Here is a 55610-nt window from a genome sequence, read left to right as displayed (position 1 = left end):
GCGATGCAGGCCGAGCGCGAGGCGATCCCCGATGCGGAGGCCGCCGATATCGAGATTCGGGCGGCGCACGCCTACGCCAAGCGGCGGCGCCTCGGAGTGCATCGTCGGCCCGACACCAGGGCGCTCTACCGCGACCGCGACCTCGGCGCCCTGGCCCGGGCGGGTTTTTCCTACGATCTTGCCCGCCGGGTGGTGGATGCCGACCCGGACGAGCCTGATTGAGGGGCCGCACCTCGGTCATCCGTCGGGTGCGGCATCGCGGACGGGGGCCGGCGACGGGTCGGCCTTGCCTCTTGGGGCATGTGGTTCATTGTCTGTTCGATGGACGAAACGCTGGCCAAGAAACTGCGCATCCTGGCAGATGCTGCGAAGTACGATGCGTCGTGCGCCTCTTCGGCGGCGCCCAAGCGCGCGGCCGGCAAGGACGGGCTCGGCTCCACCACCGGGGCCGGCATCTGCCACGCCTACACGCCGGACGGGCGTTGCGTTTCGCTGCTGAAGATCCTGCTGACCAACTGGTGCCTGTTCGACTGCGCGTATTGCATCAACCGGCGCTCCTCGAACGTCCGGCGGGCGAAGTTCACCGTGGAGGAGGTCGTGAACCTCACCCTGAACTTCTATCGGCGCAACTACATCGAGGGCCTGTTCCTGTCCTCGGGCATCATCAAGTCGCCCGACCACACGATGGAGCTGCTGACCCGGGTGGCGAAGTCGCTCCGGCGCGACCATGGCTTTGCCGGCTACATCCACCTCAAGTCGATCCCTGAGGCGAGCCCCTGGCTGATCGAGGAGGCGGGCCTCTACGCCGACCGGCTCTCCATCAACGTGGAATTGCCGACCGAAGCGAGCCTGCAGCGGTTGGCTCCCGAGAAGGACGGCGCCGCGATCCAGAACGCGATGGCGCAGATCGGCGAGCGCATCGTCGAGGCCAAGGCCGAGAAGCGGCGCTTCTCCCCGGCCGGGCACTCGACCCAAGTGATCGTCGGGGCGGACGCCACCACCGACGAGGCCCTGATCCGCAAGAGCGCGCATCTCTACGGCAGCGTCGGGCTGAAGCGGGTCTACTACTCGGCGTTCAGCCCGATCCCGGACGGGTCGGCGATCCTGCCGCCGAAGCCGCCGCCCCTCCAGCGCGAGCACCGGCTGTACCAGGCCGACTGGCTGCTGCGGTACTACGAGTTCACCCCCGACGAGGTCGCCGACGCCTCAGAGGGCGGCATGCTCGCCCTCGACATCGACCCCAAGCTGGCCTGGGCACTCAAGCACCGCGAGAAATTCCCCGTGGACGTGAACAAGGCCGACCGGGAGTGGCTGCTGCGCGTTCCCGGTCTCGGCGCGAAGGCCGTGGACAAGATCGTGACGGCGCGCCGCCACGCGACCCTGCGCCTCGACGACGTCGCCCGCCTGACATCGGGGCTGAAGCGCGCCCGGCCGTTCCTGATCGCGGCCGACCACCGCCCGGTCGGGCTCACCGACCGAGCCGACCTGCGCGAACGGCTGGTCGAACCGGCCCGGCAGCTGAGCTTGTTCTGATGAAGGCCGGAGGTGCGTCCGACTCTTCTCCTCCTGCGGGAGGAGGGGATGCGCATTCACCGCAGAGCATCCTCCTGCGCCCGGGCGCCGATCTCACAGGTTTCCGCGATGCCGCCCGCAGGCTCGTCGCGCAAGGCTTCCCGCCTGAGGCGGTGACGTGGTCGGTGACGGATTCCCCAGGCCTGTTCGGCGCCGAGACGACCCAGGCTCCGGCCGGTCCGCTCGCCCTGCCGAAACCCGTCGCCGGCCTGATCCCCCAGGTGATCCCGCACCGCGATCCGGAGCGCTACGGGCTGCTCTACGCCCTGATCTGGCGGGTCTGCCAGGGCGAGCGACACCTGATGGAGGTCGGTAGCGACCCCCTGGTCCACCGCCTCCACCGGATGGCGAAGGCGATCGGGCGCGACCTGCACAAGATGCACGCGTTCCTGCGCTTCCGCCGCGCCGAGGATTCGGGCGGGGAGCATTTCGTGGCGTGGTTCGAGCCCGATCACCACATCCTGGAGGCGGCCGCGCCGTTCTTCGTCGCGCGTTTCCGCGGCATGCGCTGGTCGATCCTAACGCCGGACGGGTCGGCGCATTGGGATACCGACACCCTGACCTACGGGCCGCCCGGGGACCGGGCCGCGCTCCCCGAGGGCGACGGCTTCGAGGCCGGCTGGCAGACTTATTACGAGAGCACGTTCAACCCGGCGCGCACCAACCTGAAGGCCATGCGGGCGGAAATGCCCAAGAAGTATTGGCGCAACATGCCCGAGACCGCAGCGATCCCCGCCCTCGTCCGGGCGGCGGCGGGCCGGACCGAAGCCATGATCGAGAGGGAGCCGACCTTGCCCACACGCCGCGAACCCGCCCGCGCCGTCGCCGCCATGGCCGACCAGGACCCGAAGACGCTCGACGAACTGAACGCGATCATCAAGCGCACCGAGCCGCTGGTCCCGGGCGCCACGCAGGCGGTTCTCGGCGAGGGGCCGGTCGGCGCGGCGATCGCCTTCGTGGGCGAGCAGCCGGGCGACCAGGAAGACCGGCAGGGCCGCCCCTTCGTCGGTCCCGCCGGGCAACTGCTCTCGCGGGCCATGGCGGAGGCCGGGATCGACCGGGGGGCGAGCTACCTCACGAACGCGGTCAAGCACTTCAAGTTCGAGGAGCGCGGCAAGCGCCGGATCCACCAGAAGCCCACGGCCGGCGAGGTCAGCCACTACCGCTGGTGGCTCGACCGGGAACTCGACTTCGTGGCCCCGAAGCTTGTGGTCGCGCTCGGCGCCACCGCGGTGCTGGCGCTCACTGGGAAGGCGGTGCCGATCACCCGGGCGCGCGGCCCGTTCCGGTTCGACCGCTTCGACAACCGCTTTCAGGGCTTTATCACGGTCCACCCGTCTTACCTGCTGCGCCTGCCCGACGAGGCCAAAGCGGACGCCTACGCGGCGTTCGTGGACGACCTGCGCCGGGTGGAGGAGATCGGCCGCGAACTCGCGGCGTGATTGGCCATCGCGGCTGATCCCCGGCACTCGCGTTTGGACGGGGTGACTGGAGGGAGCCGACGCCTGAGCGCTGCCGCGAGGGCCCGGTATCCCGAGGTGCCGTGGCGACTGATCGCGGGAGCTGGCAGCGTCGATCACCACGGCTACGACAGCCTGACTCTGGACATCGTCTGGCTCACCGTCCACGACGAATGACCCTTTCCGATGGCGGCCTGCCGTGCCGAGCTGGATCGCACGCGCCCTGATCGCCCCGAGACGCCTTCGCCCCAGACGCCTTCGCCCATGACAGTCGAGCGCCCATGACCGTCGAGACCGCCGCCGCAAGTCCCAAGAAAGTCGGCCCGGGCGATCAGGTGATCCTGGTCGACGGCTCGTCGTTCATCTTCCGGGCCTATTTCCAGTCGATCAACCAGGACCAGAAGTACAATTCGCGTCCCTCGGACGGGCTGCCCACCGGCGCCGTGCGGCTGTTCTGCACGAAGATCGCCCAGTTCCTGCAGGAAGGCGCCGCCGGCATCATGCCGACCCATCTCGGCATCATCTTCGACAAGTCCGAGGGCTCGTTCCGCAAGGAGATGTTCCCGGATTACAAGGGCCATCGCCCGGACGCGCCGGACGACCTCAAGCGCCAGATGCCGCTGATGCGTGACGCGGTGCGGGCCTTCGGCCTGCACGCGGTGGAGCTGGTGCGCTACGAGGCGGACGACCTGATCGCCACCTATACGCGGCAGGCGGAGGCCCGGGGCGCGGGCGTCATCATCGTCTCGTCCGACAAGGACTTGATGCAGCTCGTCGGGCCGCTGGTCCGGTTCTACGACTTCGAATCGGGCTCGAAGGGCAAGGCCGGCTATCGGCCCGAGCGCAACCTCGACGTCGAGGCGATCATCGCCAAGTGGGAGGGGCTGCAGCCCAACCAGATCGGCGACGCGCTGGCGCTGATCGGCGACACCTCCGACAACGTCCCCGGCGTGCCCGGCATCGGCCTGAAGACCGCGGCGGCGCTGATCAAGGAGTTCGGCAGCCTCGAGGCGCTGCTGGAGCGGGCCGGCGAGATCAAGCAGCCCAAGCGCCGCGAGACCCTGCTGGCCAACGTCGAGCAGGCCAAGCTGTCGCGCAAGCTGGTGGCGCTGATGGAGGACGTCGCCGTCCCGGTGCCGCTGGACGACCTCACGGTGCCCAAGCCCGATCCCGAGAAGCTGGTCGGCTTCCTCAAGGCGATGGAGTTCAACACCCTGACCCGCCGCATCGCCCAGATGCTGCATGTCGACCCCGAGGCGGTAAAGCCCGATCCGGCGCTGCTGCCCGGGGCGAGGCCCCACGGCTACGGCAACGCCAGCGGCGGCGGCGACGCGGTGCCGTTCTTCGGCGATTCCGTGCCGCCCGATCCCGAAACCGCGGCGGCCGGTGCCGAGCAACCGCCGGGCGCGCCGCCCCCACCGGGGGGGCGGCGAGGTGGACCCGTTCGCGGATCTCGACCTGCCGGACGCGCCGGCCAAGCCCCGGGCGCCGATCGAGGCGACGCCGGGCAACGTCGTTGCCGCCCGCGCCGCGGAGGCCGTAGCGCCGTTCGACACCGCCGCCTACGAGACCGTCGCGTCCCTGGAGCAGCTCGATGCCTGGATCGCCGAGGCCGAGGAGGCCGGGGTGGTCGCGGTCGATACTGAGACCGACGCGCTCGACGCGCACAAGGCCGGGCTCGTCGGCGTCTCCCTGGCCACCGCCACCGGGCGGGCCTGCTACATCCCACTGGCCCATATCCAGGCCGCGAAGGTGCAGGCCGATTCCACCGACCTGTTCGGCGAGGGCGCGGCGGCCTCAGACGTGGCCGAGCCGGTGCCCGGCCAGATCCCCCTCGACGCGGCCATCGCCCGGCTGAAGCCGCTCCTCGAGAATCCCGGGGTGCTGAAGGTCGGTCAGAACCTCAAATACGATTGGGTCGTGCTGGCCCGCTACGGCATCGAGATCGCGCCGTTCGACGATACGATGCTGATCTCCTACGTGCTCGACGCCGGCAAGGGCGGGCACGGCATGGACGAGTTGGCCCGCCGCCATCTCGGCCACCAGCCGATCACGTTCTCCGACGTGGCCGGCACGGGGCGGAACAAGGTCAGCTTCGACCGGGTGGCGATCGACAAGGCCACCGCCTACGCGGCCGAGGATGCCGACGTCACGCTCCGCCTGTGGCGGATGATGAAGCCGCGCCTCGTCGCCGAGCGGCGGGTGGCGGTCTACGAGACCCTGGAACGGCCGCTCCTGCCGGTGATCGCCCGCATGGAGCAGCGCGGCATCCGGGTCGACCGCGAGATGCTGAGCCGGCTGTCCGGCGACTTCTCGCAGATCCTGGTCCGCCTGGAGGAGGAGATCCAGGAGGATGCCGGCGAAAAGTTTTCCGTCGGCTCGCCCAAGCAGATCGGCGACATCCTGTTTGGCAAGATGGGCCTGCCGGGGGCGAAGAAGACGCCCTCCGGCCAGTGGGCGACACCCGCGACCCTGCTCGAAGAACTGGCCCAGGCCGGGCACGAGCTTCCGAAAAAGATCCTGGAGTGGCGCCAGCTGTCGAAGCTGAAATCCACCTACACGGATTCGCTCCAGACCCATGCCGACCGGGAGACGGCGCGGGTCCATACCTCGTTCTCGCTGGCCGCCACCACCACGGGCCGCCTGTCCTCGTCCGAGCCGAACCTGCAGAACATCCCGATCCGCACCGAGGAGGGCCGGCGCATCCGCCGGGCCTTCGTGGCGGCGCCTGGCAACCGGCTGATCTCGGCGGATTACTCGCAGATCGAGCTGCGGCTCCTGGGCCACATGGCCGACATCCCGGAGCTACGCAAAGCGTTCGCGGACGGCATCGACATCCACGCGGCGACCGCCTCGGCGATGTTCGGCGTGTCGCTCAAGGACATGACCCCCGACCTGCGGCGCCGGGCCAAGACCATCAACTTCGGCATCATCTACGGCATCTCGGCCTTCGGGCTGGCGGATCGCCTCGGCATCGGCCGGGAGGAGGCGTCGGCGTTCATCAAACAGTATTTCGAGCAGTTCCCGGGTATCCGAGACTACATCGACAGCACGAAGAAGATCTGCCGGGACAAGGGCTACGTCACGACGCTGTTCGGCCGGGTCTGCCACTACCCGCAGATCCGCTCCAACAACCCGTCCGAGCGCGCCAGCGTCGAGCGCCAGGCGATCAACGCCCCGATCCAGGGCTCGGCCGCCGACATCATCCGGCGCGCCATGACCCGGATGGAGACGGCCCTCGCCGCGCAGAAGCTCAAGGTCAGCATGCTGCTGCAGGTGCACGACGAGCTGGTCTTCGAGGCCGCCGAGGACGAGGTCGAGCGGGCGATCCCGATCATCCGCGGCGTGATGGAGGAGGCGCCGGCGCCGGCCCTGACGCTCCGGGTGCCGCTGGTGGTGGAGGCCAACGCGGCGGGGAACTGGCAGGAGGCGCATTGAGGTCGTCTGGCCTGCGCCGTCCCCGGGACCGGCTCTCGGTCCTCGATTCGGCGCCCTCGCTTTCGGCGAACCGGTATCCAATTCGGCGGGGAGCGCTCTAACCGTCGTCGCGCGACGAAGACGGCGGGCAGGATTGCAGGACGTCGCCGATGAACGCGTCTTTGGCGGCGCGATAGACCGTCATCGGGTGATCGTGGTGGGCGCGCTTCAGAGTATTGTAGCGGGCTACCAGTTCGGGATCGGCGCGCAGGGCCGCAGCGAAACGGTGGAATACATCGAAGGGGCCGCCTTTGAGTGTGAGTTGGATCCCAAGGTGCGGCGTCCAGCCGTCATCCTGGAACGCCGCGAAGTCATCGGTGCGGACCGACCCGCCGTTGCGTGTGAAGCGTGCCGCGAGGCAATGTTCAGCGATGGCGAAGGCCTGCCGCTCGACACGCACCACGATATCGAGATCTCCTTTGGTCAAGCAGCCCGGTATGGCAGTGGCGCCGACGTGCAGGATCTCCGTCTCGAGAGGCAGGACGATCTCGAGTGCGCGCCGGACCACCGCGAACAACTGGTCCGCGGCTGCGTGGGCCGCAGCATTATCTTCGGTCAGACGGAAGCGCTGAACGTGGGTCATGACGGGCGATCTTCAATGCAAGTCCAGACGCCTTGGAAGCACGGTCGAAGACGGTCATACGCGGCAACACCCATGATGCAGATGACCATCATCCCGTGACCGACCCCCTGGCCTTCCTCTCCGGCGGCGGCGAGGCCGCGCGGATGATTCGTGCGCGGGACTGGTCCGGCCACCCCCTCGGCCCGCCCACGACGTGGCCGGCGGAGCTCCGGGCGGCCCTGTCGCGGGTGCTCAACTCGCCGGAATCGATGATCCTGGCCTGGGGGCCAGATCTGCATTTCTTCTTCAACGACACGTATGTCCCCTTGCTCGGGCCGCGGCTGCCCTGGGCGATGGGCGCGCGGTTCGAGGAGGTCTGGGCCGATGGCTGGGCGCAGGCCAAGCCGATCATCGATGCGGCCATGGAGGGCCGGCCCGAGCGGTTCATCGACCTGCCGTGGCGGCTCGACACCGACCGAGGCGCGCAGGACACCTGGTGGACCTTCTCGTATTCGCGGGTGCTCGACGCGGACGGCGCGGTCGCGGGCCTGTTCATCCTCACCAACGAGACCACCGGCCGGGTGTTGGCCGACCTCGCCCTCACGGAGAGCCGGGGCCGGCTGGAGACGGCGCTCGCAGAGCTGCGCGACCTCAATGCCTCCCTGGCCCTGCAGGTCGAGGAGCGCACCGCCGACCGCAACGCCCTGTGGACCCTCTCCTCCGACATGATGCTGCGGTGCCTGTTCGACGGGACGATCACCGCGGTGAACCCGGCCTGGACGGAGGTGCTGGGCTGGCGGGCCGACGAACTCGTCGGCACCAACCTGATCGGCTTCGTCCACCCGGACGACCTGGGCCGCACCGCCGCGGGCGGGGAGCAACTGGCCGCGGGGCGCAGCCAGGCCCGCTTCGACAACCGCTACCGCCACCGGGACGGCAGCTACCGCTGGATCACCTGGGCGGCCCGGCCTGGCGACGGGGTGATCAACGCGGTCGGGCGCGACTTCACCGCTGAGCGCGAGCGGGCCGACGCGCTGGCTGCCGCCGAGGAGGCCCTGCGGCAATCGCAGAAGATGGAGGCGGTCGGCCAGCTCACCGGCTTTCTGGCCCACGACTTCAACAACCTGCTCGCCGGCATCTCCGGCTCGCTGGAGCTGATCCAGACCCGGCTGGCCCAAGGGCGCCTCATGGATGTGGACCGCTACATCAGCGCCGCCCAGGGCGCGTCCAAGCGCGCCGCCGCCCTGACGCACCGCCTCCTCGCCTTCTCGCGCCGGCAGACCCTCGACCCGAAGCCCACCGACGTGAACCGTCTGGTGGCCGGCCTGGAGGAAATGATCCGCCGCACGGTCGGCCCCGCCGTGACCGTGGCGGTGACGGCCGACCCGGACCTGTGGCCGGCCCTGGTGGACCCGCCGCAGCTCGAGAACGCCCTGCTCAACCTGTGCATCAACGCCCGGGACGCGATGCCCGAGGGCGGCCGCATCACCATCGAGACCGCCAACACCCGGCTCGACGCCCGCGCCGCCCGGTGCCACGACCTGCCGCCGGGCCAGTACCTGCTGCTGCGCGTCGCCGATACCGGCATCGGCATGGCGCCCGAGATCGTCGGCAAGGTGTTCGAGCCGTTCTTCACCACCAAGCCGATCGGGCAGGGCACCGGCCTCGGCCTGTCGATGATCTACGGCTTCGCCCAGCAATCGGGCGGCCAGGTGCGGATCGCCTCCGAACTCGGCCGCGGCACCGATGTCTGCCTCTACCTGCCCCGCCACCGGGGCGCCGTGGAAGAGGAGGACCCGCACGCCGCATTCGGCGCGCCGGCCCGGGCGGCGCCGGGGGAGACCGTGCTGGTGGTCGACGACGAGCCGACCGTACGCATGCTGGTGACCGAGGTGCTGGAGGATCTCGGCTACACGGCGATCGAAGCGGCCGACAGCGTCGCCGGCCTCAAGGTGCTGCAATCCGACGTGCGCATCGACCTTCTGGTCAGCGATGTCGGGCTGCCGGGCGGCCTGAACGGGCGGCAGATGGCCGAGGCCGGCCGAGTCACGCGTCCGGGCCTCAAGGTGCTGTTCATCACCGGCTACGCGGAGCACGCCGTGCTGGGCAACGGCCCGCTCGCCCCCGGCATGCAGGTGATCACCAAGCCGTTCGGAGTCGAGGTTCTGGGCGCCCGCATCCGCGAGATGATCGGGACGGCTTGACCCCGCCGCCGGTCCGGGCCTTCACAGAGCGAAGGACACCAACCGGGAGGACAGGATGCGGGCGCTGCTGTGCACGAGGCTCGACGGGCCGGAGCAGCTGGAGATCGTGGATCGCCCCGATCCGGTGCCGGGCCCCGGGCAGGCCCTGGTGCGGATCCGGCTCGCCGCCCTCAACTTCTTCGACACGTTGATCGTGGCCGGCCGCTACCAGGTGAAGCCGCCCTTGCCGTTCTCGCCGGGGGGCGAGGGCGTCGGGGTGGTCGAGGCGCTGGGAGAGGGCGCCATAGGCGTTTCCGTCGGCGACCGGGTCATCGTCCATGCCGGATACGGCTGCTGCGCGGAGCTGATCGCCGTCGATGCCGGTAAGCTCACGCCGGTGCCGGAGGCCGTGCCGGACGCGCAGGCGGCCGGGCTCACCATCACGTACGGCACCTCGCTGCACGCGCTGGCCAACCGGGCGCGCATCCAGCCGGGCGAGTGGCTCGCCGTGCTCGGCGCCTCCGGGGGCGTCGGCCTCGCCGCGGTGGAACTCGGCCGGCTGATGGGCGCCCGGGTGATCGCCTGCGCCTCCTCGGAGGAAAAACTCGCGGTCGCCCGCGCCCACGGCGCCGAGGCGACGCTGGTCTACGATCCCGCGACCCTGAAGGACGCGTTGCGCCGGATCAGCGGCGGCGGGGTCGACGTGGTCTACGACGCGGTCGGCGGCGACTACGCCGAGCCGGCCCTGCGCGCCCTGGCCTGGCGTGGGCGCTACCTCGTCATCGGCTTCGCCGCCGGCGGCATCCCGCGGCTGCCGCTCAACCTGATGCTCCTGAAGGAACTCGACGTGCAGGGCGTGCACTGGGGCGCCTTCCTCGACCGCGAGCCGGAGGCGCACCGGGCCGACCAGCGCCGGCTGCTGGCCTGGGTCGCCGAGGGCCAGCTTACCGCGCAGGTTCACGGTACCTACCCGCTGGCCGAGTTTCCGGAGGCGTTCGGGCTGCTGACCCGCCGGGCTGCGATGGGAAAGGTGCTGCTGCAACCCTGATCCGCCGGATCCTCGCCTTAAAATTGGGATCGGCAAGACGATCCAGGCTATAAGGCGAGCGCCGCGAAGATTTTTGTCCCGTATCCCCGCTTCTGGCGGCTCGTTGGTTGGACGACGCAGCGAACGCTAAAACCTCGTTGTCACGCGCCTGCGCTAAGGTTCGAGCCATTGGCGTGGAGGGGCAGCGAGATGAACTTGGGGCGCAGCATCACCGTTCGGTTGTTCTTGGCGTCGTTCGTCGGATTCATCCTTCTGATCGCCAATTCCCTATCGAACATCGTGAGCATCAAGGCGGTTCACGACTCGGCCAGGGAGATGCGGGACGTCTGGAACGTGAAGAATCGCGAGCTGGACGAGCTTCAGTTCCTGGCACTCCGGTATCACACCACCACGATCCGCAGGGTGATCGCCGAGGAAAGCGCCGAAAACCGCGACCTCGACACCGAATTCACCGAGATGGACGCGGCCATCCCGGAGAAGTTCAGGCAGTACCGCTTTCATATCGGATCCGCCGACGAGACCGCCCTGTGGAATGCGTTCGAGGCGCGTTGGCAGGCCTATCTCGCCGCCCGGGAACCGATTGTGGCGGCTCTCCGGCGCGGTGACCGCAATGCAGGCCGCGACGCCATCGCGCCGGCCCGCACGCCCCTGGTGAACGCCTTCGGGGCGCTGGCGGACCTCGCCAAGGTCAACGCCACCGGCACGCAGGCCGCGACGCGGCGGGCCGAGGACGCCTACGCGACCGCCTGGACCGTCACGGCCGCCCTGCTGATCGCGGGCCTGGTCGCCACGGCCGGAGCTCTCTGGTTGATCCTGCACGGCGTCGCCCATCCGATCCGGGCCATGACCGGGATCATGGCGCGGCTGGCGGCGCAGGATCTGACCGTCGCCGTCCCCCACGCCGCGCGGCGCGACGAGATCGGCGCCATGGCCGCGTCCGTGCAGGTGTTCAAGGACGGCCTGATCCACGCTCAGGCGCTGGAGGCGGAAACCGCGCGCGCCCGGGCGGACGCCGAGGAGCAGCGCAAGACGGGCATGCGCCACATCGCCGACGCCTTCGAGGGGTCCGTCGGCGGCATCATCGGGACGGTTTCGGGGGCGTCCGCGGCGCTGCAGGCCACCGCCGCCACCATGACCAGCACGGCCTCCGGCGCCGCCAGCCAATCCCTGCGGGTGGCGAGCGCGGCCGAACTGGCTGCCGCCAACGTCAACACCGCGGCCTCCGCGGCGGAGGAACTCGAAAACTCCGTCCAGGAGATCGGCCGTCAGGTGTCGAGCGCCGCGGCTTTGACCCAGGCCGCCGTCGAGGACGCCGCGTCAACGGCTCATCTGGTGCAAGAGCTGAGCGGTGCCGCCGCCCGGATCGGCGACGTGGTCACGATGATTACCAGCATCGCCGGACAGACCAACCTGCTGGCGCTCAACGCGACCATCGAGGCGGCTCGCGCCGGCGAGGCCGGGCGCGGCTTCGCCGTGGTCGCTGCCGAGGTGAAGGAGCTGGCGAGCCAGACCGCCCGGGCCACGGACGAGATCGGCGGCCATATCGGGCGGATCCAGGCCTCGACCGACCACGCGGTCTCGGCCATCGGCCGCATCGGCGGGCGGATCCAGGAGATCAGCGCCGTCGCGACCCTGATCGCGGCCGCCGTCGAGGAGCAGGGGGCCGCGACCCGGGAGATCGCCCGCAACGTCACCGAGGCGGCGTCGAGCGCCGGCGAGGTGACGAGCAGCATCTCCGGCGTCGCGGACGCCGCCAATCAGACGGGGACAGCGGCCGACCAAGTGCTCAGCTCGGCGTCCGAGCTGTCGCTCCGGTTCGAGCATCTGCGGAGCGAGGTGACGCGCTTCCTCGCGACGGTGCGGGCCGCCTGAAGCGCCGGATCAGAGCAGGCCGCGCGCCTTGGCGAGGCCGACCAGATCGGCCTGGGGGCGCGCGCCGATGTGCTGGATCACCTCGGCGGCCGCCAAAGTGCCGAGGCGGGCGCTGGCGACGTTGTCGAGGCCGCGGGCGTGCCCGGCCAGGAACCCGGCCGCGAACAGGTCACCGGCCCCGGTCGTGTCCAGCACCTCGCGGACCGGGCTCGCCTCGACGGACCGGACCTCCCCGCCCTGCACCACCAGGGCGCCGTCCGACGAGCGGGTGACCAGGCCGAGCAGGTGCCTGCCGCGGGCGTTGCGCTCGTCGCGCAGGGCGGCCACGGCGGCCTCGGGATCGTCGGTCTGGTAGAGGCTCTGAAGCTCGCCGATATTGGCGAACAGGATGTCGATGCTGCCGTCGCGCACGAGGCCCAGGAATTCGTCCCGGTAGCGGCCGACGCAGAACGCGTCCGACAGCGTCAGCGCCACCGCGTTGCCGGCCTGGTGGGCGATCTCGACCGCCTTGCGGAACGCATCCTTGGCGGCGGGCGGGTCCCACAGATAGCCTTCGAGATAGACCACTCGGGCCGAGGCGACGAGCGCCCGGTCCACGTCGTCGGGCTTCAGCCCCTGGCAGGCGCCGAGATAGGTGCTCATCGTGCGCTCGCCGTCGGGCGTCACCAGCACGAAGCAGCGGGCCGTGGCCGGCCCCTCGGTCGCGGGCGGCACCGTGAAGCCGACGCCCGTGGCCTTGAGGTCGTGGCCGAACAGGCCGCCGAGCTCATCGTTCCGGACCTTGCCGACGAAGCCGGTCTTGGCGCCGAGCAGGGCCGCGCCCACCGCGGTGTTCGCCCCCGAGCCGCCCGAGACGATCGTGGCCGGGCCCATCGCAGCGAACAACGTCTCCGCCCGCTCCTCGTCGATCAGCTGCATCGCGCCTTTGGTCACCCCCTGGGCGTCCAGGAAGGCGTCGTCCGTGCGGGCGATCACGTCGACGATGGCGTTGCCGAGCACGAGGAGATCGAGGGGTGTGGTCATCCGGGTGTCCTGATTCGCGTTTGCGCCGCTGTGACATCCGCCTCGGATCGGATCAAGCCGCGGGCGCTGCGGGGGCGGGAGATCGGCGAACAGCTCGGCCACCGACAGGCTCAGGCCGGGCGGGGTCGGAGCGAGGGGCCCTCGGCTTCCGATGCGGACTTCGATCGGGCGTTCCAAGGCGCGTCTGTGGTGAGCGATCAGACGCTTGACCGGATCGATGATCAGGTCGTGCGCGACGCTGCCGATTTAAAAATAGCCGACGCGCTTTGCCTCGGTATCCACCGACTTGATCCCCGGTGAGAGCCCCTCGACCACGATGACGGGGTGGGACACCTCGACGGCATCAAGGTCGATCGCCGGCCCTCAAACCAGGGTATCCGGCTCGGACGTGGTCGCAGCGTCGATGCGGACCGTCATCCGAGGCTTCGCCTGTTCGATCATACCGTCAGGCGAGCACGCATGGCCCTCGCAGGCATGCGCCCTCACCCCGCGATCTTCTCCAACGCCACGTCGCGGGTGCGGGGTCCCAGCAGCCCGACCAGCGACCCCGCCGCCAGCATCGCCGCGGAGATGAACAGGAACACCCCCGGGGTGCCGGCCTCGCGCAGCACGAAGGCGATGACGAACCCCGTGAAAATCGCCGAGAAGCGGCTCCACGAATAGACGAACCCCACCGCCCGGGCGCGGATGCCGGTGGGGAACAGCTCGGCCTGGTAGGCGTGGAAGCTGTACGACATCACGTTGGAGGCCAGCGTCAGGCCGATCCCGAGCGCGATGATTGCCGACACGTCGCGGGTCTGCGCGAAGGTCAGCCCGCAGGCGATGTAGACGAGGGCTGCGGCCACGATGACGTGCTTGCGCTCGAACCGGTCGGCGATGGCCAGGCCGATCAGAGGCCCGACCGGGGCGGCCAGCGCGATCAGCGCCGTGTAGGCGAGGCTCGACGTGATGGTGATGCCCTGCGCCACCAGCAGGGTCGGCACCCAGTTGGCGAAGCCGTAGAAGCCCACCGTCTGGAACACGTTGAAGCCGGCCATCATCAGCGCCCGGCGCCGGTACGGCGGCACCCACAGGTCGCCGAAGGCGCCGCGCCGCTGCACCGGCTCCGGCGCTGCGGGCAACGGCAGGGGGCGGCCGTACTCGGCGGCGACCTGGCCTTCGAGGCGCCGCAGGACCGCGTCGGCCTCCGCGAGCCGCCCGCGCTCGACCAGCCAGCGCGGGCTCTCCGGCAGGCCGGCGCGCAGCCACCAGACCCCGATCGCCGCGGTGGCGCCGATCAGCACGACCCAGCGCCAGCCGTCGATCCCCAGCGGCGCCGTCGGGATCAGCAGATAGGACAGGAAGGCCACCACCGGCACGGCGGTGAAGCCGATGCCCTGGCACAGGGCGAAGGCGCGGCCGCGGATCGCCTTCGGCACCAGCTCCGAGAGGTAGCTGCCGATGGTCACCATCTCCAGGCCGAGGCCGATGCCGGCGATCAGCCGCCAGAGATTGAGCCCGAACGCGTCGGTCTGGCAGGCCATCACGACGTTGGCGGCGGTGTAGGACAGCAGCGACCACGTGAAGATCGCCCGGCGCCCGAACCGGTCGGCCAGCCAGCCGCAGACCAGGGTTCCGATGAACAGCCCGGTGAACAGGGCCGCCACGAAGCTCGCCACGCCGCTCGCGCCGAACAGCCCGGGCGTGGTCGGCGTCAGGATCCCGGCCTTCACGAGCCCCGGGGCGACGTAGCCGGTGAACAGCAGGTCGTAGAGCTCGAAGAAGAAGCCGAGGCCGAGGAGAGCGACGAAACGCCAGATCGTGCGCGTCGGCGGCAGCCGGTCGAGGCGGGCCAGGATGGCGCCGGGGTCAAGATCACTACCCGACGTCCGCGCCGCCGTACTCGTCGTCATGTGCCTGGTCCTGCCTCAGGCGCCGCAGCACCACGCTGGCGCAGTGCCGCGGAAGGCGCCTCCGCGCAAGGTGTCGGTCACGCCCCGAACACCGACCAGCCCATGCGCTGGGTCAGGCGCTCCAGGGCGACACGGCCGAGATGGGAGTTGCCCGCCGCGTCGAGGCCGGGTGACCAGACCGCGATCGAGGCCTTGCCGGGGGCCACCGCCAGGATGCTGCCGCCGACGCCGCTCTTGCCCGGCAGGCCGACCCGGTAGGCGAACTCGCCCGAGCCGTCGTAGTGACCGCAGGTCAGCATGATCGCGTTGATGCGGCGCGCCCGCTCGGCCGAGACGACGTTGTGCCCGGTCGACGGGTTGCGGCCGTTATGTGCCAGGAACCGGCCCGCCATGGCGAGCTGCCGGCAGGTCATCGCGATGGCGCAGTGATGGAAGTAGACGCCGAGCGTGTAGTCCACCGGGTTCTCGATGACGCCGAACGACTTCATGTAGTTGGCGAGCGCGGTGTTGCGGAAGCCGGTGCGCTTCTCGGAGGCCGCCACCTGCTCGTCGATGGTGATGGTGGGGTCCTGGGCCAGGAACTGCATGAAGCGCAGGATCTCGCCCAACGCCTCCCGGGGCGCATGACCCGAGAGGATCACGTCGGTCACCGCGATGGCGCCGGCATTAATGAACGGGTTGCGCGGCACCCCGCGCTCCCGCTCCAACTGGACGATCGAGTTGAACGGGTTGCCGGAGGGCTCGCGCCCGACCCGCTTCCACAGCCGGTCACCCACCATGCCGAGCGCCAGGGTCAGCGTGAACACCTTCGACACGCTCTGGATCGAGAACGGCGTCTCGCTGTCGCCGCCGACGGTGACGGCCCCGTCGGCATCGATCACCGCGATGCCGAACTGGTTCGGGTCCACGTGGGCGAGTTCGGGGATGTAATCGGCTACCGCGCCCCGGTCGGAGCGCAGGGCCATCTCGTCGGAGATCTCCCGGACGACGGTGTCGAGATCGGGCACGGCCGGGCCTCGCCGGGCGCCCCGATCAGGCCGCCGCCAGGGACATCGACATCGATTCCTTCTTCATCAGCTCGCGGAAGAAGCCGTCGAGATGGGTCAGCTTGTCTGGCGAGCCGTCCTGGATGATGCGGCCGCCTTCCAGCACCACGATCCGGTCGAAGTCCTGAAGCGTCGACAGGCGGTGGGCGATGGCGATGACGGTGCGGCCCTTCATGAGGTTCGCGAGCGCCTGACGGATCGCCTGCTCCGATTCCGCGTCGAGCGCAGAGGTCGCCTCGTCGAGCAGCAGGATCGGCGAATTCTTCAGGATGGCCCGCGCGATGGCGATGCGCTGGCGCTGGCCGCCCGAGAGTTTCACGCCGCGGTCGCCGACCATGGTGTCGAAGCCCTCCGGCAGGGACTGGATGAACTCGGTGCAGCGTGCCGCCTCGGCGGCCTGCCAGACCTCCTCGTCGGTGGCCTCCGGCCGGCCGTAGCGGATGTTCTCGCGCAACGAGCGGTGGAACATCGACACGTCCTGCGGGACGACCGTGATCGCCTCGCGCAGGGATTCCTGGGTCACCAACTCGACCTTCTGGCCGTTGATGCGGATCTCGCCGGTCTTCACGTCGTAGAAGCGCTGCAGCAGCGAGAACAGGGTCGACTTGCCGCCGCCCGACTTGCCGACGAGGCCGACCCTCTGGCCCGGCTCGATCACGAGGTCGAAATCGGTGAAGACCGGGCGCCCGTCCGGATAATTGAAGGCGACGTGGTCGAACTCGATCTTGGCACCCTGGCCGGCGAGCGGCTTGGCTTCCGGATGGTCCACGAGGTCGTGGGGCTGGAGCAGGGTGTGCAGCGCCTCCGCCAGGCGGGCGGTGTGCTGGGTCGCGTCCACCAGTGCCACCGCGAGGTCGCGGGTGGCCGCCAGGATGCGGATGCCGAGCGTGCAGACCAGCACCACCTGGCCATTGGTCGCCTGGCCGGCCTCCCACATCTGGATCGCCCAGTAGAGCAGGCCGAACACCGCCAATACGGTGAGCACCGCGTGCACGATGCGCAGCTTCTCAAGGTAGAGCAGCGACGAACGGCGGGCGCGCATCTCCGTGGCGATCGTGCCCTCGAAGCGCTGGCCCTCGCGCTTGAAGCCCGAGAACGCTCGCACGAGCGACATGTTGCCGACGAGGTCGACCATCTCGCCGTCCACGGAGGCCGCCTTGGCGGCGAAGTCGTGGTGCAGCGGCTTGCCGGCCGCCGCCATCTTGAACATCAGCACGACGACCGCGGCGAAGACGCCAGCCAGGATCGCCGCCATGGTGGTGTTGACGGTGGCGATGTAGGCGATCGACCCGAAGGCCGCGACGGTCGGCGGCATCACGTTGAACACGAACATGTTCTCGACCGTGAAGATCGCGTTCGAGGTCGCCGTGATGCGCGACGCCAGGGTTCCCGGCTGCCGGTCGGAGAAGAAGGTCGGCGAATGGCCGGTCATGTGCCGGAACAGGTCGCGCCGAATGTCGCCGGTGACGCCCACGAACGTAAAGGCCCCGGTCAGCGCCGCCACGCGCCAGAGCATGTTGTCGGCCGCGATGAATCCGATCAGGACGGCGAGCGCCCCCCAGACCACGGTGTTGCCCGGGCCGGGACCCTTGGTAAGCGCATCGACCACGCCCTTGAGGGCATAGTCGGTCGAGACCGAGAACCCGACCGCACCGAGCACGGAGATCAGGATCACCAGGTGGGGCACCCAGCGGCGCCGGAGGTATCGCCCGACGAAGGCGAAGGGCCTCTCAGCGTATTGGTGCAGCTCTTCCATCGCGGTGACCATTCCGTATTCACGCGGCACTGGCTGGTGCGGGCTGAGGCGGAGTGCAACGCGGGCGTAATCGGACCCGCAGCGGCAACGCGACAGCGTTGCCATATGTTGCACCGGCCCGCACCTCCCGCGCGCTTTTATCTCTCAAACCTGAACGCCGCTTGAGCGGCGCGGATACACGCAAGCGAATCCGATGCCGCGGATCACGCCTCCTCCGCCGGCTGGCGCGTCTCGGGCATGATCAGCGCCACCAGCATGAAGGCCGCGAAGCCCATGAAGGCCAGCCCCAGGAAGGCGCTATGGCTTCCCAGGCGGTCCGCCATGATCCCAGCGATCGACGTCGAGAGCGCAGCGCCCACGCCCATCGCGGTGCCGACCGCGCCGAGCGCAAGGTTGAAACGCCCCGTGCCGCGGGTGAGATCCGAGACCACGAGAGGCACCATCACGCCGAGCACCGAGGCGGAGATCCCGTCGAGAACCTGGATGGCGACCAGGCCGTAGGGGTTCGTGGTGTAGGCGAGCATCAACCCGCGCACCGGCAAGGCGCCGAAGCCCAGGAGCAGCACCGGGTAGCGGCCGAACCGCTCGGCGGCCCGGCCGACCGCGGGGGCGCTCACGGCGAGTACCGCCTGCGGGACCATGATGCAGGCCGCGATCAGCGCGGTGGCGGTCTCGCTCGCCCGCAGGGTGAGGACGCTGCCCACCAGCGGCAGCATCGCGGCGTTCGCGAGGAAGAACAGGACCATGCAGGCCGCGAAGCACAGGAGCCCGCGATTGGTCAGCAGCGCCCGCACGCCGTCCTGCCCGGCGGCGCGGGGCGGCTGGGCGGAGGCCGGCTTGGAAGCTGCCGTGGAAGTCGACTTGGAGGCCGCCTCGGGGGCCACATCCTTGAACACGTTGGCGTCGATCTCGTCGGCGCGGATTCGCGTCAGCGCGATGATCGTCGGCACTACGAGAGCCGCCGTCAGGTAGAACACCGCTCCGTTCGAGAGGTAGTAGCCGATGGCGCCCATGCCGGCGGCGCCGAGCGCGTTGCCGACCGCCGCGAAGCTCGCGTTGCGGCCGAGGGCGCTCCGCCCGCCCGGGCCCGCCCGACCAGTCCGATGCTGATCGCCGCGATAGCCGGCGTGAGCACGCAGCTCGCCCCCGAATGCACCGCCATGGCCAGGAGCACCACCGGGAAGCTCGGCCAGATCGCCAGCGCGAAGGCGCTGCCCGAGATGCCGATCACCGCTACCGCGGCGGCGAACCGCTTCGAGCGCACCACGTCGACGAAGGCGCCGCCCGGCACCTGGCCCAGCAGCGCGACGAGGCTCCCTACTGTGAGGGCGAAGCCGATATCGGACTGGGTCCACTTCGCCTGCGAGAAGTACACGGCCAGGAACGGCCCGAACCCGGTCTGCAGGTTGGCGACGAAGAACGCGAAGGCGTCGAGGCCGTGGCGGCTTGCCGCCGTGAGCGTTCGGTCCACCGGTGCGGCCTCCGCGGCCGCCCGGGCCGGCTCGCGCGCGACTTCGGCCGACTGATCCTTCAGGCGGACGGGCCGCGAACGCGGGTCCTGTCGGGACACCTCGCGCTCGCGGGGGGAAACGGCGGGTCTTGCCTTCAATCGGGCCACCGTCACTTATCCGGGGCCTTTTCCGGAGGGTGGCGGGAAGCGGGGCGGACGGCGTCGGGACCGACGGAGCCGGAACGGTTGGCGCAGACACGACCGGGGCGGCGGGATTGACCGGCGGGGCCGCGCTCGTCGCCTGCTCGCCCTCGGGCACGGGGGCGGCCGGGCTCGCCGGGCCGAGCACGACGATCGGCTCGCCGGCCTTGTATTCGGGCGACACCCGGACCTGGTTGCGGCTCAGCGCGACGGACAGCTTGCGCTCTTTGTTGCCATCGGGGGTGAAGCGCAGGGCGCGCCAATCGACGGCGATCTTGCGGGTGCCGACACCCAGGAATCCGCCGAAATCGATGATGGCCGCCCGGGGATGCCCGTCCTTGTCGATGATGATGTCGATGACGCGCCCCAGCTCGTCGCCGCCGGCGCTGCGCACGCTGCGGCCGAGCAGGCTCTCGTAATCCTGGGTGTCCAGCACCGTGGCCGGGGTCCCCTGCTGCTGCGCCGCGTTCGACGGCGCTCCCGGCGTGGTGGAGGTGGTCGGCGCCCCAGGTGGCGGCGCCGCTGCTGGGGCGCAGGGTGCAAAGGCGGGCAGCAGGCACCGGAGGGGCGGCGGGCGGCGTTTGCGCGGCGGGTGGGCCCTGCGTCGGGGTCGACCGGATGCTGCGCCATCGCCCCCGGGGCCGGGGCCTGCGCCGCAACGCCCGACGCCCACAAGGCGAGCGTCACGGCCGCGATCATCCGGTTGGTTCTGAACACGCTGCGTCCTCTGAGGAAGGGCCGGGTCGGGCCGACGCGCCGGCAAGACCGCGACCGTATCGGCCGGGTTCGGGCCCGCCGTCGGCGCGACCCCGCCTGCGGACAGCACCCTGCCGAAGGACCTGGGCGAAGTTATGGACCGTTGGGGCCAGCCGGCAAGTTCCGCGCCGGTCCGATCCGGACGCCCTCCCGGACGCGCGCGACGGGTGCTGGCGCGCATGTGTCTGGTTTTCGCCGCAACCCGAGCGTAGACAGCCGACGATAAGCTTTTGCGAGCTGCGGAGACCACCGCGGCCCCTTGCGAGGACTACACGATGTCGACCCTCCCCTCGTCGGTCTGTGCCACTGCGCGCGGCCTCGCGCTCTGCGCCGCCCTGGCCAGCCTGGTGGCCGGCTGTCAGGCGCTCGGCGGCGGGGGCGGCGTGATGCCGGAAACCGAGGTCGGGCTGCCGCCCTCGCTGCGCGGCTCCCTGCCCAACCGCGAGGCCCGCAACGCCGGGGTCGATGCCGACGGGCAGCCGCTCCAGACCGCTCCGACGAAGCAGCTGGCGATCCCGCGCAGCGCCGGCGGCGCGACGCAATCGGCCAATGCCGGGGAACGCCGGATCCGGCGCGAGGACATCGAGGGCGGCAACGCCGCTGGCGGCGCGGGCAGCAACTCGATGGGCCCCATGCTGTCGCCCGGCGGCAGCGTCGGCCTCGGCGGGAAGTTCTGAGGACCGTAACCGGAAGCGGGCGCGGCGCTAGTCGTGATGGGCGCGGGCCACCTCTCCCGTGCGGGAGAGGTGGCCCGTCGCGGTCCGCAAGGGTGCCGGCGGCAAAAGCCCGTGCGGGCACGAGGCGTCCCGGTGGAGAGTCGATGGCCCGCGCCCTGCGCTCACAGCGTTGGCGCGCGCACGCCGTAATAATCCTCGATCTTGCCGCGGTAGTTCGGGTCGGCGAAGGCGTCCTCGCCCGGGCCGTGGCTCGGTGCGCCGGCGAGGTTGCCCGGATCGATGTCGACCACGTAGCCGCCGAGTTCGGTGCTGTAGGTCAGTGCCTTCCAGGGTAGGGGGTGGTGGTTCTCGCCGAGCCCGAGGAAGCCCCCGAAGGCCAGCACCGCGTAGGCGACCTGGCCGGTGACCTTATCCACCATGAAGTTGTACACTGCCCCGAGGTGCTTTCCCTCGCGGTCGTACACCGCCGTGCCCTCGACCTTGTTCGAGGCGATCAGGCGGGCGGTCTCGTCGATGGCGATGCCCTCGCCGGTGGGATCGAGCTCCAGGGAGCCCGTCTTTCTCACGGGACGCTCGGTGGGCAGATCCGTCGGCATGGTGACTCCCGGGTTACGCGGACCTGGCCGGACGTGCCGCCGGCCCTGGTCACTAAACGCCGGGGCGGGAGCGGGTTCCGGTGGCTCAGAGATCCGCCAACATCCCGGCATCGGCCCGGCGCTGGTTGATCCGGTCCCGGACCGAGCGGCTGGCCAGCAGCATCTCGAAGCCGAACGCGATGAGCGCGCAAAGCGTGCACAGGATCGCGGTCCCGAACAGGCCGAACAGCAGGCTCGCCACCGTGCTGTCGCGCAGGGCGCCGACGAACAGCGTCAGCACCGAGCCGCAGGTCGCGACGCCGCCGAGCGCGGCCAGGAACACCGCCGCGTCCAGCGCCAGCGAGCGCGTATGAAGCCGGTCGAGCCGCTGACCCAGGATGATCCGCTCGGCCTCGCCGGCTCCAGCCAGCAGCGTCGACACGCGCTCGGCCTGGTCGGCCACCCGCGCGAGCCGGGCACCGAAGACGTTGAGCAGCGTCGCTAGCCCGGACAGCAGGAAGACCGGGCTCAGCGCCACCTGGACGACGTGGGCGGTGCTTTCCAGGGTGGTGGATGTGATGGGATCGATCATGCTCGCGGGCCCATGGACCCGGCGGCCCGGCACGGCAATCCCGTGCGCCGTCAAACCAGCCAGCGTTGCGGTTCCAGGCCGGACGAGACCGGCTCGGCCCGGATACCGAGACCAAGACCGAGCACGAGCCCGGTGGCGAGCAGCAGCGCGAGCGCGAGAACCGGGGTAAACATGACTGTATTTCTCGGGCCTGATCGTTAAGAGCAGGTTTCGAGCGCGCGGGTTCGACGGAATGTTCTTCGCGGCGGTGCAGATCGGCGGCTTCCGGTGTGGATTTCCGCGCCTGCCCTGTGGATGAGCCCCCCGCGAAGGCGATTTCCCCTTGGAACGGCGGCGGCACCGCTTAGTTGCTGCTATGCTGGCTCGGCCGTGGGGCGCTCATGCCCCGGCCTGCGGCCCGAGAACCGGAGGAAGTTTATGGCCACGAAGACCGAGAAGGCTGCGCCGAAGGCGGCCAAGACCACGAAGGCCGACGAGCCGAAGGCCGCCAAGGCCGCGCCCGCGAAGGCTGCCAAACCCGCCGCCACCAAGGCCGCCGGCGCGAAGCCGAACGCCCTGCAGCAGCCGCTGAAGCCGTCTGCCGATCTCGGCGCGATCGTCGGCACCGATCCGTTGCCCCGCGGCGAGGTGGTCAGCAAGGTGTGGGACTACATCAAGAAGCACAACCTGCAGAACCCCGAGAACAAGCGCGAGATCCTGGCCGACGACAAGCTCAAGAAGGTCTTCGGCAAGGACAAGTGCTCCATGTTCGAGATGAACAAGCACCTCGCGGCTCACCTGAAGTCTTGATCGTCTAAGTCCGGGTCCGGCGCCTTCGCCGGACCGGTGGCTCTCGATCGAACGGGGCCCGACGGCCCCGAGCCGAAGACCGTTTCGCTCGATGCGGTCTACGCGAGACCTTGCAGGACACCGCCATCCACCCGCAGCGCAGCGCCCGTCGTGGCGCTCGCTGCCGGGCTGCAGAGATAGGCGACGAGGTTCGCAACCTCCTCCACCGTGGCAAGGCGCTTGATCAGCGACGACGGGCGATGCTCGGCCACGAAGGCGCGGCCCATCGCGTCGAGGTCGGCGTCGGCCGCCCCACCGGCCATCTGCTTCATGAACTCGGCGACGCCTTCCGACAGGGTCGGCCCGGGCAGCACGCTGTTGACCGTCACGCCGGTGCCGGCGACGGTCTGCGCCAGGCCCCGAGAGATCGCGAGCTGCGCGGTCTTCGTCATCCCGTAATGGACCATCTCGGTCGGCGTGTTGATGCCCGACTCGCTCGAGATGAAGATCACGCGGCCCCAGCCGCGCTCGGCCATGGCCGGGGCGTAGGCACGCGACAGGCGCACGCCGCTCATCACGTTCACGTCGTAGAAGCGCTGCCAGTCCGCGTCCGGGATCTCGAAGAACGGCTTCGGCTCGAAGATCCCGGTGTTGTTGACCAGGATGTCGACCACGGGCAGCCCCCGGACGAGAGCATCGACCCCTTCGGCGGTGGCCACGTCGCCCGGTGCCGCGAAGGCGCGGCCGGCCTTGGTCTCGCCGCGCAGCTTGGTCAGCGCCGCTTCGACCCGCTCGACGGTGCGGCCGTTGACGCCGACCTCCGCGCCGAGGTCGCAGAGCTCCTTGGCGATGGCGTAGCCGATGCCGCCGGTCGAGCCGGTGACGAGGGCCTTCTTGCCGGTGAGGTCGAGGTCCATGGGCGGAGACTCCGGGGCTTGGAACACGGGTTGTGGATCTCGGCCCAACGCGCGCCAGGCCGGTCGGTGGCATACCGGGCTCGCCTAACCGCCCTTACCCCGCCGCAGGACGCTGGCGCAGCCGCCGATTGCGGCGAGCGCCACCGCGCAGGAGAGCGAGAGGGTCACGGCCCGTTCGGCGCCCAGCCCGTGGGTCAGCCCGAAGATCACCGCCACGAGGGCGGCGCCGAGCGACTGCCCGGTGAGGCGGGCCGTCGACTGCATGCCGCTTGCCCCGCCGGCGCGCTCCCGAGGCGCCGAAGTGACGATCACCTTGTTGTTGGGCGACTGGAACAGGCCGAAGCCGAGCCCGCACAGGGTCAGGCGCCAGACGATGTCGAGGGTGGCGGGCGACTCGGGCAACAGCGTCACGCCGACGAGGCCGGCCGCCAGCATGGCGAGGCCGATGCCGCCGAGCAGCCCGGGCGGGTAGCGGTCGGCCAGGCGCCCCGAGATCGGCGCCATCGCGGCCACCGCGATCGGCCAGGGGGTGAGCAGGAAGCCGGTCTGGGTGCTGGAGAGGTGCAGCACATCCTGGAAGTAGAACGGCAGCGCCACGTAGGACACCATCTGGGCGCAGAAGGAGGCCACCGAGGTCGCCATCGACAGGGCGAAGGCGGGGATCCGCAGGAGGTCCACCGGGAGCAGCGGGGCGGGCAGCCGGATCTGGCGCCGCACGAACACGGTGCCGATCACCAGGGCGCCGACAAGTTCGGCGACGGCGATCGCTTGGCCCTCGGGGTCGCCGAGCCCGTCGATGCCGATGATCAGCAGGCCGAAGGTCAGCGCGTTGAGCACCGCGCTCACCAGGTCGAAGCGCCGCCCGCTGGCCGGGGTCGCCGGCAGGGTGCGCGTGGCCACCGCCAGGGCGAGCAGCCCCACCGGGACGTTGACCAGGAACAGCCAGGGCCAGCTCGCCACGGACAGGATCGCGGCCGCCACGGTTGGCCCCGCCGCCGAGGCCACCGCCACCACCAGGGCGACGTTGGCGACCCCCTGGCCGATCATCCGGTGCGGATAGATGAACCGCACGAAGCCGATGTTGACGCTCATGATCGCCGCGGCGCCGAGCCCCTGGACGATGCGCCCCGCAATCAGCAAGGGCAGGCTCGGCGCCAGCGCGCAGGCCAGCGACGCCGCGACGAACACTGCGAGCCCCGGCAGGTAGACCCGGCGGAAGCCGAAGATGTCGCCGAGCGATGCGAAGGGCAGGAGGCTCGCCGTCACGGCGATCTGGTAGGCGTTGACCACGAAGATCGCGTCGGCGGGCTTCACCGCCAGGTCCTTCGCCATCACGGGCAAGGCCACGTTGACGATGGCCCCGTCGAGGACCGCCATGGTCATGGCCAGCCCGATCGCCGCCATCGCCAGGACGCGCTCCCGCGGCGGCAGGCCGTCGTGCTGGGCGGGGACGCCTGTACCGGCCGGGACCTGCGCCATGCGCGCGCTCCTGCGGCGTCCCGGAGGGCCGGCGACGTCGGTTGCGGGGGGAGATCCGGGCGCGGATGCACCGCGGATGCCGGTTCCCTCTCGCGCAGCCGCGGCACAGCGTCGAGGGCCGTGGTGTGTCCTATGTCACGGCGCGGCGGGATTGTTCGCCCGGCTATGCATCAGGCGAGCATGTAGGTCAGGAGCGCGCGCAGCTGCGCGGGCTTGATCGGCTTGCGCAGCAACTCCGCGCCGGACCGCGCAACCTTCGCCTCGACCTCGCGGGAATGGTCGGCGGTTGTGACGATCACCGGCAGCGCCTCGCCGTAGAGGTCATTCAGGTACGCGGCGACGTCGAGCCCGCAGGCATCGTCGTCGAGGTGGTAGTCGAGGACCAGGATGTCGGGCCGCGGGGCTCCGGCCTGCATGGCGGCGCGGACCCCGGCCAAATCCCGGAAGGTCGAGACCCGGGCGTCCCAGTTCTGCAGCAGGCGTGCCAAGGCGTCGGCCGTTGTGGCGTCGTTCTCCACCGCCAGGACGTGGGCGCCCGAGAGGCGGGTCACCCCGGGGGCCGGCGGCGCGATGGCGGCCGGGATCGGGCTCAGCGGCAGGCCCAGGGTCACCCGGGTGCCGTGGCCGGGCCGCGAGGCCAGGGTCAAAGGATGATCCAGCGCCTGGGCCATGCGCCGCACGATCGACAGGCCGAGGCCGAGGCCCGGCTCCTCCGCGGCGCCGGTCCGGGTGCCGCCCCGGAAGAACTCCTCGAAGACCAGGTCGCGCTCCTCAGCGGCGATGCCGCAGCCGGTATCGAACACATCCACCCGGACTCCGCCGGCGGCGAGCCGCGCCGCGAGCACGATGCCGCCCGCGCCGGTGTAGCGGATGGCGTTGGAGACCAGGTTCTGGACGATGCGCTGGAGCAGCATCACGTCGCTGGTGACCGTGAGGTCCGGGCAGCGCACGGCGAGCCGCAGGCCCTTGCGCTCCGCGAACGGCTTGAAGCTCCCCGCCAGCTCGGCCAGCAGGTCGGGCAGGAAGACCGGCTGCAACTGCGGCCGGACGATGCCGGCATCGAGCTTCGAGATGTCCAGGAGCGTCTTGATCAGGTCCTCGATCGTCTGGAGGCCCCGCTCCACCCGGCCCGCAATGGTGCGCGCCTCGGGCGGCAGCGGCAGGTCGTCCAGGGTCGAGATCGACAGGCGGGCCGCGTTTACCGGCTGCAGCAGGTCGTGGCTCGCCGCCGCCAGGAACCGGGTCTTGGAGCGGTTGGCGGTCTCGGCCTCCTCCTTGGCCGCCGCCAGGGCCTCGTTCGAGCGCTCCAGGCGGTGCATCAGACCGGTCAGCTCCTCGGTGCGGGTGCGGACGCGGCCCTCCAGCATGATCGCGGTCTGGAACAGCGAGTAGGCGCTGCCGCGCTGGTCCATGCTGCGCTCGACGTGAGACATCAGCGCGGCGTTGATCCGCTCCAGCTTCTCGATCCGCCGGCGCAGGGAGGCGTCGGTCTCGAGCCCGCCCGGGTGCAGGGTCATGATCCGGCCGGGACCGGCGGGCCGCTGGGCTCCGTGCCCCGGGTCAGCCCCTTGCCGATCGCGATGCCCGTGAAGGTCTGGTTGAGGTGCATCGCCCGGTACTGCTCGCCGAAGGTCTCGAAGCCGACGACGTTGTAGCGGCGGTACAGGTCGGCGATGCCGTGGCCCACCTGCCGGCTCTCGGCATCGAGCCGGCGCAGGACGCATTCGAAGCCGATGATCAGGTCTACGCCGCCCACCACCGTGTCGAGGCGGGCCAGCTCGGTCCGGGTCGAGGCCACGATGTCCCGCGGCTCAGCCAGCGTCAGCACCACGCCCTCGTCGATGGCGCAGAAGAAGCTCAGCGAGCCGTCCTCGTTCATGCGGCGGATCGAGCGGCAGAAATACTCGCCGCCGACCTTCACGGCGAGCGGGTAGGCGGCAAAGCTCATCGGCGAAAGGCCCTCGGGATCGAGGCCGATCGCCATGGCGTATTCCCGCGCCGCCGGCTCGGCGTTGAGTTCGTGGACGGTGCGCCGCTCGCTGTCCGAGGCGGTGACGACGAACTTGGTCCCGGTCGGTTCGAAATTGTCGCTCTTGAAGATCTCGAACGGGAAATCCGTCTCGACCAGTACCAGCACCGCGGCGTTACGGTGGATCCGGCCGCCATGCAGCAGCACCGCGTCCCGGAAGCGCAGGTCGTCGCCCGCCGAACCGCCGACGATCGGGATGCCGTCGAGTGCCCAGGCGATGGCCGAGACCACCGTCTCCTCCGCGTTGGCGAGCCCATCGATCAGCGACAGGGCGAAGCAGCGATCGACGGCGGGCGCTTCGGCTTCGCGGGAGGACACTGGCGGATCGAGGGTCCGGCGCAGGGCACGCACAGCTGAGGCGGTGCGTTCGACATCGAGGTGGTCGATGGCGTCGAGCACGGTCGAGACGATGCGGAAGCGCTCGGACGGGAAGGCGATCACGACGAGGCCGCGATTGAGGCCGCCCGCCGGAGCGATGCCCCCCGACATCGAGCAGCCCGCGACCGGGACGCCGGGGAACTGCCTCTCCATGGCGGCAGCCAGGATTTCGGGGTCGTAATCGTGCGAGAAGAAGGCGACGATCTGGGACAGGGCCGGGGTACCGATCGCCCGCGCGATCTCGGAGACAGCCTCAGGGGCCGCCGCAGCCTCCGTCCAGGCCGTCCAGATGCCGCACGCATGGCGGCGCACTCCGGTTCCTTGAGCCACGTTCCACCCCCTCACACCCCCTTCGGCGAGCTTTGCCTCGCTCTTCAGAGTCTTGCGCGGAGTATGTCGTGCACAACCGAACGGCGCAACGGGGCGTTGCGCCGTCTCTCTGGGAGGCCCTGACCCGCGTGGAAACGCGGCGCCGCTCACTTCATGCAGACATCTTCCGCCTTCGTGAAGGCAGCGGGTTTCGCCTCGTGATCGGCCGGGCGGTTGCGCCCGACCACGCCATCCGCGCGGGCGCGCAGATACGTGTAGATGTCCGGCATGTAGCACATGACGTTCCGGTTATCCCCGAACGCCGGCATGACCAGTTCCTGGGAGGCGTTCACGTCCTTCTTGCCGCCGGTGATGATGCCGGCGAAGTGCGCGTAGTCCATGCCCTTGAGCGCATCGACCAGGGAGGGCGCATAGGTCGAGCCCATGCCGTCCGGGCCGTGGCAGACGATGCAGTTGGCGTTGTACCGCAGGTACCCCGACATCGTGTACCAATCGACCTTCTTGCCGCCGTCGGTGACGTGATAGGTCGGATCGCCGTTCTTGTCGGTGTACTGGCCGTCCTGGACCTTGGCCGGCTGCGTCGGGCCGTCGCTCTTGAGGTCGCCGGGGCTCGTCTGCGGGGGCGATGGGGTGTCCGGGTTGGCGGCCGAGGCCGGAGCCGCCCCCAGGGTCCCGATCACCAGCCCCGCGACTGCGAGCGCCGCGAGCGCATCAGTTGTGCACCGCATGTCGTTCCTCCAGCCGCCCTAGCGTTCCGGTTCTTCAGGTGGCGGCGGTGGACAACGGCGCTCACGGCTCGCGAATGCCGTTGGACATCTTCACGTTTTCGCGCGGGTCTCTCCGACCTGCAGGCAAGGGCGCCACAGGTCGGAGAATTCCTACGTCATCCGCGTTGCGCACAGCATTAACCTTTTGTTAATCCGCCGATTGCCGCCGGGCCCCCGGCGTGAGAGCTTTCGTTAACGAGAGCTTAACGGTTGGGTCACGGCGATGCGGTTCGCGGGTTCCATGGTGCAGAGTTCGGTTCCCAGCTCTGCGCTGCGTCGGGTGGCTCGCAGCCGTCGCGTCCTGGCCGGCTTCGCCTGGGCGGCCCTGTGCTTCGCCGGGCTCGGCGCCGGTACGGTGCAGGCCCAGACCTTCGCCAGCCTGCCGTCCCCGCAGATCGGGGCCGAGCCCCAGGGCGCGGCGCGGCCGATCGCAGCCTGGGTGACGTTCTGCCAGTCCTACGCGGCGGAATGCGCCGTGGACCGGAGCGAGCCGGCGCGCATCACCCTGACCCCGGCGGTCTGGGCCGCCATCGTCTCGGTCAACCGCCGGGTGAACAAGTCGGTCGAGCCGAAGACCGACATGGAGCACCTCCACGTCGCCGACCGCTGGGACCTGGCCGAGGACGGCATCGGCGACTGCGAGGACTTCCAGCTGCTCAAGCGCCACCTGCTGGCCGAGGCCGGGCTGTCCCGCCGGGCGATGCGCATGACCGTGGTGATCGACGAGAAGGGCGAGGGCCACGCCGTCCTGACCCTGATCACCGACCGCGGCGACCTGGTCCTCGACAACAAGACCAACGCGATCGTGCCGTGGCACAAGACCGGCTACGTGTTCATCAAGCGCGAGAGCCAGGACGCGACCGCGTGGGTCTCGCTCGGCGGCGTCACCTCGCCGGTCACCACCGCCAACCGCTGATCGGCCCGGTCCTGCGCACCGCGTCGGCCATTCGCGGGACACATCCGGACAGCCGGATTTTCATCTGATCGTAAGCTCCCGCTAACCTTGTCGGCGTCACCCTGTCTCCGGACCGAGTGCCCGATCCATGTCACCTGCCTCTCTCGCATCGCCCTTGCTGCTGGCTGCAATGCTGCTCGCCTCCGGGCCTGTGCGCGCTGGCGGCGAGACCGAGATCCGCCACGCCGGCTGGCGCGAGTGTCTTAGCCGCAACTTCCAGATCCAGGCCGCGCTTACGGACCCTGATCTCGCTGCGGATTCCGCGTTCCGGGCCTGCCGCAGTGCCGAGGACGCCTACCTCGCAGCCCTGGCGCGTTCACCGCTTCTCGACGGCGACGACGTCGCCCGAGCCCGGCCGATGCTCGCCGGCCGTTTCCGGGCCTGGCTGATCAGCAGCCGGGGGTGATGGGTTGGATCCGGCGCCGCTCGGAGATCCACCCAGTAATCGCTCACGCCGGCGTCCGGGGCCGGGCAGGGCGTTGGGACGCTAGATACCGCAGGCGCAGCACGACCGGACATTGGCGATCCTCTGTGCAGGCGTGCCGAACGTCGACTGGGTCACACCGTAATTGCTCCAGTGCGTGATCCACTGCTTGATGTAGTGCAGGCCGTTGGGCGCGTTGGCGAGTTGATGGGCCGCCCAGCAATCTGCCAGCCGTTCCGAGTTGTTTCGGATGGCGAGAAGGCCATAGGCATGGACGATGTAGAAGTGACTGGCGCCGTTGACCTGGGACTCGACCAGACTGATCCGGGTCGGACACAGGAAAAGGCCGTCGGATTTGGACGTCACGATATTACCGGACGTCTCAGAGCAGCTTTTCGTGATCGATACATTCAACAATCCGCCCGAAGCGCTCCACTGAGCAAGTGATGGCCCGCATTGAGAAATAAATGCGCAGACAGAGGCTGCAGCAATTCGAGCGCACGACATGGAATTTTCCCGGAACAATACGATTTGTGAGCATATACGGTTGGAGAGATTTGCGAAACATTGCGCATTTTGAATGACTTGTACGATGTTACATGTCGCAGGAAGTGTCAGAGGCGTGGCATGGGGGTCCGGTGCTGCTTGCCCGCTCGGCCTGACATCGGCAGCAAGGAGCGGGACGCTTTCTCTCCCCCGGAGCCGGCACGGTTTCCGAGGACCAGGAGAGCCTCATGACCCGATACCGCTGCGTGCCGATCGGCACCGAGATCGCGGAGCGCTTCCGCCGGAGCGGGCGCGACGATTTCGATAACCCGGTGCGGACGGTCACGGCGACCGACTCCAGCGGGTTTCCCTGTCGGCAATGCCTGTGCTGCGCCGATCCAGGCGAGCCGATGCTGCTCGGGTCCTACGATTTTGGGCGTCCGCGCGGCATCTACTGGGCCCCGAGCCCGATCTTCCTGCACGCGCGGTCCTGTGGAAGCTTCGTCACGGCGGATGTCGTCGCACCGATCCTCCGCGCCAACACCCTGGTGTCGGTCCGGGCCTACGACGCGGCGGATCTCTGCCTGTACGATCTCGGCCACGTCTGTCCCGGTGCCGAGATCGACGCGCCGCTGCTGCGCGCCCTCGGCGATCCGCGCACGGCCTTCGTCAACGTCCACACCGCGCGGCCCGGCTGCCTGCTGTCGCGGGTCGAGCGGATGACGGCTAGCCCTTCAGCCGCGCCTTGATGCGCCGGGTGAGCCCGTCGCGCACGTCCCGGTAGGCGTCCAGGCGCTGCTCCCGGGAGGCGTCCTGCAACAGGGTCGGGTCCGGCGTCGGCCAGTACTCGACATCGGCCGCGAGCGTGTGGGTCAGGTCGAGGGCCCGGTGGTGCGCCTCCGGCGAGAGGGTGATGATCAGGTCGAAGTTCAGCCCTTCCCAATCCTCCAATTGCTCGACGGTGCGGGGGCGATGCCGGCTCGCGTCGATGCCGACCTCGTCGAGCGCCGCGACCATGAACGGATCGGTGGGCTCGCCCGAGCGCACGCCGGCCGACTGCACGTAGGTGGATTTGCCGAAATAGGCCCGTGCGATCGCCTCGGCCGCGGCCGAGCGCACCGCATTGAAGTTGCACATGAACAGGACCGACTGGACCCGCCGCTTCTTCGGGGCGATCTCGGGGAAAGGCTCAACCATCGCCGTTCGGGGCCGGACGGCGCCCTAGCCCTTCCAGTGCAGGGCGAAGATCAGCGTGAACAGGCGGCGCGCCGTGTCGTGGTCGAGGTCGACCTTGCCGTCGAGGCGCTGCTTGAGCGTGTCCGACGCTTCGTTGTGCAGGCCGCGCCGGCCCATGTCGATCGCCTCGATTTGCGACGGCGAGGCGGTACGGATCGCGTTGTAGTAGCTCTCGCAGATCATCTCGTAGTCGCGGATCACCCGCCGGAACGGCGTCAGCGACAGGAGGTGCGTCATCACCGGCTCGCCGTCCACCGTGCTGATCGCGAAGGACAGTTTGTTCTCGACGAGGCCGAGCGTCAGCATGTAGGGCCCCTCGCGGCCCGGAATCGCGAAGACGTTGTCCTCCAGGATGTCGAATAGCGCGATCGCCCGTTCGTGCTCCTGATCCGGGTTGCCGCGGGCGATGGATGCCTCGTCCAGGCTTACCTTGGCGAGGCGGTTCGGCCCGCGCTGCTTCTCGGCCATCCCCAAGACCTCACAAGTTCAACCGGATCGCGACGGAGCGGGCATGACCCTCCAGACCCTCCGACCGGCCGAGCGTTATCGCTGCCGCGCCCAGCGCCCGCAAGCTCTCCGGCGTGCAGGCCAGGATGGTGGTTCGTTTCATGAAATCCAGGACGCCGAGGCCCGAGGAGAACCGGGCCGAGCGGGCGGTGGGCAGCACGTGATTCGGGCCGCCGACATAGTCGCCGATCGCCTCCGGGGTGTGGGAGCCGAGGAAGATCGCGCCGGCGTTGCGGATCCTGCCCGACAGCGCCTCGGCATCCTGGGTCTCGATTTCCAGGTGCTCGGGGGCGATCCGGTCGACCAGCGGGACCGCCTCGTCGAAATCCCGGACCCGGATGATCGCGCCGTAATCGCGCCAGCTCGCCCGGGCGATCTCGGCCCGGGGCAGGGTGGTCAGCGCGCGCTCGACGGCAGCTTCCACCGCCTCGGCGAGTTCCGGGCTGTCGGTGATCAGCACCGATTGGGCGGCGGTGTCGTGCTCGGCCTGGGCCAGGAGGTCGGCGGCAAGCCAATCGGGGTTGGCATGGCCGTCGGCGAGGATCAGCACCTCGGACGGGCCGGCGATCATGTCGATCCCGACCTGGCCGAACACCCGGCGCTTGGCCGCGGCCACCCAGGCGTTGCCGGGGCCGACGATCTTGGCGACCGGGGCGATGGACGCGGTGCCGTAGGCCAGCGCCGCCACCGCCTGAGCGCCGCCGACCCGATAGACCTCGTGGACCCCGGACAGGCGGGCTGCGGCCAGCACCAGGGGATTGAGGATGTTGTCGGGCGTCGGCACCACCATGACGATCCGCGGCACCCCCGCCACCCGCGCCGGCACGCCGTTCATGAGGACCGACGACGGATAGCTCGCCGTCCCGCCGGGAACGTAGAGGCCGACCGATTCCAGCGCCGTCCAGCGCCAGCCGGCGGTGACGCCGAGCGCGTCGGTTGCCCGATGATCCTGGGGCTTCTGCTGCGCGTGGAACGCCTCGATCCGCTCGGCGGCGAGGCGCAGCGCCGTCATCGCCTCGTCCGGGCAGGACGCCACGGCCGCATCGATTTCGGCCTCGGTGATCCGCAGGGCCTCGGCGGAGAAGTCCGCGCCGAGCCGGTCGAAGCGGCGGGTGAACTCGACCAGGGCGGCGTCGCCCCGGGCGACGACCTCGCCGATGATGCCGCGCGCCGCCTCGTCGACATCCTCCGCGATCTCGCGCTTCAGGGTGAGCAGCCGCGCGAAATCGGCGGCGAAGTTCGGGGTTGAGCTGTCGAGCCGGACCATCGGATGTCTTTCGTCTGTCTCAGGCCGCCGGGCCGGGGGCGGTCACCGCATCGGTCGTCGAGTCGATCGCGTGGCCGGGGCGGGCGACCGCCTCCCAGACCGGACCGAGATCCTTCATCCGGACCTCGATGCACTCGACCTCGAGCCGCACCGCCGCGCCGCCGGAGAACACCATGTCGATATGGCCCGACGGCGAGTCGGTCGCCTCGAAGGTGAGTGCGAGCAGGCTCATCGGCGTGGTGTCGCCCGGAGCCAGCCCACGGGTCTTCACGCTGAGGACGCGCTCGACATGCAGGCCGGCCAGCCGCCGCCGCGGCGGGGCGTCGGGCGTCCAGTCGAAACGCCGTACGACCATCAGGAAGCGATGCTCGCCGCTCAGGTAGGTCAGGTCCTCGGGGCGCAGGATCGCGTCCTGGAGGTGCGCGGAGATCACGGTCAGATCCTCGGTATCGAGGGCGGCGAGCTTGAGCAGCTCCATGAAAGGATCCTCGGGGATAGGTAGGCGCGGGCGACGGCGGCGGCCCCACGGCAGGGCGTAGGTAGCGGCCAGACCGGGTTCGGGCAACGCCCGCATCCGGGAAGGCGGTTCCGGCCGTGGCATCCGGCCTCATCACGCTGCCTGGGGCCCTCAGGACGACCGAGACGATTCGAGGCAGGACGACGATGGTGAAACGGATCTCGCTCGCGGCACTGGCTGCCCTGACCCTGGCGCCGCTGCTTGCCGCCCCGGTGCGCGCGCAGGTCGGTCCCGACGCGGATGTCTACGTGTTCGGCCGCCCTGGACCGGATCGCTACGAATACGACCGTCGCCGCCGGCCACCCCCGCCACCCCCGCCGCCGCCGGGACGATTGGCGCCGCCGGCCACCGCCTCCACCGCCGCCCTACGACGATGACGACCGCCCGCGTCGGCGCCCGCCGCCGCCGCCGCCGGACGAGGAGGACGATCGGCCGCGCTACGACCGGCGCTGGCGCAGCGTCGGCCTCTGCATCACGGCCGGGGTTGACAGCCGAGCTCGTCCCGCCGCGTCCGGCTGCTGTGAGATGCCCGGCTTCGGGTACGCGCTTGGGCCGATCGAGGGCTGACGGACTTCAGGCGGCGCCGCCGTCGAGACGCTAGGGCGCCGCCAGCACCGCGATCGGCAGATGCCAGGCCTCGCTGATGATGCGGATCCGGGCGAGGGTGAGGGGGCTTTTCCGGCTCAGGATCTCCGATGCGCATGCCCGCGAGCCGAGCGGGTGCCCCAGCTCCGCCTGCGCGTGGCCCATAGCGGCGAAGGCGAACTGCAGGATCTCGATCGGATCGGCCTCGGCGATCGGGAAGGTCTGCTCTTCGTAGGCTGCGATCAAGATGGAGAGAACCTCGAACCGATTGCCGTCGGGTGTCCCGACGGCAGGCTCCTCGGCGACGTAGCGATCGATCTCCGCGAGCGCCCAACGGTGATCGTCAGCCATGCGGATCGATCTGACGTCCTCGACCGTCTCGGTAAGCCGAGTGGAGACGGTCTCCATCTGCATCATCCGACCACTCCGGTGAGCGGATCGACGGCATCGTGCTCAGCACGAGTGCCGACGAGCCGAAGGAGCCTTCGCGACCCGGCCACACCAGGCTCGCAGCGGCACCTCCGACCGAGGATGCTGTGCCCCGAATACCACGAGGGCACAGCGAGCCCCCCGGTCCAAGCCCGTTCCCAGGCTGGGACCGGGGGGCTCGGGCCGGTAAGGCGCGCTCGGCCGAACTCAGATTGGCGTCAAACCCGCACGCGCTCAATCTGCGCGCCGCAGCGCCCGAGCTTGGCTTCCAGCGCCTCGAAGCCGCGGTCGAGGTGGTAGACCCGGTTGATCTGGGTCTCGCCCTCGGCGGCGAGGCCCGCGATCACCAGGGAGACGGAGGCGCGCAGGTCGGTCGCCATCACCGGCGCGCCCTTGAGCCGGTCGACGCCCTCGACGATGGCGAGGTCACCCTCGAGGCGGATCTTCGCGCCGAGGCGGGCCAGCTCCTGCACGTGCATGAACCGGTTCTCGAAGATCGTCTCGCGGATGTGCGACTGGCCCTTGGCCAGCGTCATCAGCGCCATGAACTGCGCCTGCAGGTCGGTGGGGAAGCCCGGGAACGGATCGGTGGTCACGTCGACGGCCGCGATGCCGCCGCCGTTGCGGCGCACGCGGATGCCCCCCTCGACTTGGCTGATCTCGGCCCCCGTGGTCGACAGGACGTCGAGCGCCGAGTGCAGCAGCTCGGCCCGCGTGTCCTTGAGGATCACGTCCCCGCCGGTCATCGCCACCGCCATGGCGTAGGTGCCGGTCTCGATCCGGTCGGGCAGCACCTCATGGCGCGCGCCGTTGAGCCGGGCGACGCCTTCGATCTCGATCCGGGGCGTGCCCGCGCCGCGGATCTTGGCGCCCATCTTGTTCAGGCATTCGGCGAGGTCGACCACCTCGGGCTCCCGGGCGGCGTTCTCCAGCACCGTGGTGCCGTACGCGAGGGAAGCCGCCATCAGGGCGACGTGCGTGCCGCCGACCGTGACCTTCGGGAACGCGATCTCGGCCCCGCGCAGGCCGTTCTTGGTCTTGGCGACCACGTAGCCGGCGTCGATCTCGATCTCGGCCCCGAGCTTCTCCAGGGCGGTGATCAGCAGGTCGACCGGGCGGGTCCCGATGGCACAGCCGCCCGGCAGCGAGACCTTGGCCTCGCCGAACCGGGCCAGCAGCGGTGCCACCACCCAGAAGCTCGCCCGCATGGTCGAGACAAGATCGTAGGGCGCGGTGGTATCGATGACGTTCGAGGCGGTGAGCCGGATCGTCTGGCCGGTCTCGGTGGTCTGCCCGGGGCGCTTGCCGACCACCATGTGGTCGACGCCGTGATTGCCGAGGATCCGCGTCAGCGCGGAGATGTCGGCGAGCCGCGGGACGTTGATCAGCTCCAGCGTCTCGCCGGTGAGCAGGCTCGCGATCATCAGCGGCAGCGCCGCGTTCTTGGCGCCCGAGATCGGGATCACGCCGTTCAGGGGCGCGCCGCCGGTGATGTGAATGCGGTCCATCGTATGTCCTCGGGCGGCGCACCAGATGGGCGCGCGGCCGGCCGTTCTCCTGGTGGACGCCGCGGCGTCCAGGCTTGGCCGTCCCCTATAGACCGGATTTGTCGGAATCTGGACCGGCAGAATCGGTCTCGGGCGGGTCGGGCTGCTCCGCGTCGGGGGCGCCCCCGGTCTCGGCGCGACCCCGGTCCTGTGCCTTCCGGCGGCGCAGATTCGCCCGGAGTGCCGCCTTCAGGCGCTCGGACCGCGCGTCCTTGCCCGCGCTCATCGCGCGACCCTTCGTCGCCGCAGGCTTGAGCCGCGCGATCCCGCGCCGGGGCAGGCAGTTCGGCGTGACGCCATGGCGGTACTCAAGGATCTGACAGCGTGTTCGGGCTTCCGTAGCCGCCCGTGAGGTTAGCGAGTTCGTCCCCGCCTCTCAACGGCTGCAGGGCAGCGATGCCGGAACCTTACCTTGAACCAGTTCCAGATCCGCGCGTATCTTGCGGCCCTCACGCGAAGGACTGGACCGAGGCCGTACGTTGATCGCGGGATCAGGTTGCCGAACCGGCACCGACCGCACGGCCGCACACGCGAAGGACGCTCGATGACCGTCACCCGGATGCCCAGCACGATGCTCGCCCAAGCGGGTTCGACGCGCGCCGGCTCTGGCTACGAGCGGTACTTTCGTGGCGCCCTCGACCAGCTCCACGGCGAGCGTCGCTACCGCGTCTTCGCCGACATCGAGCGCATCTCCGGACGCTTCCCCACCGCCAAGTGGCGGAAGCAGGATGGCAAGACCGCCGAGATCACCGTGTGGTGTTCCAACGATTACCTCGGCATGGGCCAGCACAAGGAAGTGGTTTCGGCGATGACCGAAACGGCCGCGCGCTGCGGCGTCGGGGCGGGCGGCACGCGCAACATTGCCGGCAACAACTCGCCGCTGGTCGATCTGGAGCGGGAACTCGCGGACCTGCACGGGAAGGAGGCGGGTCTGGTCTTCACCTCGGGCTACGTATCGAATCAGTCGGGTATCTCGACGATCGCCAAGCTGATCCCGAACTGCCTGATCCTGTCCGATGCCTTCAACCACAACTCGATGATCGAGGGCGTCCGCCATTCCGGCTGCGACAAGAAGATTTTTCGCCACAACGACCTCCAGCACCTGGAAGAGCTGCTCCGCGCCGCCGGCGACCGGCCGAAGCTGATCGTGTTCGAGTCGGTCTACTCGATGGACGGCGACATCGCGCCGATCGGCCGGATCTGCGACCTCGCCGACACCTACGGCGCCATGACCTACCTGGACGAGGTCCACGCGGTCGGCCTCTACGGACCCCGCGGCGGCGGTATCGCCGAGCGTGACGGCGTCATGCACCGGGTCGATGTGATCGAGGGGACGCTCGCCAAGGGGTTCGGCTGCGTCGGCGGCTACATCACCGCCTCGGCCGCGATCTGCGATGCGGTACGCAGCTTCGCCCCGGGCTTCATCTTCACCACCGCGTTGCCGCCGGCGGTGGCCGCCGCCGCCCGAGCCTCGGTGCGCTACCTCAAGCGCTCGAACGTCGAGCGCGAGGCGCATCAGGCCCAGGCCGCCGCCACGAAGGCGGCGCTCACCGAGGCCGGCCTGCCGGTTCTGGAGACCGAGACCCACATCGTGCCCGTGATGGTCGGCGACGCCGAGCTGTGCAAGGCCGCGGCCGACCACCTGCTGGAGCGGCATGCCATCTACATCCAGCCGATCAACTATCCGACGGTCCCGCGCGGCACCGAGCGCCTGCGCATCACTCCGTCGCCGTTCCACGACGCGACCCACATCGCCCGTCTCGCCGCGGCCCTCGCCGAGACCTGGGAGACCCTGGACCTTCCGCGGGCCGGGACGGTGTTCGTCGAGGCGGCGGAATAGGGTTTTGCGGTCAGAGCTTGCAGCCGGACCCACGCGGCTCTCCCTGCCCCGCAGAGGCTAAAACGTTCACCCATCGGCAGGTGGACGACGAAACACGCTGTCCTCACCCGCACCCCTGACCGCTCCGCGCTCAGGGAGCGGAAATGCGTGGCGCCTCGAGCGCTGGCTGCGGACCTTGATGTTGATGCCGGCAAGTCCCCGCTTCAGGGAGGAGGACGGTGCCTGCCAGAGTCGATCGGCTTGGGCGGGAAGCCCTCACCACAAACGGCCCACCTCGCCCATCCTCGGCAGGCTCGTCTTTTCCGGCGCCGGCCTGTAACCACGGCGCCAGCATCCATCCCCGAAAAGTCGCGAAAAAATGATCTCCTCTCCGCTCATGACCGTGATGGTCGACGCCGTGCGCAAGGCTGCGCGCGGCCTGCGCCGCGATTTCGGCGAGGTCGAAAACCTCCAGGTCTCGCGAAAGGGCCCGGGCGACTTCGTGTCCGCCGCGGACCGGAAGGCCGAGGAGACCCTGCGGGACGCCCTCATCAAGGCCCGGCCGGGTTACAGCCTGGTGCTGGAGGAGAACGGCATCATCGAGGGCACCGACAAGAGCCACACCTGGCACGTCGACCCCCTCGACGGCACCTCGAACTTCCTGCACGGCGTGCCGCATTTCGCGATCTCGGTCGGGCTCGAGCGGGAGGGCCAGATCGTGGCCGGCGTGATCTTCGACCCCATCAAGGACGAGCTGTTCGTCGCTGAGCGCGGCAAGGGCGCCTACCTCAACAACCGGCGCCTGCGCGTCTCCGGCCGGCAGGACATGGCCGATGCGCTGGTCGGCTATGGCACGCCCTATCTCGGCCGCGGCAGCCACCCGCGCCTGCTGCGCGAGCTCGGCGCCGTGATGGCGGTGGCCGGCGGAACCCGGCGGATGGGATCGGCGGCCCTGGATCTGGCCTACGTCGCCTGCGGTCGCCTCGACGGCTACTGGGAGCGCGACCTCCAGACCTACGATTTCGCCGCGGGCGTGATCCTGGTGCGCGAGGCCGGCGGCTACGTGACCTCGGCGGACGGCGCGGCCGAGCCCCTGGCGGCCCGCTCGGTGGCCTGCGGCAACGAGGTGCTGCATCGCGAATTGCTCGCCCTCCTCAAGAAGGTGCAGGCGGCCTGATCCTCCGGCAGACGCCATCAAACTGGTCAGGGGCCGGGCCTTCTGCTTTAAGCCCGCCGTCCCCCACGGAAGGCCCGAACCCATGGAAGCCCGCCGCCACGTCGCGCTGAAGGAATCGATCCGCTCGATTCCCGACTACCCGAAGCCCGGCATCATCTTCCGCGACATCACCACGCTGCTCAGCGACCCGCGGGCGTTCCGGCGTGCGGTGGATGCGCTGGTCCATCCCTACGCGGGCGGGCGAATCGACCAGGTGGCCGGCATCGAGGCCCGGGGATTCATCCTGGGCGGCGCCATCGCGCACCAGCTGTCCTGCGGCTTCGTGCCGATCCGAAAGAAGGGCAAGCTGCCCCACAAGACCGTCTCGATGGCCTACGCCCTCGAGTACGGCACCGACGAGATCGAGATCCACGTCGATGCGGTGAAGCCCGGCGACAAGGTGCTGCTGGTCGATGACTTGATCGCCACCGGCGGTACCGCCACCGCGGCGGTGAACCTGCTGCAGAAGATCGGCGCCGAGATCGTGGCTGCCTGCTTCGTCATCGACCTGCCGGAGATCGGCGGGGCGCAGCGCCTGCGCGACATGGGCGTCGAAGTCCGTGCTTTGATGCAGTTCGAGGGTCATTGAAGCCCAGGAAGAGGTCCACGAAACGTTGACTTCGCGGGACCCATCCGCCATAAGCCCGCCACTCGCGACGTGGCGCCCCGCCTGGGCGCCCTTCGTGTTTGCAGACAACCAGGACGCGTGAAGGTCGGGTGCGGCAATTGCCGCCCACGAGCGCGCCTCGACCTTTGAAGGCTCTGAACCATGAAGAGAACCTACCAGCCGAGCAAGCTCGTCCGTAAGCGTCGTCACGGTTTCCGTGCGCGTATGGCCACTGCGGGCGGTCGCAAGGTGATCGCGCGTCGCCGCGCTCACGGCCGCAAGCGCCTGTCGGCCTGAGCCGGTCGGACCCTCGCCGGCGCGGTCCTGCTGCGGCAGCCGCGCCGTGAGGCGTGTGCATGATGCGGAAACATGGAATCCGGTTTTCCGAACACATCATGCGGCACACACTATGAGATCGGTCGGGATCGAACCATCGATGGCGACGATCGCGCGGCTGAAGAAGCGGCCTGATTTCCTGGCGACAGCCGAGGGCCGCCGCTTCCACACCGATCGCATGACCGCCCAGGGGCGTCTGCGCGATCCGCAAGCGGCGGATGGCCTCCGGCTCGGGTTCACCATCACCAAGCGCGTCGGCCATGCTGTCGAACGCAACCGTATTCGCCGGCGCCTGCGGGCGGCAGTGAACCTGGTCGCCTCCGGTCTTCCGGGCGATCTGGCCGGGCTGCCGGCCGACATCGTGCTGATCGCCCGCCGCCCGGCCCTGACTGCGCCCTTCGAGGCGCTGGCAGAGGACCTGCGTAGCGCCATTCCGACGGTGACGCGCCCGGCCGCGCCGAGGCCCCCCGGCAGTTCCCGCGGCGACCGGTCCGGCAAGCCTGGCGGCCGGCCGGCCAAGACCACACCTCTCCAGCGCGATGCGGGCCGGGTGCCCGCGCAGCCTGCTGCGTCCCGCGAACCCGACATCGATCCGTCGCAGGACCGCGCCAGAGGTCTCCGAATCGCGGATGCGCGCAGGCTCGAACGGGCCGGTGCCGCTCCTGTTGCCACTCCGAACACGTGCGGCGGTGTCCCCGATGGGCAATGACAAGACGAACATGTTCGTGGCCATCGGCCTGTCGCTGCTGGTGCTGCTCGGATGGCAGTACTTCGTGGCCGGCCCGCGGGTGGAACAGCAGCGGCTGATCGAGGCGCAGAACAAGGCCGCCCAACAGCAACAGCAGCCGCCGGGCGTGACCCCGGACGGTGTGCCGTCGCCTTCGCCCAAGGAGGGCGGGCCCGCCGCGCCCGTGCCCGGCACGGTTCCCGGGCAGGCCGGCGCCGTCTCGCGCGAGGCGGCGCTCGCCCGCTCGCCGCGCATCCGGATCGAGACCCCGGCGCTCAGCGGCTCGATCGCGCTCAAGGGCGGCCGCGTCGACGACGTGTCGCTGAAGAACTACCACGAGACCGTGGACCCGAAGAGCCCGGAGATCGTGCTGTTCTCCCCGGCCGGCAGCGAGGCGCCGTACTACGCCGAGTTCGGCTGGGTCGGCGCCAATGCCGGGCCGCTACCCGGCAGCGAGACGGTCTGGTCCAGCGATGGCAAGACGCTGTCGCCCGGCATGCCCGTGACCCTGACCTGGGATAACGGCGCCGGCCTCGTCTTCAAGCGCATCATCGCGGTCGACGACAAGTACATGTTCACGGTCCGCGAGGAGATCGAGAACAAGGGCTCGGGCGCGGTGACGCTCTATCCGTACAGCCTGGTCTCCCGCTGGGGTAAGCCGCACACCCAGGGCTACTACGTCCTGCACGAGGGCATGATCGGCTATCTCGGCAACGACGGCCTGCAGGAATTCACCTACGACAAGCTCGCCAAGGAAGGCGCCTATGGCGGCGCCAACACCAAGGGCCGCGCCTGGAACGGCGTGACCGGTGGCTTCGTCGGCATCACCGACAAGTACTGGGCCGCCGCCGTGATGCCGGCCGACCAGGACGTGCCCTACACCGGCGCCTTCACCGACCGGACCGACGGCGCAACCAACGTCTACCAAGCCAGCGTCCGCGGTGACGCCGTGAACCTGGACGCGGGTGCCTCGGCGACGACGACCCAGCGCCTGTTCGCCGGCGCTAAGGAAGTCAACCTGATCAACAACTACGAGAAGGATCTCGGCATCAAGCACTTCGATCTGATGATCGATTGGGGCTGGTTCTTCTTCATCACCAAGCCGATGTTCCGGGCGTTGGATTTCTTCTTCCATCTCTTCGGTAATTTCGGCGTCTCGATCCTGGTGGTCACCTTCTGCCTGAAGCTGCTGTTCCTGCCGATCGCCAACCGCTCCTACGTGTCCATGGCCAAGATGAAGGCCGTGCAGCCCGAGATGGTCGCCATCCGGGAGCGGTACAAAGACGACCGCATGAAGCAGCAGCAAGCCACGATGGAGCTGTACAAGAAGGAGAAGATCAATCCGGTCGCGGGCTGCTGGCCGGTGCTGATCCAGATCCCGGTCTTCTTCGCGCTCTACAAGGTGCTGTTCATCACCATCGAGATGCGCCACGCTCCGTTCTTCGGGTGGGTCCACGATCTCGCGGCGCCGGATCCGACGAGCATCGTCAACCTGTTCGGCCTGCTGCCCTTCCCGGCACCGGACTTCGTCCATCTCGGCGTCTGGCCGCTGATCATGGGCGTGACGATGTTCGTTCAGATGAAGATGAACCCCGCGCCGCCGGACCCGGTCCAGGCGCAGATCTTCACCTTCATGCCGATCGTGTTCACCTTCATGCTGGGGTCGTTCCCCGCCGGCCTCGTGATCTACTGGGCTTGGAACAACACCCTGTCGGTGATCCAGCAATACGTCATCATGCGTCGCAACGGCGTGAAGGTGGAGCTGTGGGACAACCTGCGGACCACGTTCCGGCGCGGCGGAACCAAGGCGGCGGCGACCACGAAGGGCTGACGCCCGCGGTCTTCGCCGACACCGCATCCCGGAGGGCGCCCGCCGCCGTCCGGGATGCCGCTCTGGGCCGACAAGGAAAGCCGTGACCGAGACCAACGACGATGCGGCCGACCTCCTGGAGGCCGGTCGCCTGCTGTTCGCCGGGGCCGCCGACTTCTACGCGGCCGCCCAGGTGCTCGAGCGCATCCCGCCCATGGAGGGCGTCGAGATCGCGTTCGCAGGGCGCTCGAACGTCGGCAAGTCGAGCCTGATCAATGCGCTGACCGGCCGTAACACCCTGGCGCGCACGTCGCACACGCCGGGGCGGACCCAGCAGCTCAACTTCTTCCGGATCGGAGACCGCATGTCCCTCGTGGACATGCCGGGCTACGGCTACGCGGCGGTGGAGAAGGCCAAGGTCGAAGCCTGGACCAAGCTGATCCATTCCTACCTCAAGGGCCGCGCCAATCTCGCCCGGGTGTTCATGCTGATCGACGCCCGCCATGGCTTCAAGTCGATCGACACCGACGTGCTCGACGGTCTCGACAAGGCCGCCGTGAGCTACCAGGTCGTGCTCACCAAGGGCGATTCGCTGAAGAAGGGCGAGATCGAGAGCCGCATCGCCGGCATCCAGGCGGGGCTCGCCAAGCGACCGGCCGCCTTCCCGCAGGTGATCCTCACCTCCAGCCGCGACGACCGCGGCATACCCGAGCTGCGCGCAGCCGTCGCCAAGCTGCTGATCGAGCGCGGCGCGTGAGCCTCTCGAGGATCGACCGGGGGCTCATGGCCTTGGCCTGCCTCGCCGGCCTGCTCGGTGTCGCCCTCAGCGCCGCGGCGGCCCACATCCCGGGGGCGGATTCGCTCAAGACTGCGGCCCAGTTCCTGTTGTTCCACGCCCCGGCGATCCTGGCGCTCACGGGCTTGGCCGCCGGAGGTCTGATGCGACCCGGCCTATCCCGCACCGCGGCGGGTCTGCTCGTCCTCGGCCTGATCCTGTTCTGCGGCGACCTGTCAGTCCGGACCTGGCTGCAGCGCCCCCTGTTCCCGATGGCCGCCCCCATCGGCGGTTTCGCCCTCATGGGCGGCTGGCTCGTGGGAGCTGTGGGCGCACTGGTGCCGGCACGGCGGGCTTAGATTCGCTCCCGATCGCGATGCGATCGGGACCACATCAACCCCCTCGACTCGACGCGCGCGCTCACGCCGAACCGGTATCCATTTCGGCGGCGCGCTTCCGCCACCAGCCTGAACCTGTAGAAACTCAAGCGCCGGTCCCTGTGCGTCCGAGAAGACGCCGGCCGTGAGAGCGCCGCCATAGACCGCCGCCGTGTCGAGATTGGTCCGGAACCGGCGCACCTCCGGGTGGCCGTCCCGCTGGGGCGTGTGGCCGTGGACCACGTGCCGGCCGAAGTCGTGATCCTCCTGGAGGAACGGCTCCCGGATCCACAGGCGGTCGTGCACGTCCGAATCCGAGGCCGCGGTGCCGGGGCGCAGACCGGCGTGGACGTACCAGCGGACCTCATCGTCGTGCAGGGTCGGCAGGGCTTCGATCCAGTCGAGGGTATCGCTCGGCAGCCCGCTGGGGTCGCGGGCACCGAACGAGTCGAGGGTGGCGTCCCCGCCGTTATACAGCCAGTGCCGGGCTGCCTCGGGCGTCAGCAGCGCATCGAGGAGCATGCGCTCGTGGTTGCCCATCAAACAGGTGACACGCTCGGGCTCGGCCCAGTTCAGGCGGCTGACCGTGCGCAGCACCGCAGCGCTGTCGGCCCCGCGGTCGATGTAGTCGCCGAGGAACACCAGACGGTGGTCACGGTCCCCGGCATGGGCGGCGATCCGCTCCAAGAGCGTGTCGAGCAAGTCGGCGCGTCCGTGGATGTCGCCGATGGCGTAGGTTAGTGGTGCGGAGTCCATGGGCCATCGTCTACGGGAGGGATCCGGTCCGCAAGGCTTCGCCGCGGATCAAGGCACCCCCACGGGGAAGATTTTCAGCCCCCCGACTCTCGGGCGTATCGGCCGTCGTATCGGCCGGCCTGGATCATCGCGAGCACCTCGGCCTCTTGGGCAGAGTGTGCGCGCACCGCCTCGATCAGGCGCGGCGCGAGCGCGGGCGGGAAGGTTACGACGCCATCCGCGTCGCCCACCACCACGTCCCCCGGGCTCACCGTCCAGCCTCCGACGGAAACGGGTACGTTGATGGCGCCGGGGCCGATCTTGAACGGACCCCGGGGCGTGGCGGCGCGTGCGTAGCAGGGGAAGTCCGAACCGGCGAAGGCGTCGGTATCGCGGATTGCGCCGTCGATCACGAAGCCCGCCACGCCCCGGCTCTCGGCGATCGCCTTCATGATTTCGCCGACCAGCGCCCGGCTCGTGTCGCCGCCGCCATCGACCACGATCACATCTCCGCGACTGACCTGTTCGAGCGCCTGATGGATCGCGAGGTTGTCGCCGGCCCGCACCCGGACCGTGAACGCCCTCCCGAGGAGCCGGGCCTGTCTGTGGAAAGGCCGCAGGCCGTGCAGGACCGCCATCCGGTCCAGGCAGTCGCTGATCGTCGCCGTGGGGAAGTCCTGGAACGGGGCGAGCAGGCCGGGATCGACGGTGGGCGGCGGCGGATTGTGCGTGATGCCGGGCATCGGCGAGAAACCTCCCTGATAGCGGCCGGGCTGGATCCTGCCGGATCCGCGTCGGAGCTGTGCCGGGGGCGGATCTTGCCCCAGGATTCGCGCGGTGTCGCGGGGGCCGTCGGCTTCAGCGCTCGGCGGCTTGGGGGCCCGCCGCGCCGCCGCCGGTCGCGAGCTTACGGCGGGCGTCGGCCTGGCCGCTCTGCGTGTCGAAGTACTTCGCCGCGTCGCCGAGCTGGACCGCCGGCTGGCATTTCGGCGTGCAGGACAGCGATTCCTGATCCATGCCGCGCTGGACCGTGATGGTCGCATCCCGCGATGCCTCGACCCGGATCATCGTCTCGGCGATCATCGCGCCGGCCGTGTCGAGCGCGATCAGGTTGGTCGAGCCGTAGCTCTTACCGGTGAGCACGAGCACGCCGTTCTTCTGCGGCGTGACCTCCGCGATGATCGGGTTGCCGACGATGACGGTCGCGGTCTTCTCCGGCAGGCGGATGACCTTGGCGTTGTCCACCAGCACGGTGACGATCGGCAGCGGCTCCGGCTGGGCGGCCGCGACCGTGGCACCCGTCAGCAGGAGGACGAGGCCGGCTCGGCCCGCATTCGACAGGGTGCGGCGCATCGGATTCCTCGGAAGCGGCCGGCGCCTGCGCGAGGCGCGACGCCTGAAGCCGCAGCGATAGCCCGGGACCGGTGAAGGAACCGCTAAGCATGAGGCGCCCCGCGCGCATGCTCAGCAACGGCGAAACCTATCTTTCACTAAGCTCGCAGCGGACCAGCGTCGGACTTTGTTCGAGGTGCGATTTAACCGAATTTCAAGGCGTAACGGGCAATCTCCAAGAGCCGCCGATCGAGACGTAGAAATCTTCGTCGGTCATCTTTCAAACTTCACGTTGCCCGTTCTTGATCGAAGGATCGTCTCCCATGAAGACCCTGTTCTCGCGTTTCGCCTCCGACGAGTCCGGCGCCACCGCGATTGAGTACGGCATGATCGCCGCCCTGATCGCCGTCGTCATCATCGGCGCGCTGAAGACTGTGGGCACCTCGCTGTCAGCCAAGTTCAGCGCGATCTCGGGCAACCTGAACTAATCGGGTCTCTCCACGATCAGGATCCGCGGCAGGTTCGAGGCTCCATCGCTTGAGGCGATGGGGTCTCGGCCGGCCGGATCCGTCGTCCGGCTGCGGCCCCGCGCCGCTTCCCCGCCAGGTACGGATAGGGTTGGCCCCGAGATGGTTGGCGCAGGTTCGGCGATCGCGAGTCTCGGAACGGCGGGCTTCGGCCTGCTGGTGCTGTTCCCGTTCCTGATGGCCTACGCGGCGGCGAGCGACCTGCTGACGATGCTGATCCCGAACCGGATCTCGTTGGCCCTCGTCGCGGGCTTCGCGCTCATGGCCGCCACCGGCCCGATGAGTTGGCCCGACATCGGGCTCCATGTCGGCGCTGCCGCGCTCGTGCTGACCGTGACGTTCACGCTGTTCGCGCTCGGGGTGATCGGCGGGGGCGACGCCAAGCTGGCCGCCGCGACAGCGCTCTGGCTGGGCTTCGACGGCCTGGGCGATTACCTGCTGGTGGCCTCGATCCTCGGCGGTGGCCTGACGCTCGCGATCCTGGCCGTGCGCGGCTACCCGCTGCCGATGCGCATCGCGCGCCTGCCCTTCGCGCTGCACCTCCACGATGCCAAGACCGGGATCCCGTACGGTATCGCGCTCGCGGCTGCCGCCCTGCTGGTGCTGCCCGAAACCGAGGTCTGGGCCCGCGCGCTGGCCGCTTGAGATCCTGGCACCAAAGCAATTCTCGATCTCGAGATCTGGAGCCCAGGTTCGGAGCCCGTTAGAACTGCGCCATGTCGTTTGCGCTGCTGCGTCGCCCCGATCCCGACCACCTTGAGGTCCAGCACGACGGAGCCAGCCTCCAGATCGCGCTGCGCCGGCGCCCGACCGCGCGTCGGATCACCCTGCGGGTCTCGGCCGCCACCGGCGAGGTCGTGATCACCCTGCCGACCCGGACCGCCGTGAACACCGCCCAACGCTTCGCCACCAGCCATGCCGGCTGGATCGCCGCGCGTCTGGCGCGGGTGCCGGAGCGCATCGGTTTCGTTCCGGACGCGATCCTGCCGCTGCGCGGGGCGCCACACCGGTTGCATCTGCGCGGTACGCGCAGCGGCGCGGTGCGCGTCGAGACGGAGGCCGGGGAACCGGTGATCTCCCTCTCCTGCGAGCCGGCCCACGTCCCGCGCCGGATCCGGGACTACCTGACCCGCGAGGCGCGGCGGGACCTCGCCGAGGCGGTCGAGCGGTATGCGCCCCTGCTCGGTCAGCGGCCGGTCCGCATCACTCTGCGGGATACCCGCAGCCGGTGGGGATCCTGCACGGCGCGGGGCGAGCTGAACTTCTCGTGGCGCCTGATCCTGGCGCCCCCGATGGTGCTCGATTACCTCGTGGCCCACGAGATGGCGCACCTGCGCGAGATGAACCATTCGGCGCGGTACTGGGCGCTGCTGCACGGGCTATGCCCGCACGTCGACGCCGCCGAGGCGTGGCTGAAGCGCAACGGCACCAGCCTGCATCGCTACGGCTGAACGGTCTGCCCTCAGCCCTCGTTACCCTCAACCCTTGGCGCGCAGGACCTTCTGACGCGTAACGGCCTCGCCGGGCCAAGTCGGCCGCGGATTGACCTGGCCGGGCTCGAGCGTGCGGGGGGCGACGCTGTCGCAGACCTCGCGCTGCCGGATGATCACCGGGTTGCCGAAGGCGTCGCGGCGGCGCACCAGGCCGCCTTCGCGGCAATAGCCGGCGATCGCGGCCTGCCCGTTGCGGCCGCCATACGGGTTCACCGCCACGGGCGGATGCTCGACGATCAGCGTGTCGGAGCGGTTGAGGGAGCGTTCGACATAGGTGGTCTCGCCGACCGGCAGCGATTGTGCCCCAGCCTGCGCGAGGGTGGCCATCAAGCAGGCGGCCGAGAGGGCGAGCGGGCGCATCACAGCTTCAGGATCCTGCGCTGGAGGAAGAGCGAGCCCTATTTAGGCGCTTCTGCAACCTTCGGGTAGCGTCAAGGAGCAACACCGGAGCCGGCATCGCTTGACAGCGCGGGTCCGACCATGGTCGGAACACCCCCGATTTTACGGCCTCGCCGGTCCTCGGCGATGGCGTTCCGAAGGGTTCGGCGGTGCCGCTTCACGCGAAGCTCGATCGTTTCCGGTGCGTCGTCCGGCGCGCCGTCTTGCCGGCCTGCCTTGCCTTCTCCGCGGCAGGGCTCGCATCGGTGGGGCCGGCCGCGGCCCAGGGCATGGTGCGCAAGACCTTCGACGATTGGCAGCTGCGCTGCGAGACGCCGGCCGGTGCGAAGGCCGAGCAATGCGCGCTGGTGCAGTACCTGGCCGCGGAGGACCGCCCGAACCTCACCCTCGTGGTGATCGTCCTAAAGACGGCGGACAATCGCGGTTACCTGCTGCGGGTTGTGGCGCCGCTGGGCGTGCTCCTCCCCTCCGGTCTCGGTTTGAAGATCGACCAGACCGATGTCGGCCGGGCCGGCTTCGTGCGCTGCCTGACGACCGGTTGCGTGGCCGAGGTGGTGATGGATGACGGCTTGATCCGCCAATTCAAGGCCGGCACGCAGGCGACGTTCATCGTGTTCCAGACGCCCGAGGAGGGCGTCGGCATCCCGCTCTCGATGAAAGGCTTCGCGGCCGGGTTCGACAGCTTGAAATGACGATGCCGCCCGGGAGCCGTGCGATGATCGGAGAGCGTGACCTGTTTCTGGGCCTGTGCGGCCTGATTCTCGCCGGTTCGTTGTGCGCAGGCCCGGCCCGCGCCGAGGACGGCAACGTGTTCTCCAACCTGTTCAAGTTCGGCGGAACGACGGTCCCGCCATCGCAGCCGCAAAGCCTCGATCCGCCCTATTGCCCGCCGGTCGAGGTGGCGGAGAACGGTGCGGCGTATCGCATCCTCGCCGGTGGCGATGTGCGGACGCAGTTCTCGGTCGGCCGGCTCGCCCGGGAATGCGCCCGGCGCCAGGATGGTTCGATCACCGTCAAGGTCGGCGTCGAGGCCAACGTGCTGCTCGGCCCGAAGGGTGCGCCCGGTCGGTTCGACGTGCCGGTGACGATCCAGATCCGCCACGAGGGTAAGGTCATTGCGAGCCGCGTCGAGCATACCAGCGTCGTCGTCGGCCCGGGCGAGGCCCAGGGCTTCGCCACCATCGTGGCCGAGGAATTGACCGTACCTCCGGCGGTGGCCGAGGATTACGATATCACCGTCGGCGTCGGCAGCGGCAAGGGTACCGGCGGCAAGCCCGCGGCCAAACCGCGGCGCAAAAAGCCGGCTGCCGCCGCCGAGGCCGCCGGCGGAGGCGACGCTGCCCAGTGATGCCGCGGCGCGCCCCGTCGAACCGACCCCACCGAGCGGACGTGCCGGACGCGGGGCAGCCTGGCTCGGCCGCCAGACGCGGTTCCGCCTGGAGCCGGCCGACGACCCGGTCTTCGATCGCCGCCTGATCCTGCCCGACCATTCCGTCGGCTGGATCGTGCTGAGCTATGGCGGTGACCCCCTGGCTGCGCCGCGCCGGCCGATCCTGCGCGTTATCCGAGGGACCGCCGGCACGCCGCAGGATTTCGTCCTCCCGGGCGCGTCGCATGGCTACGCCCATTGGCTCGGCCTGATCCCCGGGGATGCCCGGGAGATCCGGCTCTCGGCCGGACCGGGTTTCGTGCTTGAGCGGGTCGGGGCCCGGAGCGAGGCCTCCGTGCTCGTTCAATGCCTCTTGCGGCGACCCTGGCGCTTCCTGTCGTCCCTCTACGAGCGCGCGCGCGGATCCGAGCGGCGCTACCGCGATACGTTGCGCGGTGCCTGCGCGGTGACGCCGATGCAGCATTACCGGTCCTGGGCGACCTCGCGGAGCCGCCCGATCCAGGTGGCGCCGACCGCCCTGCGGATCCGATGCTTGATCCTCGCCCGGCCCGGCGAAGATGCGGCGCTTGCCGCGACGCTGGACGCCCTCGGCACGCAGATTCACCCGGGGCGGACGGTTGTCGTCGCCTGGGAGGATGCACGTCCCGAGGCACCGGACGCCCGTGCCGATCACCAAATCTGGGACAAGCGTGCCGCGCCCGCCGATCTCATCGCCGAGGCCGACGCCCTGTGCCTGCTCCGGGCCGGCGACATCCTCACCCCCGACGCGCTGGCGCTGCTGGCCCCCGCCCTGGCTGAGGCGGATCTCGCCTACAGCGACGAGCTCGGCCCTGATGGCCGGCCACTGCTTAAGCCGGACTGGAGCCCGGACCTCGCCCTGGCCACCGGCTATGTCGGCCGCTCCAGCCTGGTCTCCCGCGCGCTGCTTACGCGGCTGCCGCCCGAGCCGGTTGGGCCCATGGACGAGGCGATCCTGGCGATCGAGACCGCCGCGATCGTCGCCGGCGCGCGCGGCGCCCATGTTCCGCGCGTCCTCGCCAGCACGGCCGGCCATAGCCTGGATGCCGCAGGGAGAGCCCGCGTGCTGGGCGCCCGCCTCGACGCGTTGAGCGTCTGTCCGAAGGCGTCCGTTCGTAAGGGCGCCGTCCAGCTGGACTGGCCGCTGCCGCGTCCCGCCCCGCGGGCCAGCATCGTGATCCCCTCCCGCGACCGGCTCGACCTGATTGAGCGGGTCTGCCGCGGCGTGCTGCACGAGACGGCTTACGCCGATCTCGAACTGATCATCGTCGACAACGGCTCAACCGATCCGGCCGTGCTGGCATATTACGACGCCCTGCGCCGGGACCCGCGCGTCCGGATCCACGTCGATCCGCAACCGTTCAACTTCGCCGCCATGGTCAATGCCGGCGTCGCGGACGCCACCGGCGCGGTCGTGGTGCTGCTCAACAACGACGTGGCCGTTCTTGAACCCGGCTGGCTCGACGCGATGGTCCGCCAGGCGAGCCGGCCCGAGGTCGGGGCGGTCGGCGCAAAACTCCTCTACGCGGCCGGCACCCTGCAACATGCCGGCGTCGTGGTCGGCCTCGGCGGACGGGCCGGCCACATCCTGCGCCGCCGCCCCGGCGATACGCCGGGCCATCTCGGCCGGTTGCGCGTCGCCCACGAGGTCTCGGCCGTGACCGCCGCATGCCTCGCCGTATCGCGCGACAAGTATCACGCGGTCGGCGGCTTCGACGCCGAGACGTTCCCAGTGGATTTTAACGACGTCGATTTCTGCCTGCGCCTCGGCGCCGCCGGCTGGAAGACGGTGTGGACGCCGGCCGCCACGCTGGCCCATCTCGAATCCGTCAGCCGAGGGCCCTCGGTCGGCGCCAAGCGCGCGCGGTTCGAGCAGGAGGCGGCTCGCTTCTCCGAGCGCTGGCGCGACGTGATCCGCCATGATCCGTTCTACCATCCCGCCTTGTCACTCACGACCTTCGGCGAGGATCTCGAATGACGCCGCGCCGATGACCGAGCCAGTGGTCGGCCTCGCACAGAGACTGCAACTCGGCATCCCGCGGCGCTCCGGCCGCGCGGTGCGCAATGCGCTGCGTCACCTACTGGGCCACCCTCGGGCGACGGCAGAGATCCTGCTCGCGCGGCTCCAGGGCCGACGGCTTCGCGCGCGCCAGAAGCTGGCCGCCCTGATCGGGATCGACCACCAACTCACCCTTCCAGCCGCCATCCTCGACCGGTTCCCACCCGATCGCGCCCCGCCGGCGGACGGCATTCTGGTGTTGGGCGACGGCATTCTGGTCGCGGGTGCGCGCGACCGCATCGCCACTGCGTTCGCGGCCGATCCGGAGCTACAGGCCATCTACGGCGACGCCCTGATCCAGGACCATCCACGCGGTCCGGTGCGGCCCCTGCTCGCGCCAAGCTTCGACCCCGATTGGCTGGCGCATCTCGATTATCTCGCCCCCCTGCTGGCCTGCCGGCCGGGCGCTCTCGCCGCGGCGACGCAGCCGACCGGTCCCGCCGACGCCGCGTTTCAGATCGCCGAGCGGCACGGCGCCGGCGCGATCGGCCATCTGCCCGAGATCCTTTCGATCCGCCGCGGCGCGCCCGGGGATCGTGCGTCGCCGGCAGGGGAGGGGGGGCGGCATCGCCATTTCGACGCCCTGCGCGGGCAGCTCGACCGGACCGGACGCCGGGAAAGCCGCATCGTCGTTGTCGGCGACGACGGCCTTTTCCAGGTCGAGCACCCGCTGCCCGATCCGCGGCCGCTGGTGAGCCTCATCGTGCCGACCCGCGACCGGCTCGATCTGCTCCGCCCCTGCCTCGAAAGCCTCGCTACCTGCACCGACTGGCCGAACCTCGAGCTGCTGGTCTGCGATAACGACAGCCGGGAACCGGCGACGCTGGCATTCCTCCAGGCGCTCGAGCGCGAGGGGAGGGGGCTCGTCGTGCCCTGTCCGGGCCCGTTCAACTTCGCCGCCATGAACAATGCCGCCGCCGTCCGCGCCCGCGGCGCGCTGCTGGTCTTCGTCAACAACGACGTCGAGGCGTTCCGGCCCGACTGGCTGACCCTCATGGCCCGGGAGGCCCTACGCCCCGAAATCGGCGCGGTCGGCGCCAAGCTCCTCGACGATGAGGGGCGGGTCCAGCACGGTGGCATCGTGCTCGGCACCGGCGGCCTCGTCACCCATGCGCACCGACACTTCCCCGGCGACGCCCCCGGCTACCTGGCAGGCTTGCGCGCCACCCATGCGGTCTCGGCGGTCACCGCCGCCTGCCTGATGGTCGAGACGCAAAAATTCCGGGCGGTCGGCGGCTTCGACGACGCGGACTTCGCGGTCGATTTCAATGATGTCGACCTGTGCCTGCGCCTGAATGCGGCCGGCCATCGTACGTTGCTGGTGCCGGGGGCGGTACTGCATCACCGCGAATCGGCGAGCCGCCGCTGGACCCCGGCGGCGCGTGCCCGCCACGAGCGCGAGATCACGGCGTTGAAAAAGCGATGGGGGCCGCTGCTGGCGCAGGACCCCCATTATCACCCGGGCTTCGACCCGGACCTCTCGACCCACGCGCGGCTGCGGCGGGGCTTCCCTGCGGCGGGGCCGGCGTCGGTGCGCCGGCCACCCGCCTGAGCGGATTACTGGACCAGGCGGGGACCGCCGCCCTGGACCTTCTCGTTCTCCGACATGATCCCGAGTCGCTTGGCGACTTCCGTGTAGGCCTCGATCAGGCCGCCCAAATCCTTGCGGAACCGGTCCTTGTCGAGCTTGTCCGAGGACTTGATGTCCCACAGCCGGCAGGAATCCGGGGAGATCTCGTCGGCGACCACGATGCGCATCATGTCGCCTTCCCACAGGCGTCCGGTCTCGATCTTGAAGTCCACGAGCCGGATGCCAACGCCGAGGAAGAGGCCCGACAGGAAGTCATTGACGCGGATCGCCAGCGCCATGATGTCGTCTATCTCCTGAGGCGTCGCCCAGCCGAACGCCGTGATGTGCTCCTCCGACACCATCGGGTCGTTGAGCGCGTCGTTCTTATAGTAGAATTCGATGATCGAGCGCGGCAGCTGGGTGCCTTCCTCCAGGCCCAGCCGGGTTGCCAGCGAGCCGGCCGCGACGTTGCGCACCACCACCTCGAGCGGGATGATCTCGACCTCCCGGATCAGCTGCTCACGCATGTTCAGCCGGCGGATGAAGTGCGTCGGCACGCCGATGTCGTTGAGGTGCTGGAACACGAATTCGGAGATCCGGTTGTTCAGCACGCCCTTGCCGTCGATGACCTCGTGCTTCTTCGCGTTGAAGGCGGTCGCGTCATCCTTGAAGTGCTGGATGAGTGTCCCGGGCTCGGGCCCCTCGTAGAGGACCTTCGCCTTGCCCTCGTAGATGCGACGGCGGCGGTTCATAGGCGTGTACCGTGGTTTGAGGAAGTCCATGGGCCGAGGCTCCTGATGCGCGACGATTGGGAGGAATTCGCGGCGCGGCGACCGGATGGGAAGGTCGGGCAGCCGGACGGCCTCTGCCCGAGGGCCCGGCTACTGCCGTTGAAACTAGCCGAACGGGGCTTCCAGCACAACGCGTTAGCCCGCAGGGCGGGATTGCGAACGGCTTTCCGGACGTGACGACCGGCCATCCGCGCAAGCGTCACATCACCCCGTGACGCGGCGCCCTTCGATGTCCGCGGTCTTGGATGGGTACCGGCACAGATCGGCGATGAGGCAGCGGGGGCATTCGGGCTTGCGCGCCTTGCAGGTGTAGCGGCCGTGCAGGATCAGCCAGTGATGGGCGTGCAGCCTGTAGGGCTCCGGAACGATCGCCTCCAGACCGGCCTGCACCTTGTCGGTGGTGGTGCCGACGAACAGCGGAATACGATTCGAGACCCGGAAGATGTGGGTGTCAACGGCGATTCGCGGCACTTGGAACGCGATGTTCAGCACCACGCTGGCGGTCTTGGCCCCGACCCCGGGCAGCACCTGCAGCGCCTCCAGGCTCGATGGCACGGCCCCGCCATGCCGTTCGACCAGGATGCGCGAGAGCGCCACGACGTTCTTGGCCTTCGTGTTGAACAACCCGATCGTGCGGATGAAGCCCCGGACCGTCTCCTCGCCGAGTTCCAGCATTTTTTCGGGCGTGTCGGCCGCCGCGAAGAGCGGACCGGTGGCCAGGTTGACGCCGCGATCGGTCGCCTGAGCGGACAGGACCACGGCGACCAGGAGCGTGAACGGGTTGACGAAGTGGAGCTCGCCCTTCGGTTCCGGCTCGGCTGCGTGGAAGCGCCGGAAGATCTCGATGAGCGTGCCCGAATCCACCG

52 protein-coding genes and 5 pseudogenes (2 of these 57 only partly in view) are annotated in these 55610 nt (G+C 69.7%); 28 read left to right on the top strand and 29 right to left on the bottom strand.

Features of this window, described 5'->3' with window-relative positions:
* From FVA80_RS19120 to polA, 4 genes and pseudogenes are all read left to right on the top strand, one after another.
* Positions 1-222 (top strand): annotated as a pseudogene (locus FVA80_RS19120) (RecX family transcriptional regulator) (it extends 292 nt beyond the left edge of the window).
* A gap of 99 nt (positions 223-321) precedes the next feature.
* A complete protein-coding gene (locus FVA80_RS19115; protein ID WP_147909337.1) occupies positions 322-1533 on the top strand; it encodes a putative DNA modification/repair radical SAM protein in 1212 nt (403 codons plus the stop codon).
* Positions 1533-3014, top strand: coding sequence for a UdgX family uracil-DNA binding protein (locus FVA80_RS19110; protein ID WP_187193418.1), 1482 nt, complete (start codon positions 1533-1535; stop codon positions 3012-3014). The genes FVA80_RS19115 and FVA80_RS19110 overlap by 1 nt, the downstream gene beginning before the upstream one ends.
* 299 nt (positions 3015-3313) lie before the next feature.
* Positions 3314-6470 (top strand): annotated as a pseudogene (gene polA, locus FVA80_RS19100) (DNA polymerase I).
* 97 nt (positions 6471-6567) lie between these two features.
* Here polA and FVA80_RS19095 read toward each other — a convergent pair.
* Positions 6568-7092 (bottom strand): GrpB family protein, encoded by a 525-nt coding sequence (locus FVA80_RS19095; protein WP_147909339.1) that lies wholly within the window; start codon positions 7090-7092, stop codon positions 6568-6570.
* Positions 7093-7187: 95 nt separating this feature from the next.
* Here FVA80_RS19095 and FVA80_RS19090 point away from each other — a divergent pair, with 95 nt between their 5' ends.
* The 3 genes from FVA80_RS19090 (at position 7188) to FVA80_RS19080 (ending at position 12174) form a co-directional block, all read left to right on the top strand.
* On the top strand, positions 7188-9275 hold the full coding sequence (locus tag FVA80_RS19090) for a PAS domain-containing sensor histidine kinase (RefSeq protein ID WP_147909340.1): 2088 nt from the start codon (positions 7188-7190) through the stop codon (positions 9273-9275).
* 55 nt (positions 9276-9330) lie between these two features.
* Positions 9331-10302: an NADPH:quinone oxidoreductase family protein gene (locus FVA80_RS19085; RefSeq protein WP_147909341.1), complete on the top strand. Its 972-nt coding sequence runs from the start codon at positions 9331-9333 to the stop codon at positions 10300-10302.
* Between the two features lie 189 nt (positions 10303-10491).
* The gene (locus FVA80_RS19080; RefSeq protein WP_147909342.1) at positions 10492-12174 is read left to right on the top strand and encodes a methyl-accepting chemotaxis protein; all 1683 of its coding nucleotides are present in this window, start codon (positions 10492-10494) and stop codon (positions 12172-12174) included.
* Positions 12175-12183: 9 nt separating this feature from the next.
* Here the strand turns inward: FVA80_RS19080 and FVA80_RS19075 are convergent, their stop codons facing one another.
* From FVA80_RS19075 to FVA80_RS19050, 6 genes and pseudogenes are all read right to left on the bottom strand, one after another.
* A complete protein-coding gene (locus tag FVA80_RS19075) occupies positions 12184-13197 on the bottom strand; it encodes an adenosine kinase (protein WP_147909343.1) in 1014 nt (337 codons plus the stop codon).
* A 482-nt stretch (positions 13198-13679) separates the two neighbouring features.
* Positions 13680-15089, bottom strand: a complete 1410-nt coding sequence (locus tag FVA80_RS19070) for an MFS transporter (RefSeq protein WP_147909344.1) — start codon at positions 15087-15089, stop codon at positions 13680-13682.
* Between the two features lie 77 nt (positions 15090-15166).
* Positions 15167-16096, bottom strand: coding sequence for a glutaminase (locus FVA80_RS19065; RefSeq protein ID WP_147909345.1), 930 nt, complete (start codon positions 16094-16096; stop codon positions 15167-15169).
* Positions 16097-16121: 25 nt separating this feature from the next.
* Positions 16122-17891 (bottom strand): ABC transporter ATP-binding protein, encoded by a 1770-nt coding sequence (locus tag FVA80_RS19060; protein WP_147909346.1) that lies wholly within the window; start codon positions 17889-17891, stop codon positions 16122-16124.
* Between the two features lie 203 nt (positions 17892-18094).
* Positions 18095-19515 (bottom strand): annotated as a pseudogene (locus tag FVA80_RS19055) (MFS transporter).
* Positions 19512-20241: pseudogene (locus FVA80_RS19050) on the bottom strand (PRC-barrel domain-containing protein). Before FVA80_RS19050 ends, FVA80_RS19055 begins: the two co-directional pseudogenes overlap by 4 nt.
* A 332-nt stretch (positions 20242-20573) precedes the next feature.
* Here FVA80_RS19050 and FVA80_RS19045 point away from each other — a divergent pair.
* Positions 20574-20975, top strand: a complete 402-nt coding sequence (locus FVA80_RS19045) for a hypothetical protein (RefSeq protein WP_147910349.1) — start codon at positions 20574-20576, stop codon at positions 20973-20975.
* Between the two features lie 161 nt (positions 20976-21136).
* Here the strand turns inward: FVA80_RS19045 and FVA80_RS19040 are convergent, their stop codons facing one another.
* The 3 genes from FVA80_RS19040 to FVA80_RS31995 form a co-directional block, all read right to left on the bottom strand.
* A complete protein-coding gene (locus tag FVA80_RS19040; protein ID WP_147910348.1) occupies positions 21137-21571 on the bottom strand; it encodes a PRC-barrel domain-containing protein in 435 nt (144 codons plus the stop codon).
* 85 nt (positions 21572-21656) lie between these two features.
* Positions 21657-22142 carry a DUF2721 domain-containing protein gene (locus FVA80_RS19035; RefSeq protein ID WP_147910347.1) on the bottom strand — a complete coding sequence of 162 codons (486 nt, stop codon included), beginning with the start codon at positions 22140-22142 and terminating at the stop codon, positions 21657-21659.
* A 50-nt stretch (positions 22143-22192) separates the two neighbouring features.
* Entirely contained in the window at positions 22193-22315 is a 123-nt protein-coding gene (locus tag FVA80_RS31995) for a hypothetical protein (RefSeq protein ID WP_281408659.1), read from the bottom strand.
* A gap of 244 nt (positions 22316-22559) precedes the next feature.
* On the opposite strand from FVA80_RS31995, the gene FVA80_RS19030 reads away from it, so the two are divergent.
* On the top strand, positions 22560-22931 hold the full coding sequence (locus FVA80_RS19030) for an SWIB/MDM2 domain-containing protein (RefSeq protein WP_147910346.1): 372 nt from the start codon (positions 22560-22562) through the stop codon (positions 22929-22931).
* Positions 22932-23029: 98 nt separating this feature from the next.
* Here FVA80_RS19030 and FVA80_RS19025 read toward each other — a convergent pair whose 3' ends face one another.
* From FVA80_RS19025 to FVA80_RS19005, 5 genes are all read right to left on the bottom strand, one after another.
* The gene (locus tag FVA80_RS19025; protein WP_147910345.1) at positions 23030-23827 is read right to left on the bottom strand and encodes an SDR family NAD(P)-dependent oxidoreductase; all 798 of its coding nucleotides are present in this window, start codon (positions 23825-23827) and stop codon (positions 23030-23032) included.
* Positions 23828-23911: 84 nt separating this feature from the next.
* A complete protein-coding gene (locus FVA80_RS19020) occupies positions 23912-25306 on the bottom strand; it encodes an MFS transporter (protein WP_147910344.1) in 1395 nt (464 codons plus the stop codon).
* A gap of 170 nt (positions 25307-25476) precedes the next feature.
* Positions 25477-26823 carry a hybrid sensor histidine kinase/response regulator gene (locus tag FVA80_RS19015; RefSeq protein ID WP_147910343.1) on the bottom strand — a complete coding sequence of 449 codons (1347 nt, stop codon included), beginning with the start codon at positions 26821-26823 and terminating at the stop codon, positions 25477-25479.
* On the bottom strand, positions 26820-28025 hold the full coding sequence (locus FVA80_RS19010; RefSeq protein WP_246692027.1) for an FIST N-terminal domain-containing protein: 1206 nt from the start codon (positions 28023-28025) through the stop codon (positions 26820-26822). The genes FVA80_RS19015 and FVA80_RS19010 overlap by 4 nt, the downstream gene beginning before the upstream one ends.
* A gap of 164 nt (positions 28026-28189) precedes the next feature.
* Positions 28190-28771, bottom strand: a complete 582-nt coding sequence (locus tag FVA80_RS19005) for a c-type cytochrome, methanol metabolism-related (protein WP_147910341.1) — start codon at positions 28769-28771, stop codon at positions 28190-28192.
* A gap of 262 nt (positions 28772-29033) precedes the next feature.
* On the opposite strand from FVA80_RS19005, the gene FVA80_RS19000 reads away from it, so the two are divergent.
* Together FVA80_RS19000 and FVA80_RS18995 are read left to right on the top strand one after the other, a co-directional pair.
* The gene (locus tag FVA80_RS19000; RefSeq protein ID WP_187193416.1) at positions 29034-29726 is read left to right on the top strand and encodes a transglutaminase-like cysteine peptidase; all 693 of its coding nucleotides are present in this window, start codon (positions 29034-29036) and stop codon (positions 29724-29726) included.
* Positions 29727-29853: 127 nt separating this feature from the next.
* Positions 29854-30171, top strand: a complete 318-nt coding sequence (locus tag FVA80_RS18995) for a hypothetical protein (RefSeq protein ID WP_147910339.1) — start codon at positions 29854-29856, stop codon at positions 30169-30171.
* Positions 30172-30252: 81 nt separating this feature from the next.
* Here FVA80_RS18995 and FVA80_RS18990 read toward each other — a convergent pair whose 3' ends face one another.
* Positions 30253-30555 carry a hypothetical protein gene (locus FVA80_RS18990; protein ID WP_147910338.1) on the bottom strand — a complete coding sequence of 101 codons (303 nt, stop codon included), beginning with the start codon at positions 30553-30555 and terminating at the stop codon, positions 30253-30255.
* Positions 30556-30923: 368 nt separating this feature from the next.
* On the opposite strand from FVA80_RS18990, the gene FVA80_RS18985 reads away from it, so the two are divergent.
* Entirely contained in the window at positions 30924-31424 is a 501-nt protein-coding gene (locus FVA80_RS18985) for a DUF1203 domain-containing protein (protein ID WP_147910337.1), read from the top strand.
* On the opposite strand, the gene FVA80_RS18980 is transcribed toward FVA80_RS18985, so the two are convergent.
* The 4 genes from FVA80_RS18980 to FVA80_RS18965 are packed head-to-tail and all read right to left on the bottom strand — an operon-like array spanning position 31402 to position 34163.
* Entirely contained in the window at positions 31402-31872 is a 471-nt protein-coding gene (locus FVA80_RS18980) for a low molecular weight phosphatase family protein (RefSeq protein ID WP_147910336.1), read from the bottom strand. The two genes, FVA80_RS18985 and FVA80_RS18980, sit on opposite strands and share 23 nt — an antisense overlap.
* A gap of 24 nt (positions 31873-31896) precedes the next feature.
* Positions 31897-32379: a UPF0262 family protein gene (locus FVA80_RS18975; RefSeq protein ID WP_147910335.1), complete on the bottom strand. Its 483-nt coding sequence runs from the start codon at positions 32377-32379 to the stop codon at positions 31897-31899.
* A 10-nt stretch (positions 32380-32389) separates the two neighbouring features.
* Positions 32390-33685 (bottom strand): histidinol dehydrogenase, encoded by a 1296-nt coding sequence (gene hisD, locus FVA80_RS18970; protein WP_147910334.1) that lies wholly within the window; start codon positions 33683-33685, stop codon positions 32390-32392.
* A gap of 19 nt (positions 33686-33704) precedes the next feature.
* Positions 33705-34163: a DUF2948 family protein gene (locus tag FVA80_RS18965; protein ID WP_147910333.1), complete on the bottom strand. Its 459-nt coding sequence runs from the start codon at positions 34161-34163 to the stop codon at positions 33705-33707.
* A gap of 185 nt (positions 34164-34348) precedes the next feature.
* Here FVA80_RS18965 and FVA80_RS30610 point away from each other — a divergent pair, with 185 nt between their 5' ends.
* A complete protein-coding gene (locus FVA80_RS30610) occupies positions 34349-34579 on the top strand; it encodes a hypothetical protein (protein WP_187193751.1) in 231 nt (76 codons plus the stop codon).
* Positions 34580-34799: 220 nt separating this feature from the next.
* Here the strand turns inward: FVA80_RS30610 and FVA80_RS18955 are convergent, their stop codons facing one another.
* From FVA80_RS18955 to FVA80_RS18945, 3 genes are all read right to left on the bottom strand, one after another.
* On the bottom strand, positions 34800-35138 hold the full coding sequence (locus tag FVA80_RS18955; RefSeq protein WP_246692026.1) for an XRE family transcriptional regulator: 339 nt from the start codon (positions 35136-35138) through the stop codon (positions 34800-34802).
* A gap of 296 nt (positions 35139-35434) precedes the next feature.
* Positions 35435-36724 carry a UDP-N-acetylglucosamine 1-carboxyvinyltransferase gene (gene murA, locus FVA80_RS18950; protein ID WP_147909877.1) on the bottom strand — a complete coding sequence of 430 codons (1290 nt, stop codon included), beginning with the start codon at positions 36722-36724 and terminating at the stop codon, positions 35435-35437.
* An 85-nt stretch (positions 36725-36809) separates the two neighbouring features.
* The gene (locus FVA80_RS18945; RefSeq protein ID WP_147909876.1) at positions 36810-36989 is read right to left on the bottom strand and encodes a hypothetical protein; all 180 of its coding nucleotides are present in this window, start codon (positions 36987-36989) and stop codon (positions 36810-36812) included.
* Between the two features lie 318 nt (positions 36990-37307).
* On the opposite strand from FVA80_RS18945, the gene hemA reads away from it, so the two are divergent.
* The 8 genes from hemA to FVA80_RS18905 all read left to right on the top strand — a co-directional run bounded on the left by hemA (position 37308) and on the right by FVA80_RS18905 (position 44412).
* A complete protein-coding gene (hemA, locus tag FVA80_RS18940; protein WP_147909875.1) occupies positions 37308-38603 on the top strand; it encodes a 5-aminolevulinate synthase in 1296 nt (431 codons plus the stop codon).
* A 358-nt stretch (positions 38604-38961) separates the two neighbouring features.
* Positions 38962-39759: an inositol monophosphatase family protein gene (locus FVA80_RS18935; protein WP_147909874.1), complete on the top strand. Its 798-nt coding sequence runs from the start codon at positions 38962-38964 to the stop codon at positions 39757-39759.
* Positions 39760-39841: 82 nt separating this feature from the next.
* Positions 39842-40387 carry an adenine phosphoribosyltransferase gene (locus tag FVA80_RS18930; RefSeq protein ID WP_147854491.1) on the top strand — a complete coding sequence of 182 codons (546 nt, stop codon included), beginning with the start codon at positions 39842-39844 and terminating at the stop codon, positions 40385-40387.
* Between the two features lie 180 nt (positions 40388-40567).
* Entirely contained in the window at positions 40568-40702 is a 135-nt protein-coding gene (rpmH, locus tag FVA80_RS18925) for a 50S ribosomal protein L34 (protein WP_007558110.1), read from the top strand.
* A 139-nt stretch (positions 40703-40841) separates the two neighbouring features.
* Positions 40842-41450 carry a ribonuclease P protein component gene (gene rnpA / locus FVA80_RS18920; RefSeq protein WP_147909873.1) on the top strand — a complete coding sequence of 203 codons (609 nt, stop codon included), beginning with the start codon at positions 40842-40844 and terminating at the stop codon, positions 41448-41450.
* A complete protein-coding gene (gene yidC, locus FVA80_RS18915) occupies positions 41440-43299 on the top strand; it encodes a membrane protein insertase YidC (protein ID WP_147909872.1) in 1860 nt (619 codons plus the stop codon). The genes rnpA and yidC overlap by 11 nt, the downstream gene beginning before the upstream one ends.
* Before the next feature lie 82 nt (positions 43300-43381).
* Positions 43382-44035, top strand: coding sequence for a ribosome biogenesis GTP-binding protein YihA/YsxC (yihA, locus tag FVA80_RS18910; RefSeq protein WP_147909871.1), 654 nt, complete (start codon positions 43382-43384; stop codon positions 44033-44035).
* The gene (locus FVA80_RS18905; protein ID WP_147940871.1) at positions 44032-44412 is read left to right on the top strand and encodes a DUF423 domain-containing protein; all 381 of its coding nucleotides are present in this window, start codon (positions 44032-44034) and stop codon (positions 44410-44412) included. Before yihA ends, FVA80_RS18905 begins: the two co-directional genes overlap by 4 nt.
* A gap of 105 nt (positions 44413-44517) precedes the next feature.
* Here the strand turns inward: FVA80_RS18905 and FVA80_RS18900 are convergent.
* The 3 genes and pseudogenes from FVA80_RS18900 to FVA80_RS18890 form a co-directional block, all read right to left on the bottom strand.
* Positions 44518-45186: pseudogene (locus FVA80_RS18900) on the bottom strand (metallophosphoesterase family protein); the annotation flags it as partial.
* 74 nt (positions 45187-45260) lie between these two features.
* Positions 45261-45908, bottom strand: coding sequence for an RraA family protein (locus FVA80_RS18895; protein WP_147909870.1), 648 nt, complete (start codon positions 45906-45908; stop codon positions 45261-45263).
* 115 nt (positions 45909-46023) lie between these two features.
* Positions 46024-46518: a pilus assembly protein N-terminal domain-containing protein gene (locus FVA80_RS18890; RefSeq protein WP_147909869.1), complete on the bottom strand. Its 495-nt coding sequence runs from the start codon at positions 46516-46518 to the stop codon at positions 46024-46026.
* A gap of 302 nt (positions 46519-46820) precedes the next feature.
* Here FVA80_RS18890 and FVA80_RS18885 point away from each other — a divergent pair, with 302 nt between their 5' ends.
* From FVA80_RS18885 to FVA80_RS18875, 3 genes are all read left to right on the top strand, one after another.
* A complete protein-coding gene (locus FVA80_RS18885; RefSeq protein ID WP_147856566.1) occupies positions 46821-46985 on the top strand; it encodes a Flp family type IVb pilin in 165 nt (54 codons plus the stop codon).
* Between the two features lie 141 nt (positions 46986-47126).
* Positions 47127-47669 carry a prepilin peptidase gene (locus FVA80_RS18880; RefSeq protein WP_147909868.1) on the top strand — a complete coding sequence of 181 codons (543 nt, stop codon included), beginning with the start codon at positions 47127-47129 and terminating at the stop codon, positions 47667-47669.
* A gap of 71 nt (positions 47670-47740) precedes the next feature.
* Positions 47741-48475, top strand: a complete 735-nt coding sequence (locus FVA80_RS18875) for a SprT family zinc-dependent metalloprotease (protein WP_147909867.1) — start codon at positions 47741-47743, stop codon at positions 48473-48475.
* 27 nt (positions 48476-48502) lie between these two features.
* Here the strand turns inward: FVA80_RS18875 and FVA80_RS18870 are convergent, their stop codons facing one another.
* On the bottom strand, positions 48503-48877 hold the full coding sequence (locus FVA80_RS18870; RefSeq protein WP_147909866.1) for a hypothetical protein: 375 nt from the start codon (positions 48875-48877) through the stop codon (positions 48503-48505).
* Positions 48878-49119: 242 nt separating this feature from the next.
* On the opposite strand from FVA80_RS18870, the gene FVA80_RS18865 reads away from it, so the two are divergent.
* The 4 genes from FVA80_RS18865 (at position 49120) to FVA80_RS18850 (ending at position 53935) form a co-directional block, all read left to right on the top strand.
* Entirely contained in the window at positions 49120-49608 is a 489-nt protein-coding gene (locus FVA80_RS18865; protein WP_187193413.1) for an invasion associated locus B family protein, read from the top strand.
* A 23-nt stretch (positions 49609-49631) separates the two neighbouring features.
* Positions 49632-50264, top strand: coding sequence for a hypothetical protein (locus tag FVA80_RS18860; protein WP_147909864.1), 633 nt, complete (start codon positions 49632-49634; stop codon positions 50262-50264).
* A 157-nt stretch (positions 50265-50421) separates the two neighbouring features.
* Positions 50422-52302 carry a glycosyltransferase family 2 protein gene (locus FVA80_RS18855; protein ID WP_246692025.1) on the top strand — a complete coding sequence of 627 codons (1881 nt, stop codon included), beginning with the start codon at positions 50422-50424 and terminating at the stop codon, positions 52300-52302.
* A gap of 10 nt (positions 52303-52312) precedes the next feature.
* Positions 52313-53935 carry a glycosyltransferase gene (locus tag FVA80_RS18850; RefSeq protein ID WP_147909862.1) on the top strand — a complete coding sequence of 541 codons (1623 nt, stop codon included), beginning with the start codon at positions 52313-52315 and terminating at the stop codon, positions 53933-53935.
* 5 nt (positions 53936-53940) lie between these two features.
* Here the strand turns inward: FVA80_RS18850 and purC are convergent, their stop codons facing one another.
* A complete protein-coding gene (purC, locus tag FVA80_RS18845) occupies positions 53941-54735 on the bottom strand; it encodes a phosphoribosylaminoimidazolesuccinocarboxamide synthase (RefSeq protein WP_147855639.1) in 795 nt (264 codons plus the stop codon).
* A 213-nt stretch (positions 54736-54948) separates the two neighbouring features.
* A protein-coding gene (gene nth / locus FVA80_RS18840; protein ID WP_246692024.1) for an endonuclease III crosses the window boundary here: on the bottom strand, positions 54949-55610 show its 3' portion. The gene runs 154 nt beyond the window's last position; only the last 662 of its 816 coding nucleotides appear in the window; its start codon lies beyond the right edge, outside the window; the stop codon is at positions 54949-54951.

Origin of the sequence: Methylobacterium sp. WL1, assembly GCF_008000895.1 — a bacterium.
GTDB lineage: Bacteria > Pseudomonadota > Alphaproteobacteria > Rhizobiales > Beijerinckiaceae > Methylobacterium.
This window is presented reverse-complemented; position numbering and strand designations above follow the sequence as displayed.

Excerpts from the sequence above, each read along its gene's own strand:
- FVA80_RS19115 (WP_147909337.1), top strand. The coding sequence starts at position 322 with ATGGACGAAACGCTGGCCAAGAAACTGCGCATCCTGGCAGATGCTGCG.
- FVA80_RS19110 (WP_187193418.1), top strand. The coding sequence starts at position 1,533 with ATGAAGGCCGGAGGTGCGTCCGACTCTTCTCCTCCTGCGGGAGGAGGG.
- FVA80_RS19095 (WP_147909339.1), bottom strand. The coding sequence starts at position 7,092 with ATGACCCACGTTCAGCGCTTCCGTCTGACCGAAGATAATGCTGCGGCC.
- FVA80_RS19085 (WP_147909341.1), top strand. The coding sequence starts at position 9,331 with ATGCGGGCGCTGCTGTGCACGAGGCTCGACGGGCCGGAGCAGCTGGAG.
- FVA80_RS19080 (WP_147909342.1), top strand. The coding sequence starts at position 10,492 with ATGAACTTGGGGCGCAGCATCACCGTTCGGTTGTTCTTGGCGTCGTTC.
- FVA80_RS19075 (WP_147909343.1), bottom strand. The coding sequence starts at position 13,197 with ATGACCACACCCCTCGATCTCCTCGTGCTCGGCAACGCCATCGTCGAC.
- FVA80_RS19070 (WP_147909344.1), bottom strand. The coding sequence starts at position 15,089 with ATGACGACGAGTACGGCGGCGCGGACGTCGGGTAGTGATCTTGACCCC.
- FVA80_RS19060 (WP_147909346.1), bottom strand. The coding sequence starts at position 17,891 with ATGGAAGAGCTGCACCAATACGCTGAGAGGCCCTTCGCCTTCGTCGGG.
- FVA80_RS19045 (WP_147910349.1), top strand. The coding sequence starts at position 20,574 with ATGTCGACCCTCCCCTCGTCGGTCTGTGCCACTGCGCGCGGCCTCGCG.
- FVA80_RS19040 (WP_147910348.1), bottom strand. The coding sequence starts at position 21,571 with ATGCCGACGGATCTGCCCACCGAGCGTCCCGTGAGAAAGACGGGCTCC.
- FVA80_RS19035 (WP_147910347.1), bottom strand. The coding sequence starts at position 22,142 with ATGATCGATCCCATCACATCCACCACCCTGGAAAGCACCGCCCACGTC.
- FVA80_RS31995 (WP_281408659.1), bottom strand. The coding sequence starts at position 22,315 with ATGTTTACCCCGGTTCTCGCGCTCGCGCTGCTGCTCGCCACCGGGCTC.
- FVA80_RS19030 (WP_147910346.1), top strand. The coding sequence starts at position 22,560 with ATGGCCACGAAGACCGAGAAGGCTGCGCCGAAGGCGGCCAAGACCACG.
- FVA80_RS19025 (WP_147910345.1), bottom strand. The coding sequence starts at position 23,827 with ATGGACCTCGACCTCACCGGCAAGAAGGCCCTCGTCACCGGCTCGACC.
- FVA80_RS19020 (WP_147910344.1), bottom strand. The coding sequence starts at position 25,306 with ATGGCGCAGGTCCCGGCCGGTACAGGCGTCCCCGCCCAGCACGACGGC.
- FVA80_RS19015 (WP_147910343.1), bottom strand. The coding sequence starts at position 26,823 with ATGACCCTGCACCCGGGCGGGCTCGAGACCGACGCCTCCCTGCGCCGG.
- FVA80_RS19005 (WP_147910341.1), bottom strand. The coding sequence starts at position 28,771 with ATGCGGTGCACAACTGATGCGCTCGCGGCGCTCGCAGTCGCGGGGCTG.
- FVA80_RS19000 (WP_187193416.1), top strand. The coding sequence starts at position 29,034 with ATGCGGTTCGCGGGTTCCATGGTGCAGAGTTCGGTTCCCAGCTCTGCG.
- FVA80_RS18995 (WP_147910339.1), top strand. The coding sequence starts at position 29,854 with ATGTCACCTGCCTCTCTCGCATCGCCCTTGCTGCTGGCTGCAATGCTG.
- FVA80_RS18985 (WP_147910337.1), top strand. The coding sequence starts at position 30,924 with ATGACCCGATACCGCTGCGTGCCGATCGGCACCGAGATCGCGGAGCGC.
- FVA80_RS18980 (WP_147910336.1), bottom strand. The coding sequence starts at position 31,872 with ATGGTTGAGCCTTTCCCCGAGATCGCCCCGAAGAAGCGGCGGGTCCAG.
- FVA80_RS18975 (WP_147910335.1), bottom strand. The coding sequence starts at position 32,379 with ATGGCCGAGAAGCAGCGCGGGCCGAACCGCCTCGCCAAGGTAAGCCTG.
- hisD (WP_147910334.1), bottom strand. The coding sequence starts at position 33,685 with ATGGTCCGGCTCGACAGCTCAACCCCGAACTTCGCCGCCGATTTCGCG.
- FVA80_RS18965 (WP_147910333.1), bottom strand. The coding sequence starts at position 34,163 with ATGGAGCTGCTCAAGCTCGCCGCCCTCGATACCGAGGATCTGACCGTG.
- FVA80_RS30610 (WP_187193751.1), top strand. The coding sequence starts at position 34,349 with ATGGTGAAACGGATCTCGCTCGCGGCACTGGCTGCCCTGACCCTGGCG.
- FVA80_RS18955 (WP_246692026.1), bottom strand. The coding sequence starts at position 35,138 with ATGGCTGACGATCACCGTTGGGCGCTCGCGGAGATCGATCGCTACGTC.
- murA (WP_147909877.1), bottom strand. The coding sequence starts at position 36,724 with ATGGACCGCATTCACATCACCGGCGGCGCGCCCCTGAACGGCGTGATC.
- FVA80_RS18945 (WP_147909876.1), bottom strand. The coding sequence starts at position 36,989 with ATGAGCGCGGGCAAGGACGCGCGGTCCGAGCGCCTGAAGGCGGCACTC.
- hemA (WP_147909875.1), top strand. The coding sequence starts at position 37,308 with ATGACCGTCACCCGGATGCCCAGCACGATGCTCGCCCAAGCGGGTTCG.
- FVA80_RS18935 (WP_147909874.1), top strand. The coding sequence starts at position 38,962 with ATGATCTCCTCTCCGCTCATGACCGTGATGGTCGACGCCGTGCGCAAG.
- FVA80_RS18930 (WP_147854491.1), top strand. The coding sequence starts at position 39,842 with ATGGAAGCCCGCCGCCACGTCGCGCTGAAGGAATCGATCCGCTCGATT.
- rpmH (WP_007558110.1), top strand. The coding sequence starts at position 40,568 with ATGAAGAGAACCTACCAGCCGAGCAAGCTCGTCCGTAAGCGTCGTCAC.
- rnpA (WP_147909873.1), top strand. The coding sequence starts at position 40,842 with ATGGCGACGATCGCGCGGCTGAAGAAGCGGCCTGATTTCCTGGCGACA.
- yidC (WP_147909872.1), top strand. The coding sequence starts at position 41,440 with ATGGGCAATGACAAGACGAACATGTTCGTGGCCATCGGCCTGTCGCTG.
- FVA80_RS18895 (WP_147909870.1), bottom strand. The coding sequence starts at position 45,908 with ATGCCCGGCATCACGCACAATCCGCCGCCGCCCACCGTCGATCCCGGC.
- FVA80_RS18890 (WP_147909869.1), bottom strand. The coding sequence starts at position 46,518 with ATGCGCCGCACCCTGTCGAATGCGGGCCGAGCCGGCCTCGTCCTCCTG.
- FVA80_RS18885 (WP_147856566.1), top strand. The coding sequence starts at position 46,821 with ATGAAGACCCTGTTCTCGCGTTTCGCCTCCGACGAGTCCGGCGCCACC.
- FVA80_RS18880 (WP_147909868.1), top strand. The coding sequence starts at position 47,127 with ATGGTTGGCGCAGGTTCGGCGATCGCGAGTCTCGGAACGGCGGGCTTC.
- FVA80_RS18875 (WP_147909867.1), top strand. The coding sequence starts at position 47,741 with ATGTCGTTTGCGCTGCTGCGTCGCCCCGATCCCGACCACCTTGAGGTC.
- FVA80_RS18870 (WP_147909866.1), bottom strand. The coding sequence starts at position 48,877 with ATGCGCCCGCTCGCCCTCTCGGCCGCCTGCTTGATGGCCACCCTCGCG.
- FVA80_RS18860 (WP_147909864.1), top strand. The coding sequence starts at position 49,632 with ATGATCGGAGAGCGTGACCTGTTTCTGGGCCTGTGCGGCCTGATTCTC.
- FVA80_RS18850 (WP_147909862.1), top strand. The coding sequence starts at position 52,313 with ATGACCGAGCCAGTGGTCGGCCTCGCACAGAGACTGCAACTCGGCATC.
- purC (WP_147855639.1), bottom strand. The coding sequence starts at position 54,735 with ATGGACTTCCTCAAACCACGGTACACGCCTATGAACCGCCGCCGTCGC.